This window comes from Mesorhizobium sp. WSM4807 (genome assembly GCF_055811615.1).
Genome location: NZ_JBVVQY010000018.1, coordinates 57,672 through 112,652 on the forward strand (window position 1 = coordinate 57,672; position 54,981 = coordinate 112,652).

General features: G+C 61.5%; 57 protein-coding genes, 1 tRNA gene and 1 pseudogene (1 of these 59 cut by a window edge). 33 read left to right on the forward strand and 26 right to left on the reverse strand.

What is annotated here, in order from left to right; translation table 11 throughout:
• Positions 1 to 11: 11 nt before the first annotated feature.
• Positions 12 to 809 carry a helix-turn-helix domain-containing protein gene (locus AC0L3N_RS22260; RefSeq protein ID WP_473549535.1) on the reverse strand — a complete coding sequence of 266 codons (798 nt, stop codon included), beginning with the start codon at positions 807 to 809 and terminating at the stop codon, positions 12 to 14.
• Positions 810 to 1,212: 403 nt separating this feature from the next.
• On the opposite strand from AC0L3N_RS22260, the gene AC0L3N_RS22265 reads away from it, so the two are divergent.
• Both AC0L3N_RS22265 and rimO read left to right on the forward strand, forming a co-directional pair.
• The gene (locus tag AC0L3N_RS22265; protein WP_123151378.1) at positions 1,213 to 1,872 is read left to right on the forward strand and encodes a TerC family protein; all 660 of its coding nucleotides are present in this window, start codon (positions 1,213 to 1,215) and stop codon (positions 1,870 to 1,872) included.
• A 136-nt stretch (positions 1,873 to 2,008) separates the two neighbouring features.
• On the forward strand, positions 2,009 to 3,322 hold the full coding sequence (gene rimO / locus AC0L3N_RS22270; RefSeq protein ID WP_473549536.1) for a 30S ribosomal protein S12 methylthiotransferase RimO: 1,314 nt from the start codon (positions 2,009 to 2,011) through the stop codon (positions 3,320 to 3,322).
• A 129-nt stretch (positions 3,323 to 3,451) separates the two neighbouring features.
• Here rimO and AC0L3N_RS22275 read toward each other — a convergent pair whose 3' ends face one another.
• On the reverse strand, positions 3,452 to 4,360 hold the full coding sequence (locus AC0L3N_RS22275; RefSeq protein WP_473549537.1) for a LysR substrate-binding domain-containing protein: 909 nt from the start codon (positions 4,358 to 4,360) through the stop codon (positions 3,452 to 3,454).
• A gap of 223 nt (positions 4,361 to 4,583) precedes the next feature.
• Here AC0L3N_RS22275 and AC0L3N_RS22280 point away from each other — a divergent pair, with 223 nt between their 5' ends.
• Entirely contained in the window at positions 4,584 to 5,777 is a 1,194-nt protein-coding gene (locus tag AC0L3N_RS22280) for a beta-propeller fold lactonase family protein (protein ID WP_473549539.1), read from the forward strand.
• 121 nt (positions 5,778 to 5,898) lie between these two features.
• Here AC0L3N_RS22280 and AC0L3N_RS22285 read toward each other — a convergent pair whose 3' ends face one another.
• From AC0L3N_RS22285 to AC0L3N_RS22320, 8 genes are all read right to left on the reverse strand, one after another.
• Entirely contained in the window at positions 5,899 to 6,966 is a 1,068-nt protein-coding gene (locus AC0L3N_RS22285) for a BMP family ABC transporter substrate-binding protein (RefSeq protein ID WP_473549540.1), read from the reverse strand.
• Between the two features lie 51 nt (positions 6,967 to 7,017).
• A complete protein-coding gene (locus AC0L3N_RS22290; protein ID WP_473549541.1) occupies positions 7,018 to 7,938 on the reverse strand; it encodes an ABC transporter permease in 921 nt (306 codons plus the stop codon).
• On the reverse strand, positions 7,938 to 9,050 hold the full coding sequence (locus tag AC0L3N_RS22295; protein WP_473549542.1) for an ABC transporter permease: 1,113 nt from the start codon (positions 9,048 to 9,050) through the stop codon (positions 7,938 to 7,940). Before AC0L3N_RS22295 ends, AC0L3N_RS22290 begins: the two co-directional genes overlap by 1 nt.
• Complete coding sequence (locus AC0L3N_RS22300) at positions 9,047 to 10,624, reverse strand: ABC transporter ATP-binding protein (protein ID WP_473549543.1); 1,578 nt, start codon at positions 10,622 to 10,624, stop codon at positions 9,047 to 9,049. The genes AC0L3N_RS22295 and AC0L3N_RS22300 overlap by 4 nt, the downstream gene beginning before the upstream one ends.
• Before the next feature lie 228 nt (positions 10,625 to 10,852).
• Positions 10,853 to 11,830, reverse strand: a complete 978-nt coding sequence (locus AC0L3N_RS22305) for a quinone oxidoreductase family protein (protein WP_473549544.1) — start codon at positions 11,828 to 11,830, stop codon at positions 10,853 to 10,855.
• Between the two features lie 35 nt (positions 11,831 to 11,865).
• Positions 11,866 to 12,633 (reverse strand): phosphatidylcholine synthase, encoded by a 768-nt coding sequence (gene pcsA, locus AC0L3N_RS22310; RefSeq protein ID WP_246684285.1) that lies wholly within the window; start codon positions 12,631 to 12,633, stop codon positions 11,866 to 11,868.
• Positions 12,634 to 12,668: 35 nt separating this feature from the next.
• Positions 12,669 to 13,283: a DUF1326 domain-containing protein gene (locus AC0L3N_RS22315; protein ID WP_473549545.1), complete on the reverse strand. Its 615-nt coding sequence runs from the start codon at positions 13,281 to 13,283 to the stop codon at positions 12,669 to 12,671.
• Positions 13,284 to 13,295: 12 nt separating this feature from the next.
• Positions 13,296 to 14,192 (reverse strand): DUF2182 domain-containing protein, encoded by an 897-nt coding sequence (locus AC0L3N_RS22320; protein ID WP_473549546.1) that lies wholly within the window; start codon positions 14,190 to 14,192, stop codon positions 13,296 to 13,298.
• A gap of 104 nt (positions 14,193 to 14,296) precedes the next feature.
• On the opposite strand from AC0L3N_RS22320, the gene AC0L3N_RS22325 reads away from it, so the two are divergent.
• Together AC0L3N_RS22325 and hspQ are read left to right on the forward strand one after the other, a co-directional pair.
• Entirely contained in the window at positions 14,297 to 15,508 is a 1,212-nt protein-coding gene (locus AC0L3N_RS22325; protein WP_473549547.1) for a UbiH/UbiF family hydroxylase, read from the forward strand.
• 228 nt (positions 15,509 to 15,736) lie between these two features.
• Positions 15,737 to 16,060, forward strand: coding sequence for a heat shock protein HspQ (gene hspQ / locus AC0L3N_RS22330; protein WP_029352484.1), 324 nt, complete (start codon positions 15,737 to 15,739; stop codon positions 16,058 to 16,060).
• A gap of 116 nt (positions 16,061 to 16,176) precedes the next feature.
• Here the strand turns inward: hspQ and AC0L3N_RS22335 are convergent, their stop codons facing one another.
• Positions 16,177 to 16,806, reverse strand: coding sequence for an invasion associated locus B family protein (locus AC0L3N_RS22335; RefSeq protein WP_127208993.1), 630 nt, complete (start codon positions 16,804 to 16,806; stop codon positions 16,177 to 16,179).
• Positions 16,807 to 17,037: 231 nt separating this feature from the next.
• Between AC0L3N_RS22335 and AC0L3N_RS22340 the strand changes: the two genes are divergently transcribed.
• The 3 genes from AC0L3N_RS22340 (at position 17,038) to AC0L3N_RS22350 (ending at position 21,951) form a co-directional block, all read left to right on the forward strand.
• Complete coding sequence (locus AC0L3N_RS22340; RefSeq protein ID WP_473549548.1) at positions 17,038 to 18,858, forward strand: extracellular solute-binding protein; 1,821 nt, start codon at positions 17,038 to 17,040, stop codon at positions 18,856 to 18,858.
• A gap of 23 nt (positions 18,859 to 18,881) precedes the next feature.
• Positions 18,882 to 19,562: a DsbA family oxidoreductase gene (locus AC0L3N_RS22345; protein ID WP_473549549.1), complete on the forward strand. Its 681-nt coding sequence runs from the start codon at positions 18,882 to 18,884 to the stop codon at positions 19,560 to 19,562.
• Between the two features lie 502 nt (positions 19,563 to 20,064).
• On the forward strand, positions 20,065 to 21,951 hold the full coding sequence (locus AC0L3N_RS22350) for an ABC transporter ATP-binding protein/permease (RefSeq protein WP_165848813.1): 1,887 nt from the start codon (positions 20,065 to 20,067) through the stop codon (positions 21,949 to 21,951).
• A 157-nt stretch (positions 21,952 to 22,108) separates the two neighbouring features.
• Here the strand turns inward: AC0L3N_RS22350 and gor are convergent, their stop codons facing one another.
• From gor to rpiA, 3 genes are all read right to left on the reverse strand, one after another.
• Positions 22,109 to 23,497, reverse strand: coding sequence for a glutathione-disulfide reductase (gene gor / locus AC0L3N_RS22355; RefSeq protein ID WP_123151358.1), 1,389 nt, complete (start codon positions 23,495 to 23,497; stop codon positions 22,109 to 22,111).
• Between the two features lie 152 nt (positions 23,498 to 23,649).
• Complete coding sequence (locus tag AC0L3N_RS22360) at positions 23,650 to 24,216, reverse strand: DUF2059 domain-containing protein (RefSeq protein WP_473549550.1); 567 nt, start codon at positions 24,214 to 24,216, stop codon at positions 23,650 to 23,652.
• Complete coding sequence (gene rpiA / locus AC0L3N_RS22365; protein WP_123151354.1) at positions 24,203 to 24,931, reverse strand: ribose-5-phosphate isomerase RpiA; 729 nt, start codon at positions 24,929 to 24,931, stop codon at positions 24,203 to 24,205. Before rpiA ends, AC0L3N_RS22360 begins: the two co-directional genes overlap by 14 nt.
• A 147-nt stretch (positions 24,932 to 25,078) precedes the next feature.
• On the opposite strand from rpiA, the gene AC0L3N_RS22370 reads away from it, so the two are divergent.
• The 9 genes from AC0L3N_RS22370 (at position 25,079) to AC0L3N_RS22410 (ending at position 31,999) form a co-directional block, all read left to right on the forward strand.
• On the forward strand, positions 25,079 to 25,762 hold the full coding sequence (locus AC0L3N_RS22370) for a phosphoglycolate phosphatase (protein WP_473549551.1): 684 nt from the start codon (positions 25,079 to 25,081) through the stop codon (positions 25,760 to 25,762).
• Between the two features lie 126 nt (positions 25,763 to 25,888).
• A tRNA-Val gene (locus tag AC0L3N_RS22375) sits at positions 25,889 to 25,963 on the forward strand.
• Between the two features lie 454 nt (positions 25,964 to 26,417).
• Positions 26,418 to 27,680, forward strand: a complete 1,263-nt coding sequence (locus tag AC0L3N_RS22380) for an ABC transporter substrate-binding protein (RefSeq protein WP_123151349.1) — start codon at positions 26,418 to 26,420, stop codon at positions 27,678 to 27,680.
• A 69-nt stretch (positions 27,681 to 27,749) separates the two neighbouring features.
• Positions 27,750 to 28,817: a carbohydrate ABC transporter permease gene (locus AC0L3N_RS22385; protein ID WP_123151347.1), complete on the forward strand. Its 1,068-nt coding sequence runs from the start codon at positions 27,750 to 27,752 to the stop codon at positions 28,815 to 28,817.
• A 1-nt stretch (position 28,818) separates the two neighbouring features.
• Positions 28,819 to 29,694, forward strand: a complete 876-nt coding sequence (locus tag AC0L3N_RS22390) for a carbohydrate ABC transporter permease (RefSeq protein WP_192356627.1) — start codon at positions 28,819 to 28,821, stop codon at positions 29,692 to 29,694.
• Between the two features lie 4 nt (positions 29,695 to 29,698).
• On the forward strand, positions 29,699 to 29,848 hold the full coding sequence (locus tag AC0L3N_RS22395) for a hypothetical protein (protein WP_473549552.1): 150 nt from the start codon (positions 29,699 to 29,701) through the stop codon (positions 29,846 to 29,848).
• Entirely contained in the window at positions 29,841 to 30,911 is a 1,071-nt protein-coding gene (locus AC0L3N_RS22400; RefSeq protein ID WP_473549553.1) for an ABC transporter ATP-binding protein, read from the forward strand. The genes AC0L3N_RS22395 and AC0L3N_RS22400 overlap by 8 nt, the downstream gene beginning before the upstream one ends.
• A gap of 121 nt (positions 30,912 to 31,032) precedes the next feature.
• On the forward strand, positions 31,033 to 31,290 hold the full coding sequence (locus tag AC0L3N_RS22405; protein ID WP_123151342.1) for a PepSY domain-containing protein: 258 nt from the start codon (positions 31,033 to 31,035) through the stop codon (positions 31,288 to 31,290).
• 232 nt (positions 31,291 to 31,522) lie between these two features.
• The gene (locus AC0L3N_RS22410; RefSeq protein WP_473549554.1) at positions 31,523 to 31,999 is read left to right on the forward strand and encodes a hypothetical protein; all 477 of its coding nucleotides are present in this window, start codon (positions 31,523 to 31,525) and stop codon (positions 31,997 to 31,999) included.
• Positions 32,000 to 32,111: 112 nt separating this feature from the next.
• Here AC0L3N_RS22410 and AC0L3N_RS22415 read toward each other — a convergent pair whose 3' ends face one another.
• Complete coding sequence (locus AC0L3N_RS22415; RefSeq protein WP_473549555.1) at positions 32,112 to 33,992, reverse strand: L,D-transpeptidase family protein; 1,881 nt, start codon at positions 33,990 to 33,992, stop codon at positions 32,112 to 32,114.
• A 213-nt stretch (positions 33,993 to 34,205) separates the two neighbouring features.
• Positions 34,206 to 34,951, reverse strand: a pseudogene (locus tag AC0L3N_RS22420) (3-oxoacyl-ACP reductase family protein).
• A gap of 100 nt (positions 34,952 to 35,051) precedes the next feature.
• On the opposite strand from AC0L3N_RS22420, the gene AC0L3N_RS22425 reads away from it, so the two are divergent.
• Positions 35,052 to 35,666 (forward strand): TetR/AcrR family transcriptional regulator, encoded by a 615-nt coding sequence (locus tag AC0L3N_RS22425; RefSeq protein ID WP_123151334.1) that lies wholly within the window; start codon positions 35,052 to 35,054, stop codon positions 35,664 to 35,666.
• Between the two features lie 63 nt (positions 35,667 to 35,729).
• Here the strand turns inward: AC0L3N_RS22425 and AC0L3N_RS22430 are convergent, their stop codons facing one another.
• The gene (locus AC0L3N_RS22430) at positions 35,730 to 36,641 is read right to left on the reverse strand and encodes an alpha/beta hydrolase (protein WP_473549556.1); all 912 of its coding nucleotides are present in this window, start codon (positions 36,639 to 36,641) and stop codon (positions 35,730 to 35,732) included.
• 47 nt (positions 36,642 to 36,688) lie between these two features.
• On the opposite strand from AC0L3N_RS22430, the gene AC0L3N_RS22435 reads away from it, so the two are divergent.
• Complete coding sequence (locus AC0L3N_RS22435; RefSeq protein ID WP_091590958.1) at positions 36,689 to 37,141, forward strand: MarR family winged helix-turn-helix transcriptional regulator; 453 nt, start codon at positions 36,689 to 36,691, stop codon at positions 37,139 to 37,141.
• A 5-nt stretch (positions 37,142 to 37,146) separates the two neighbouring features.
• Here the strand turns inward: AC0L3N_RS22435 and AC0L3N_RS22440 are convergent, their stop codons facing one another.
• Both AC0L3N_RS22440 and AC0L3N_RS22445 read right to left on the reverse strand, forming a co-directional pair.
• Positions 37,147 to 37,758 (reverse strand): pyridoxamine 5'-phosphate oxidase family protein, encoded by a 612-nt coding sequence (locus AC0L3N_RS22440; protein WP_473549557.1) that lies wholly within the window; start codon positions 37,756 to 37,758, stop codon positions 37,147 to 37,149.
• Between the two features lie 72 nt (positions 37,759 to 37,830).
• The gene (locus tag AC0L3N_RS22445; protein ID WP_473549558.1) at positions 37,831 to 38,184 is read right to left on the reverse strand and encodes a gamma-butyrobetaine hydroxylase family protein; all 354 of its coding nucleotides are present in this window, start codon (positions 38,182 to 38,184) and stop codon (positions 37,831 to 37,833) included.
• Positions 38,185 to 38,383: 199 nt separating this feature from the next.
• On the opposite strand from AC0L3N_RS22445, the gene moaA reads away from it, so the two are divergent.
• From moaA to AC0L3N_RS22495, 10 genes are all read left to right on the forward strand, one after another.
• Complete coding sequence (gene moaA / locus AC0L3N_RS22450; protein WP_473549560.1) at positions 38,384 to 39,379, forward strand: GTP 3',8-cyclase MoaA; 996 nt, start codon at positions 38,384 to 38,386, stop codon at positions 39,377 to 39,379.
• A gap of 150 nt (positions 39,380 to 39,529) precedes the next feature.
• Positions 39,530 to 40,450: a DMT family transporter gene (locus tag AC0L3N_RS22455; RefSeq protein ID WP_473549561.1), complete on the forward strand. Its 921-nt coding sequence runs from the start codon at positions 39,530 to 39,532 to the stop codon at positions 40,448 to 40,450.
• A 40-nt stretch (positions 40,451 to 40,490) separates the two neighbouring features.
• Positions 40,491 to 41,123 (forward strand): molybdenum cofactor guanylyltransferase MobA, encoded by a 633-nt coding sequence (gene mobA, locus AC0L3N_RS22460; RefSeq protein ID WP_473549562.1) that lies wholly within the window; start codon positions 40,491 to 40,493, stop codon positions 41,121 to 41,123.
• Positions 41,120 to 41,629 carry a molybdopterin-guanine dinucleotide biosynthesis protein B gene (gene mobB, locus AC0L3N_RS22465; RefSeq protein ID WP_473549563.1) on the forward strand — a complete coding sequence of 170 codons (510 nt, stop codon included), beginning with the start codon at positions 41,120 to 41,122 and terminating at the stop codon, positions 41,627 to 41,629. The genes mobA and mobB overlap by 4 nt, the downstream gene beginning before the upstream one ends.
• A gap of 214 nt (positions 41,630 to 41,843) precedes the next feature.
• Entirely contained in the window at positions 41,844 to 42,626 is a 783-nt protein-coding gene (locus tag AC0L3N_RS22470; protein ID WP_473549564.1) for an ABC transporter substrate-binding protein, read from the forward strand.
• A gap of 113 nt (positions 42,627 to 42,739) precedes the next feature.
• Positions 42,740 to 43,453, forward strand: a complete 714-nt coding sequence (locus AC0L3N_RS22475) for an ABC transporter permease (protein ID WP_473549565.1) — start codon at positions 42,740 to 42,742, stop codon at positions 43,451 to 43,453.
• Positions 43,450 to 44,283: an ABC transporter permease gene (locus AC0L3N_RS22480; protein ID WP_123151325.1), complete on the forward strand. Its 834-nt coding sequence runs from the start codon at positions 43,450 to 43,452 to the stop codon at positions 44,281 to 44,283. The genes AC0L3N_RS22475 and AC0L3N_RS22480 overlap by 4 nt, the downstream gene beginning before the upstream one ends.
• 63 nt (positions 44,284 to 44,346) lie before the next feature.
• Positions 44,347 to 45,216 carry an NAD(P)-dependent oxidoreductase gene (locus AC0L3N_RS22485; protein WP_473549594.1) on the forward strand — a complete coding sequence of 290 codons (870 nt, stop codon included), beginning with the start codon at positions 44,347 to 44,349 and terminating at the stop codon, positions 45,214 to 45,216.
• A gap of 8 nt (positions 45,217 to 45,224) precedes the next feature.
• Positions 45,225 to 45,926 (forward strand): DNA alkylation repair protein, encoded by a 702-nt coding sequence (locus AC0L3N_RS22490; protein ID WP_473549566.1) that lies wholly within the window; start codon positions 45,225 to 45,227, stop codon positions 45,924 to 45,926.
• Positions 45,889 to 46,467: a GNAT family N-acetyltransferase gene (locus AC0L3N_RS22495; protein ID WP_473549567.1), complete on the forward strand. Its 579-nt coding sequence runs from the start codon at positions 45,889 to 45,891 to the stop codon at positions 46,465 to 46,467. The genes AC0L3N_RS22490 and AC0L3N_RS22495 overlap by 38 nt, the downstream gene beginning before the upstream one ends.
• On the opposite strand, the gene AC0L3N_RS22500 is transcribed toward AC0L3N_RS22495, so the two are convergent.
• Entirely contained in the window at positions 46,368 to 47,096 is a 729-nt protein-coding gene (locus AC0L3N_RS22500; protein WP_473549568.1) for a hypothetical protein, read from the reverse strand. The two genes, AC0L3N_RS22495 and AC0L3N_RS22500, sit on opposite strands and share 100 nt — an antisense overlap.
• Positions 47,096 to 47,797 (reverse strand): DUF7986 domain-containing protein, encoded by a 702-nt coding sequence (locus AC0L3N_RS22505; protein ID WP_473549569.1) that lies wholly within the window; start codon positions 47,795 to 47,797, stop codon positions 47,096 to 47,098. The genes AC0L3N_RS22500 and AC0L3N_RS22505 overlap by 1 nt, the downstream gene beginning before the upstream one ends.
• A gap of 348 nt (positions 47,798 to 48,145) precedes the next feature.
• Here AC0L3N_RS22505 and AC0L3N_RS22510 point away from each other — a divergent pair, with 348 nt between their 5' ends.
• Complete coding sequence (locus AC0L3N_RS22510; protein ID WP_473549570.1) at positions 48,146 to 48,709, forward strand: DUF3299 domain-containing protein; 564 nt, start codon at positions 48,146 to 48,148, stop codon at positions 48,707 to 48,709.
• Between the two features lie 11 nt (positions 48,710 to 48,720).
• On the opposite strand, the gene AC0L3N_RS22515 is transcribed toward AC0L3N_RS22510, so the two are convergent.
• The 4 genes from AC0L3N_RS22515 to AC0L3N_RS22530 form a co-directional block, all read right to left on the reverse strand.
• Complete coding sequence (locus AC0L3N_RS22515; protein WP_006333679.1) at positions 48,721 to 49,212, reverse strand: Lrp/AsnC family transcriptional regulator; 492 nt, start codon at positions 49,210 to 49,212, stop codon at positions 48,721 to 48,723.
• Between the two features lie 120 nt (positions 49,213 to 49,332).
• Positions 49,333 to 49,950 (reverse strand): uracil-DNA glycosylase family protein, encoded by a 618-nt coding sequence (locus tag AC0L3N_RS22520; RefSeq protein ID WP_473549571.1) that lies wholly within the window; start codon positions 49,948 to 49,950, stop codon positions 49,333 to 49,335.
• Positions 49,951 to 49,966: 16 nt separating this feature from the next.
• Entirely contained in the window at positions 49,967 to 50,578 is a 612-nt protein-coding gene (locus AC0L3N_RS22525) for a glutathione S-transferase (protein WP_473549572.1), read from the reverse strand.
• A 148-nt stretch (positions 50,579 to 50,726) separates the two neighbouring features.
• Positions 50,727 to 51,350, reverse strand: coding sequence for a thermonuclease family protein (locus AC0L3N_RS22530; protein WP_473549573.1), 624 nt, complete (start codon positions 51,348 to 51,350; stop codon positions 50,727 to 50,729).
• 75 nt (positions 51,351 to 51,425) lie between these two features.
• Here AC0L3N_RS22530 and AC0L3N_RS22535 point away from each other — a divergent pair, with 75 nt between their 5' ends.
• On the forward strand, positions 51,426 to 52,946 hold the full coding sequence (locus AC0L3N_RS22535) for a sensor histidine kinase (protein ID WP_473526703.1): 1,521 nt from the start codon (positions 51,426 to 51,428) through the stop codon (positions 52,944 to 52,946).
• A gap of 105 nt (positions 52,947 to 53,051) precedes the next feature.
• On the opposite strand, the gene AC0L3N_RS22540 is transcribed toward AC0L3N_RS22535, so the two are convergent.
• Positions 53,052 to 54,047 (reverse strand): nicotinate-nucleotide--dimethylbenzimidazole phosphoribosyltransferase, encoded by a 996-nt coding sequence (locus AC0L3N_RS22540; protein WP_473549574.1) that lies wholly within the window; start codon positions 54,045 to 54,047, stop codon positions 53,052 to 53,054.
• Between the two features lie 182 nt (positions 54,048 to 54,229).
• Between AC0L3N_RS22540 and AC0L3N_RS22545 the strand changes: the two genes are divergently transcribed.
• Entirely contained in the window at positions 54,230 to 54,463 is a 234-nt protein-coding gene (locus tag AC0L3N_RS22545; protein ID WP_123151316.1) for a DUF1289 domain-containing protein, read from the forward strand.
• A gap of 7 nt (positions 54,464 to 54,470) precedes the next feature.
• Positions 54,471 to 54,981 carry the 5' portion of a TIGR02281 family clan AA aspartic protease gene (locus tag AC0L3N_RS22550; RefSeq protein WP_123151315.1) on the forward strand. It continues 194 nt past the right edge of the window, so 511 of the gene's 705 nt are visible here — the first part of the coding sequence; its start codon is at positions 54,471 to 54,473; the stop codon falls past the right edge of the window.

Consider the following 54,981-nt stretch of genomic DNA (forward strand, 5'->3'; position numbering starts at 1 on the left):
AAACGGCCAGCTCAGGCGCCGAGCTGTCGCAGAACCGTCGCGGGCGAGAATCCCGACAGGCGCCGCACCTCGCGCGTGAGATGCGCCTGGTCGGAATAACCCGCCTCGAACGCAAGATCGGCTAGGCGCGGCTCGGCGGACTGCCGCGCCAGGTTCAGAAACCGCTGGAAGCGGAGAATGCGGTCGAGCGTCTTCGGGCCATAGCCGAAAGCCTCCTGGCAGCGGCGGCGAAGCGTTCGCGGGCTGACGTCGAGCCGGTCGAGGATCACCGCCATTCCCGGACCGGCGGATTCCGTTTTCAGCGCGTTGAAGGCAAATCCCATGTCCGGAGGCGGCGGCTCGACATCGGGCGCAAGCCTGGAGAGTGCCGCTTGCATCGCCCGCATCCGCTCCGCCGTGGAGGACGCATCGCCAATTCTCTGGGCGATTTCGCGCGCCAGCGCTCCCCAGAAGTGGCTGAGTGCCACCCGGCCGCCAACGATCTCCGACATCGGCAGGCCGAGCCACCGGCTTGCTGCACCCGGTCGAAAGCGGGTGCCGATTACGGTAGAGCCGGGTGTCAGCGTTGAAAGGGCAACGGCCACGTCGGGGCCCGCTACGACCAGCTCGCCGTCGATCCAGGTGATGTCGACGCAGCCGTCGGGCACCACGGCCGATAAGCTCCCCGCGTCCGGTCGCAATGTATTGGACCAGACACACTGGAAATGCCCTTCGAGTGCGGCCGGAAGATCGAACTCGCGGTATTCCCCAATCGCCCCGGAAAGGATTGGCGCCCCGGAAAGGACGGGTGTGTTGTTGTCAGACGTCACGAGCCTCTCCTGTGAGGAACACTTTCTAAGGCATCGTACTCTTCGGTCCCCGAAATCTATTGCGATGGCGGCGCGCTTCAACCCCTGTTGTGGTTCCGCCGGCCGCACCGTGATCGCTGATATCTGCAAGACCCGCGGTCGGCTTGGTACCTCGTCGACAATTTCGGCGCCCGCGACATCGGCCCATGATCCCTTTCGGAGACCGGTTCCGGTTTCCGGGGTCATGCACTAACGTATCTCGATCATGGCGGTCTTCACCGGCTGCCGGCGATTTCCGCCGCGATCAGGGCAGTTTGCCGGCCTTGTCCTCAAGCGTGTCTCTTGACGCGCGGGAACCATACACGTTAGGGCGTCCGGGCACTCCACGCGAACGATTGGCGACCAAGCAAGGAAATTTCAGCCGATGGAAATTTTTACCGCCGCAGGCTTCTCGGCCCTGCTCCAGGTTATCGCCATCGACCTCGTACTTGCAGGCGACAACGCCATCGTCATCGGCCTCGCTGCGGCCGGCCTGCCGGCCGAACAGCGCAAGAAAGCCATCCTCATTGGCGTGCTGGCGGCGACCGTGCTGCGCATATGTTTTGCAGCAGTAACCGTTCAACTGCTCTTGATCGTCGGTCTGCTGCTGGCTGGTGGCATCCTGCTTTTGTGGGTTTGCTGGAAGATGTGGCGCGAACTGCGCACCTCCCATGCCGACGAGCTGGAAGCGACCGAGGCGCTGGCGAATGCCGATCTCGACAAGGACAATGCCGTGGCTGGCAAGTCGCCGCGCAAGACGCTTGGCCAGGCAGCACTGCAGATCGTCGTCGCCGACGTTTCGATGTCGCTCGACAATGTGCTGGCGGTCGCTGGTGCCGCACGCGACCATTTCTCCGTGCTGATCATCGGCCTCGTGCTGTCGATTGCATTGATGGGTCTGGCAGCGAGCTTTATCGCCAGGCTGTTGCACCGCCACCGCTGGATTGCCTATATCGGCCTGCTGATCATCCTGTATGTCGCGCTCGATATGGTCTATCGAGGCGCGCTGGAAGTCTGGCCACATCTGAACAACGCGGTGAGCTAACGCCGCCTGTCCCGCCGCTTCCGCCGTCGGCACCGATACATTCATCGTGCGTTTCGTCGCGGTTGCCGCGGGCCCATACCAATGCCGCAATAAGTGTGGTACTGCGCCGCCAATCCCGAAAAGCCGGAAAACCTTTATGTCCGCTCCTCGCGTCAGCTTCGTCAGCCTTGGATGCCCGAAAGCCCTCGTGGATTCGGAGCGCATCATCACGCGCCTGCGCGCCGAGGGCTATGAGATCGCGCGCAAGCATGACGGCGCCGATCTGGTCGTCGTCAACACCTGCGGCTTTCTCGATTCGGCTCGCGATGAATCGCTCAATGCCATCGGCTCCGCCCTTTCGGAGAACGGCAGGGTCATCGTCACCGGCTGTCTCGGCGCCGAACCGGACGTCATCCGCGAAAAACATCCCAACGTTCTCGCCATCACCGGTCCGCAGGCTTACGAGAGCGTGATGGCTGCAGTGCATGAGGCCGCGCCCCCGAGCCACGATCCCTATGTCGACCTGTTGCCGCCGCAAGGCGTCAAGCTCACGCCGCGCCACTATGCCTATCTCAAGATTTCGGAGGGCTGCAACAACCGCTGCACCTTCTGCATCATCCCGGCGCTGCGCGGCGATCTCGTCTCGCGGCCGGCGGCCGACGTGCTGCGCGAGGCCGAGAAACTGGGCAACGCCGGAGTCAAGGAAATCCTGGTCATTTCGCAGGACACCAGCGCCTACGGCATCGACATCAAGTACCAGAGCAGCATGTTCGGCGATCGCGAAGTGCGGGCGAAATTCCTCGATCTGTCGGAGGAACTCGGCAAGCTCGGCGTCTGGGTACGCATGCACTACGTCTACCCCTACCCGCATGTCGCCGATGTCATCCCGCTGATGGCCGAAGGAAAGATCCTTCCCTATCTGGACATCCCGTTCCAGCACGCCTCGCCGCAGGTGCTGAAGAACATGCGCCGGCCCGCCCATGGCGAAAAGACGCTCGACCGCATTCGCGGCTGGCGCGAAATCTGTCCGGATCTTGCCATCCGCTCCACCTTCATCGTCGGCTTTCCCGGCGAGACGGACGACGATTTCGAGATGCTGCTCGACTGGCTGGACGAAGCCAAGATCGATCGCGCCGGCTGTTTCAAATACGAGCCGGTCAGGGGCGCCCGCTCCAATGATCTCGGCCTCGAACAGGTACCGCAGGAGATCAAGGAAGCGCGCTGGCACCGCTTCATGCAGCGCCAGCAGAAGATCTCGGCGACGCAGCTCGCAAGGAAGGTCGGCAAGCGCCTGCCAGTCCTGATTGACGAGGCCCATGGTACCTCGGCGAAGGGCCGAACCAAATACGACGCACCCGAAATCGATGGCTCGGTGCATATCCAGTCGCGGCGCCCGTTGCGCGCCGGCGACATCGTCACGGTCAAGATCGACCGCGCCGACGCCTACGATCTCTACGGTTCGGCGGTCTGATCGCCGGCGGGGGGAAGACCCCTTCTGCTAGAGCATTTTGCAGCCAAACGTCTTCGTTTGGCGTCCGACAAAATGCGTTAAAATAGAGAGTTAGAGCGCGGTTTTGGTTCGACCAAAACGCAAAGCGCTCTAAGACGTGACTGTTTCGCTTACACGGATAAGCATTCGCCTGAGCCAGGCGTGACCGGGATCGCTGTCGTTCCTCCGATGCCATAGCAAAGTTTCCTGATAACCGAAGTAGTCGAAGGGCAGCGGAAAAGAGCGCACGCGCGGCCAATTCGTCAGCCGGATCACGTTTGCCGACAAGGTGCAGATCATGTCCGTCTGGGCGATGATTGCCGGCACGGCGAGCGCATAAGGCAGGCTCATTGCAACGGTCCGCTTCAGGCCGCGGTCGTCCAGAAGGCGATCAACGTAGCCCTTCAGGTCGCCGACATGAGTGACCAGCAAGTGCGGATACTTCAGAAAGAGTTCGAGCGTCATCGCGTCGCGGATCTCAGGATGCTCGGCCGAGACGATCGATAGCCAGTTCACGTGGAAGAGTGATGCACGTTTGATCGTCGTCGGCGCATCGGGCAGGATAGTGATCGCAAGGTCTATCGAGCCCTTCTCGAGACAATCGACGATTTCCTGTCGGTGTAGGCTGCGCAGGACGATCGAAATTCTCGGCGCCGCTGAACGGAGCACCGGCATCAGTCCGGGCATTAAAGTCGCCGCGATGTGATCGGTGGTCGCGATCCTGAAGATGCGACCCGATCGCTCCGGCGAGAACTGGCCGAACCCTCCCAGCGCATCCTGGATCTGGCGTAGCGCGGCCCGGATCGGATCGGCGAGGTCGAGCGCCTTTTCGGTCGGCCGCACGCCATCGGCATGACGGACGAAAAGATCATCGGCGAAAAGCCGACGCAGATGGGCGAGGCGCTTGCTCATCGCCGGCTGGCTGAGCCCGATACGGGCTGCCGCCGCGCTCACGCTGCCTTCACTGAGCAGAGCGTCGAAGGCGACAAGCAGGTTCAGATCGATCGAAGCCAGATTCATGCTGGACCTCCCAGGTCTTATTACTGAGAGGAATATTGAGATGTCAAATATCGATTTGACGACTGAAAGCGAACCCCGAAAATAGGCGCCTTCAATCGATATGGAGACATCGATGCGACGCTGTTCTCTCGCTGCTATTGTTCTATTCCTGATGCCGAACCTCTCAAGCGCTCAGCCGGCCGAAAGTCGCGGAGGGACCGTCTTCGCGTTGTCGGATGTCGATATGGTGCCGACCGTCTACGAGACGGGCGAGCTCGGGCCTCCAGATCCTCACAATCGGGATACGCTGTCCATCATCACCTCGCCGACTGAGCGGTCTCGCTCTGTTGCGATGACGGAGGTTTCGAATTCGACCTACGGGCCGCCCGGAGCACTAGACGTCTCCCTGGATGGCCAGTTCGTTTTCGTCGCCGAAACCTTCCGTCAACGCTCCGAACGGGCGACCCGCCTCGACGAGTTGCAGCAAGGCGACACGATCCGATCGCTCCAGTTCGATGGCGGCCGCTCGGCGGTGGTCGACAGCGTGAGGATCGGAATCCAGCCGCAGGCGATCCATCTCAATCCTGCTGGCGATCTCATCGCCGCAATTACTGCCGACGCCGAACACGAACTCACTTTCGTACCGGTCAAAGAGGGTCGGTTCGGCCAAGCATCCAGCTTCGGTCTCGGTCTTGAGCCGTCAACGGGTTTCATTCCATTGAAGGCGACCTGGGTGCAGTGGCATCCAAGCGGCCGGTATGTTGGGGTCAATCTCATCGACCGTGGTCAGGTTGCCTTCTACGAGGTGCTGCGCGGAGAGGACGGAGCGGTTTCTGCTATTCGTCCCTGGGGCAATCGCATCCAGACGAACAAGTTCCCCTTTGTCGGCCGCTTTTCGCCGGACGGCCGCTACTACATCACCTCCGATGTTCAATGGGGAATCGATACGGCTGGTTTCTATGGCGTTCAGGAGGGCATCCTCACCACAGTCCGGCTTGCCGATGTCGGGACGACGGGCGACGCAGCAAGGCACACCGTGCCTCGCATCGCGCTTGGTGGCTGGGGCGCCGAGACGATCGCCTTCAGCCCCGACGGCCGCTTTCTTGTCACGTCCAATCTTCGCGGCACCGGTAAGCCAGATGGCTCGCGCGAGTGGACGGAGCAGGCGTCGCTCAGCCTCTATCAGCTGGACTCTGAAACAGGACGGCTATCGCCGCACGGCGAATGGCCGCTCGCAGGCGTGCTGCCGCAAGGACTCGCTTTTGATCGCACGGGACAAAAGCTCTTCGTTGGCGTGAACCGTTACCGCAATGAGGAAGCGCCGCTTGGCGGCGCCGTCGAGATATGGCAGATCATGACGGATGGGCGCCCGGCGCTCGCTCCCACATCGGATCGTATCAGGCTGCCTACGGGCGTTCACACGATAGTCGCCCGCTGAACTTTCGTGAGTGGGATTCGCAGCCGGGCAGGTTAACCTTCGAAGCTCTGCAGGTGAAAAGAGGGCGCCCAAAGGCGCCCGCTCCTGTTCCGGCGAAAGCCGGCCGAGCCAAGGCTTGCGCTTACTGCGGCAGCTTGTCGTCGACGCCCTTGACGTAGAAGTTCATGCCGAGCAGTGTCGCGTCGTCGGCGACTTCGCCGTCCTTCAGCCACGGCGTTCCGTCCTGCTTGGCAATCGGCCCGGTGAAAGGATTCCATCCGTCGATAATCTTCTTCTCGGTGGCTTCCGCCATCGCCTTCACGTCGTCGGGCATGTTGGTGTAAGGGGCCATCTTAACGGCGCCATCCTTGATGCCCAGCCAGACATTGCCGGGCTTCCAGGTGCCGTCGAGTGCAGCCTTCACCCGGCCGATATAATACGGCCCCCAATCGTCGACGATCGAGGTCAACTGTGCCTTGGGAGCGAACTTGATCATGTCCGAAGACTGGCCGAAGCCCTGCAGCCCGCGCTCTTCGGCGACTTGCAGGGGAGCGGTCGAGTCGGTGTGCTGGACGATGATGTCGGCGCCCTGGTCGAACAGAGCCTTGGCGGCATCGGCTTCCTTGCCCGGATCGAACCATGAATTGACCCAGACGATCTTCGCCTTGAAATCCGGCTTGATTGACTGGGCGCCGAGCATGAAGGAATTGATGCCCATCACCACCTCGGGAATCGGGAACGAAACGATGTAGCCGGCGACGCCCGACTTCGATTGCTTGGCGGCGATCTGGCCGAGGATGTAGCGGCCTTCGTAGAAACGCGCATTGTAGATGCCGAGATTTTCGGCCGTCTTGTAGCCGGTCGCGTGTTCGAACATCACGTCGGGGAACTTCTTGGCGACCTTCACTTCGGGGTCCATGAAGCCGAAGGACGTGCCGAAAATGATCTTGCATCCCTCGCGCGCCAGGCGCTCGAAGGCACGATCGGCATCGGGACCCTCGGAGACGTTCTCCAGATATGCGGTCTCGACCTTGTCGCCGAGTGCCTTTTCTACGTCCAGGCGGCCCTGGTCATGCTGATACGAATAGCCGAAATCGCCTATCGGGCCGGTGTAGACCCAGCAGGCTTTCAGCTTTTCCTGAGCTTCGGCGGTCGCTGCCAGCGACAATGTCGCCGCCGTGGCCACCAGCGCAATAAGCAGTTTTTTCATCGTGTTACCTCTCTGAGTTAAGCCTTGGAGCTTCCCGTTTGTCTTTTATTGTCAACGATCCGGAACGAATGGCTGCCCCAAGGAAGCCGGTGTGTTCATCATCGTCAAACGCTTGTTGCGCGAGATTAGAACGAGAACCACGATGGTTGCCAGATAGGGTAACGAAGAAAGCAGTTGCGAGGGAACCGGAATGCCAAAAGCCTGTGCATGAAGCTGGCCGATCCATACCGCGCCGAAGATATAGGCGCCGGCCAGCACCCGCCATGGCCGCCATGATGCGAACACGACCAGCGCCAGCGCGATCCAGCCCCGCCCGGCGGTCATGTTCTCCACCCACTGCGGCGTGTAGACCAGCGACAGGTGGCCCCCGGCAAGGCCTGCACAGGCGCCGCCGAAAATCACTGCCAGATAGCGGTAGCGGATGACCTGGATGCCAAGCGCATGGGCCGATGTGTGGCTGTCGCCGATCGAGCGCAGTGTGAGGCCGGTTCGGGTTTTGAACAGGAACCACATGACAGCGGTGGTCAATGCGATTGAGATGTAGAAGATCGGGTCCTGGCCGAACAACAACCTGCCTATAACGGGGATCGCTGTCAGGCCGGGAATGTCGAGGTTTGGCAGCCTCGCGCCGGGCTGGCCGACAAAGCTGGTGCCCATCATGCCGGAAAGCCCGAGGCCGAGCAATGTCAGCGACAGGCCGGTCGCCACCTGGTTGGTGGCCAGCGACAGCGTCATGACGGCGAACAGCAGCGAAAACACCGCACCCAAGGCGATCGCCGCCAACAACCCGATCCACGGCGATCCGGTGAGATAGCCGGCGCCGAAACCGCCGACCGCCCCCATGATCATCATGCCTTCGACACCGAGATTGAGCACGCCGGAACGTTCGACCACCAGCTCGCCGATCGCCGCGATCAGCAAAGGCGTCGCCGCGGTTGCGATGGTCAAAAGAATGTTGACGGTGATGTCCATCAGCGGGCCTCCTCCAGCTTCGGCGCGGATTCAAGCTTCGGCGCGGCAAAGCCGATCAGACGAATGCGGTAGTGAATGAGGGTGTCGCAGCCGAGCACGAAGAACAGGAGCATGCCCTGGAACACGCGCGCCACCTTGTCGGATATGCCGAGCGCGCTTTGCACCGCTTCGCCGCCAAGATAGGTCAGCGCCAGCACCAGGCCCGCCGCGACGATGCCTAGCGGATTGAGCCGGCCGAGGAACGCCACGATGATGGCGGCAAAGCCGTAGCCGGGTGAAATCACCGGCTGCAGCTGGCCGATGGCGCCGGAGACTTCCGAGATGCCGGCAAGTCCGGCCAGTGCACCCGACAGCATGAAGGCGAAGAACACCATCCGGTTGATACCGAAGCCGGCGAAGCGCCCTGCCCTGGGGCTTGAGCCGAGCACGCGGACCTCAAAGCCTTTCAGCATGCGGCTCATCAGGATCCAGACCAGCACCGCCGCGACCAGCGCGAACACGAAACCCCAATTGGCACGGCCTGAGGCCGGCATCAGTTCCGGGAGGATGGCCGAGTCGTTGAACTGTATCGTCTGCGGGAAATTAAAACCCTTCGGATCGCGCCACGGCCCGCGCACCAGCCAGTCGAGGAACAGCTGCGCGACATAGACCAGCATCAGGCTGGTCAGGATCTCGTTGGTGTTGAAGCGCGTCTTGAGCAAGGCGGGAATGGCGGCGTATGCGGCACCGCCGACCATGCCGAACAGCAGCATCAGCGGCAGCACCAGCGGCCCTTCAAACTGCGGAAACAGCACCGGAATGCTCGAGCCGACGATGCCGCCCAGGATGAATTGGCCTTCCGCGCCGATATTCCAGATGTTGGCCTTGTAGCAGACCGACAGGCCGACCCCGATCAGGATGAGCGGTGCCGCCTTGATCGCCAGTTCATGCAGCTGCCAGACCTGACCGACCGGCTCGAGGAAGTAAATTTGGAACGCCTTCAACGGATTGACGCCAAGCAGCGCGAACAGGATGGCGCCGGCGATGATCGTCAACACGAATGCAATGAAGGGCGACAGCGCCGAGAACAGCATCGAGCGCTGTGGCCGTTTGACGAGTTCGAGGCGCATCATGACGTCTCCAGAGCGTGTTCGGCGTGACCTGGCTCGGCCCCGCCCATCAGCAGTCCTATCTTTTCGAACGTCGCCTCAGCGATCGGCAAAGGCTTCGACAATTCGCCATTGTGCATCACCGCGATCGCGTCGGATATCTCGAACAATTCGTCGAGGTCCTGGCTAATGACCAGCACTGCCGAGCCGCTGCGCGCCAATTCGATCAGCGTCTGGCGAATGTGGGCGGCGGCACCGGCGTCGACGCCCCATGTCGGCTGATTGACGACCATGACGCTTGGCCTGCGGTCGAGTTCGCGGCCGACAATGAATTTCTGCAGATTGCCGCCTGAAAGCGCTGCCGCCTCCGGATCCGGAGCGCTCTTGCGCACATCCATCGCCTTGATGATGCGCTGGGCAGCGGCATAGGTCGCATCGCTTTTGACCATTCCGCCGGCGCCGACAAACACCTTGCCGTCGGTGGCATGGCGCGACAGAAGCAGGTTTTCCGAAAGCTTCATGCGGGGTGCTGCACCGTGGCCGAGCCGCTCTTCCGGCACGAAGGCAGCGCCCATCAGCCGCCTGCCGGTGATGCTGAGGCCGCCGGCATCCTTGCCGCGGATGCGCACCGAGGCGGTATCCTGCTGCGGCACCTCGCCGGAAACGGATTCGAAGAACTCGCCCTGGCCGTTGCCGGCAACGCCTGCAATGCCGATCACTTCGCCGGCGCGTACCGTCAGGTTGATGTTCCTGAGCGGGATCGAGAACGGCGTTGCCGGCCTGCGGCTGAGTGCGCGAATTTCAAGCAGCGGCTGCGCCCTCTCGATACCCTGAACCGGCGCGCGCACCACGGCCTGCACGTCGTTGCCGACCATCATGCGTGCCAGCGATGCCGCGGTTTCCTTGCGCGGGTTGCAATGGCCAACCACCTTGCCGTGACGCAGCACGGTGGCGCGGTCGCAGATGCGCTTGACCTCTTCCAGCCGGTGCGAAATGTAGAGGATGGACTTTCCTTCCGAGCGCAACCGTTCGAGCGTCTCGAACAGCTTGTCGGCTTCCTGCGGCGTCAGCACCGAAGTCGGCTCGTCGAGAATGATGAGCTGCGGCGTCTGCAGGAGGCAGCGGATGATCTCGATACGCTGGCGCTCACCGACCGACAGATCGCCGACCAGCGACTGCGGGTCGAGCGGCAGGCCGTAGCTGTAGGAAAGCGCCCTCGCCTTCGCGGCGATCGTGCTGATCGGCGAACCGTCGTCCAATGACAACGCGATGTTCTCGGCCGCCGTCAGTGCCTCGAACAACGAAAAATGCTGGAACACCATGCCGATGCCGAGCTTCTTCGCAAAGCCGGGATTGGTGATCGTGACCGCCTGACCGTTCCAGAAAATCTCGCCCGAATTGGGCTCCAATGTTCCGAACAGCATTTTGACGAGCGTCGACTTGCCGGCGCCGTTCTCGCCGAGCAACGCGTGGATTTCGCCTTTTGCGACGTTGAGATCGATATGGTCGCACGCTGTCAGCGTGCCGAACGTCTTGGTAAGGCCACGAACCTCGAGCAGGTTTGCGTCGTCCTGTTTTGCACTCACAGTGCCTCCCATCTGGTTTGCCAGATATGTTCTGTGTTCCCGCAGGCATGGTATGCGCGGCCTGCTGTCATCGCAAAGCGGCACCCGTCTTGAAAGAGCTTCAAGAATTTCAGCGGAAACCTAACGCATCGGCCCGAAAATCGAAATCGATTTTCGGAAAGCACGATGCGTAGATTCAAAATGTTAGAGCGTGCTTTGTGCGTCCAAGTGGACGCACGCCGCTCTAAGCGATCGCAAGGCTCAAGGGATAAGAATGGTGGTCCCGGTTGTCCTGCGGCCTTCAAGATCTGAGTGCGCCTTGCCGGCATCCTTGAGCGCGTAGCGCTGGTTGATCTTGATCTTGACCGCGCCGCTGAGCACGATTTCGAACAGCGCGGCGGCGGACGCCTCCAGGTCTTCGCGCTTGGCGTTGTAGACGAACAGCGTCGGCCTGGTTGCAAACAGCGAACCTTTCTGCGCCAGCAACGACATGCTGAACGGCGGGACCGGTCCTGACGATTGACCGAAGCTGGCGAACATGCCGAGCGGCTTCAGGCAGTCGAGCGAGGCCGGAAAGGTGTCGTTGCCGACCGAATCATAGACGACGTCGCACTTTTTGCCGCCGGTGATGGCGAGGACGCCGGCGACGAAGTCCTGCTCGCGATAGTTGATGACGTGGTCGAAGCCATGCGCCTTGGCGAGCTCGATCTTGTCGGCGGAACTGGCGGTGCCGATCACGGTTGCGCCAAGGTGCTTGGCCCATTGGCCGAGGATCAGTCCGACGCCCCCGGCCGCCGCGTGAAACAGGATCGTGTCGCCCGCCTTCACCTTGAAGGTACGGCGCAGCAGATATTCCGCCGTCATCCCTTTCAGCATCATGGCGGCCGCCTGCTCATCGCTGATGCCGTCCGGCACCCTCACCACGTGGTCGGCGGCGATCACGCGCTGCTCGGCATAGGCGCCAGTCGTGACGGCGTAGGCGATGCGGTCGCCCGGCTTCAGCCAGTCGATATCCGCGCCGACTTCCACCACCACCCCGGCCGCCTCGCTGCCGGGGATCAGCGGGAAACCGCCTGGCGGCGGATAAAGGCCGGAGCGATGATAGACGTCGATGAAATTGAGGCCGATCGCCGTATGCTTGACCAGGATTTGTCCCGAGCCGGGTTGGCCCGGATCAGCGTCCTCATAGGTCAGAACCTCCGGACCGCCATTGGCGTGGATGCGTATTGCTTTGGACATTGATGAGGCTCTCTTGGGACCAGACTCTATTGGGATCAGGTTTTCTTGGCGCCGAGCGTTGGAAAGAGCTGCATGATACCGCCGATGCATGCGAGGTAAAGTCCGGTGACCGTGATGCCGATCTTGGTGAAGACACTCACCTGCTCGCCAAGGACGCCGATCTGGTCGTAGAAGGCGGCAAGAGCTGCCTGCGCCAGCGCCAGCGCTCCGAAAGCGCACCATAGCAGCGTCATGCCAAGGTTGATCGGGCGCAGCCGCACCACCCGCACCGGGTGGATGAAATTGATCGGCACGAAGGTCAGAATGCCGGCCACCACGACCACGGCGAAGGAAACCCATTGTCCCGGATCGATGACGAACAGCGTGAACACCACCATGTTCCAGACCACCGGAAACCCCTTGAAGAAGTTTTCCTTGGTCTTCATACCGGTGTCGGCATAGTAGATCGCGCTCGATACGACGATGATCGCGGCCGACAGGAACGACAGGCCCTCACCCATGAAGCCGCGCTGGTAAAGCGCGAAGGCCGGTATCAGCACGTAGGTGACGTAGTCGATGATGTTGTCGAGGAGTTCGCCCGACCATGTCGGCAGGATTTCCTTGACCTCGAGTTTCCTGGCGATCGGCCCGTCGATGCCATCGACGAACAGCGCCAGTCCCAGCCACCAGAACATCGCCGTCCAGCGCTGCTCGCTCGCCGCCACCAGCGACAGGAACGCCAGGAACGAGCCCGACGCGGTCAGCAGATGGACCGAAAACGCGCGCGCCTGCGGCCATGTGACTTTCTTCTTTGGCCTCGGGATCCTGTCCGTGATTTTCCTGGCCGTTGTTTTCTTGCTCACGGGCCCCGCCAGTCCAGCTTGCAGATTTCGGCCGAGCGGCCGGCAAAATTCCAGTTGCGGCCGAAGGCCCGCATCTTGCTCTTGTCGGACCTGGCGACGATGATTTCCGGTGCGATCCAGTATTCCGAATTGCTGATCACCGTATCCTTGTCGCGGTCCTTGCCGACAATCGGCGTCACCGCCCCGTCGATGATTTTCGGAATCTGGAAGATCCGTGTCCTGTCGCGCGTCTCATAGGTGACCGGCGCTTGCTCGACGCCGAGGAACTTTCCGACCAGGATGGAGAGCAGCGAGGTGGTTCCGCCAGCCTTGCCGGTGAAAATCCTGGTCAACGCCTTTACCGCGTAGACTGAGGCGCGCTTGTCGATGAACAGTCCGGCGGTCCAGTTGCCGCGGCTCATATAGCCGGGGATTTCCATGATCAACCCAAGGTTGAGGCCGGACAGGTCGACGTCGCCGAAATGGCCGGCATCGATGCGGAACCCCGCCCAGGTCTGACAATAGCCCTCGGTCGGCGGATGACTGCCGAGAGACAGCACGCAAGGGCAAAAAACCGTGCAATTGCAGGAGAGCACCAGCTCTCCCTTCATTGCCCAGGCTTGATCTGCCATCGAATTCTCTCCCTATGCCGAGACTACTAGCAGGGCGGCTGCCCAGACAAGCAGTATCGCACCGGCGATCCGGGTTGGCAGCCTGCCCGCCGTCTGTTTCTCGATCAAGGTGAACAGGCCGATCAGCGCCATCCAGAACACGTTCATCACACCGACCACGAACATCACCAGCATCAGCGCCCAGCAGCAGCCGAGGCACCAGACGCCCTGCTCCACGCCGAGCCGGAAAATGCGGCCGGGCCTCGCGCTCCAGTTCGAAAACAGGATCGAGAACGGGTTTTTGCATTTCGTCAGGCAGGCTTCCTTCAGGCCGCTGAACTGGTAGAGGCCGGCGACCAGAAGCGCGACTGCTCCTGTCGCTCCGACCACTGGATCGAGCACCTTCACAGGTGAGGCGAAGGCGTGGACGATGAGCGTCAGCGCTGCAAACACTGCCGACGCGGCCAACCACACGCCGAGGTAACCGGCGACCAGGACCAGCGGATGGACGACCGGCTCGCCCTTGATCCGCGCCGTATCGGCAATCTCGCAATAGGTGCGGATCATCGGCGCCACCGAGGGCAGCATGGTGGCGATCGCCATCAGGAACCACATGACGATGAGCGCTCCGGCCTGCACGCCAACGCCTCCGTCGAGCGGCGCGGGTGCAAGACAAAGAGTGAAGAAGCGGTCGAGAAAACCCGGCAGCGGCAGCTGCGGCAGATATCTGAGCATCATGTCGCCGGGTGCATCGATGCCCGGAACCCGGCTTTCGGCGCCGCGAATCGCCATGGCGCCGAGAAGCAGCCAGGCCAGGAGGACGCCTGCGCCCAAAAATATGTTCACCGCCAGTCGGGGATTGCGCGAGACGCTCGCCATGGCGCGGCCGACACGATCGAGATGGCTGAAATCATGGTCTTGGCCGATCATGGCAATCGAATGGGCCGAATCGCCGCGTTGATCAAGCCGTATGATCTGACCTATATGCTTGTCAGGTCGGACCGACCGCCTCGCATCACAATCCGGAAGCGAACTTGGACCATCAGCAAACAGCACGGATACTGGTTGCCGGCAGTGGCCCGGCAGGGCTGATCGCAGCGCTTGGGTTTGCGGATGCCGGCTTTCCCGTGACGCTCGTCGGACCTGAGGCAAATGGCCAAGACGGCCGAACGACGGCTTTGATGACCCCAGCCCTGAAGGTCCTCGAGCGGTTAGGCGTCCTCGATGAGGTGAGGTCCAAGGCCGCACCGCTGAAGGTTATGCGCATAGTCGATGCAACCAACCGGCTGATCCGCAGCCCGGTGGTCATTTTTCGTGCCAGTGAAATCGGCGAGCAGCAGTTCGGGCTGAATTTACCCAACAGCGCGCTCAACCCTGCACTTGCCGGGGCCGTAGCCGCACATTCCAGCATCGAATGGCGAAAAGCGATGGTGGCGACCTGGCGCCTTGACGCCGATCATGCCCGTGCGATCCTGTCTGACGGCAGCGAGGTTGCAGCATCGCTGGCGGTCGCTGCCGACGGGCGTCTGTCGCCGGCCCGCGAGGCTGCCGGCATCTCGACATCCGCCCGGTCCTATCCGCAGGCGGCACTGGTTCTCAATTTCGGCCACCGCAGCGATCACGCTTTCACCTCGACCGAATTCCACACCGAGACCGGCCCGTTCACCCAGGTTCCCCTGCCCGGCAACCGGTCCAGCCTTGTCTGGGTGGTAGAACCGGAAACGGCGAAGGAACTTGTGGCGCTGGACGATGCGACGCTTTCGATGCGGGTCGAACAGCGGATGCAATCGATGCTGGGCCGGGTGTCTGTCGAGCCCGGCCGGCAGATCTACGCGCTTTCGGGCGTGACGCCCCGATTCTTCGCGCGCAACCGGGTGGCACTTGTCGGCGAAGCCGCCCATGTGTTCCCGCCGATCGGCGCGCAAGGTCTCAATCTTGGTATCAGGGATATCGACGATCTTGTTGGGATTGCTTGCGAAAACAGAACCGATCCAGGTGCCGTCAAGGCACTCGCGGCTTACGATTTCAGGCGGCGGCCCGACATTCTGGCACGCAGCGGCGCGGTCAACCTGCTCAACAAGTCGCTGCTCTCGGACATGCTGCCGGCACAGATCGCGCGCAGCGCCGGCCTCGGCGTGCTCGGCGGATTCGCGCCGCTTCGCGCCTTTTTCATGCGCGAGGGGCTGCGGCCCGGCAGTGGTTTTACCGCGCTCGCCGGTGGCTTAAGGAAACAAGTCCGGCGGTAGCACGCCCCTCGGGCGGGCTGGTCTGTAGCTTGATGTGCCGTCAAGCGCTTCGGCATTGATCAGGCACTTCGACATTGAATTGATGCGGCGTCTGCGTCAAGGAGGGTCAGGCATCAGCCCTAAGTCGGGCTCGATTTTTTGAAGCGTAATGCGTAAATTCAAAGTCTTAGAGAGTCTTTGCGCATTCCAAGGGCGCGGCACTCCTAGGACTTAGTGGTGAGTACGATGATGAAAACAGCCAAATTCTCGATCGGACAGGTGGTTCGCCACCGGCTGTTTCCGTTCCGCGGCATCATTTTTGATGTCGACCCGCAATTCGCCAACACCGACGAATGGTATGAGGCGATCCCCGCGGATGTGCGGCCGCGCAAGGACCAGCCCTTCTACCATTTGCTCGCCGAGAATTCGGAAACGGAATACATCGCCTATGTGTCTGAGCAGAACCTGCTCGAGGATCAGTCTGGCGAACCGGTGCGGCATCCGGAGATCGGCGAGATGTTCGACAAGAGGCCGGACGGCCGCTACGAGCCGAGACGCCAGTCAAGACATTGACCTGACGGATTGCGGGCCTGATGGGATCAAAAAATGGCCGGCCGGAACAAAAAAGCGGGGCATGACCCCGCTTTTTTCTTGGCTTGAGAAATTGTCTTATTCGCCCCGAGGGGCGATCAGTTGGCGGTCTTCGCCTTGTCCTGCTCTTCCTTGAGCTTCTTGGCGAAGTCCTGATTGTTCTTGGCAACGAAATCCTGAAGCTTCTTCTGCCGATCCTCGATGTCCGACTGCTGCAGCGGCGGCCCGTCGAAGGCGCCGCTGAAGCCGGTCAGCGCGATCTTGATCGGGTTCGGCTGGTTCTGGAAATTGACCGAGGTCAGCGTCAGGTTCGAACCCTTCTTGAAGGAGGCGACGAGCTGGTCGGTCAGCGGCACTTCCGCCACGCAGCGGTCGGGGAAGCAGATCACATAATCGAGCTTCTGCGCCTTCCCGGTATCGATTTGAAGGCCAATGCCGGGAGGAACCAGGCGACCGGTCGGAACCGTCACCTGGAACACCTTGCGGTTTATCTTGCCCTTCAATTCGATCAGGCTGACGCCGGTGACGAGCTGGCCGTTACCGGCAGTGGTGATGTTCTGGACATTGCAGATGTCGACGTCTTCCTGCTTGGTGCAGGCTTTGAACCAACCCTGCGGAATCTGCTGTTGCTGCTGCGCAAGAGCTGCTGGAAGTTGTGCGCCCAGAAAGCCGACCACGCCGGCGGCCAGGACCGACAGGCGGTACGCGTTGCTGTTCAGGCTCGTCATATCGTGAACTTCCTCTCAAATGATCCCAGGACCGGCTTCTTCGCGCCGTGTGGTCCAGCTACCTGTTGCCGAAATGAGGCAACAGAATGACTCGGACGGCGTGTTACACCGCTAGCGGTGCCGAATCCAGCCCGATACTCGCAATTCTTGAACGCGCGATTGACCGGGAGGCGGCCGGCTCATGCTAGGGTGCGCTCCGAATCATCAAGCCGACCCAGTAAGGAGACGGTCATGGGCCGCGTTCTTGTTTGGCTGATCGCCGCGATCTCTTTTATCACACTTTCGCTTCAGCCAGCTGTATCGGAGCCGAAACACGCGATCGCCATGCAAGGCGAGCCGGCGCTGCCGGCCGACTATACGCATTTCAACTACGTCAATCCCGATGCGCCGAAGGGCGGCAGCATCACCTATTGCGTCGTCGGCAGCTTCGACAATCTCAACCCGTTCATCCTGAAAAGCCTGCGTACGACGGCACGCGGCATGATCGATAGGATCTTCGGCAATCTCGTCTTCGAGCCGTTGATGCAGCGCAATGACGATGAAGCCTTCAGTCTTTATGGCCTGCTTGCCGACACTGCCGACATGGATCCAGAGCGCAAGAGCATCGAATTCCACCTCGATCCGAGGGCCAAGTGGTCTGATGGCCAACCGATGACTGCGGAAGACGTGCTGTTCACTTACGACGTCTTTACCGAGAAAGGCCGGCCACCCTACAGCGCCCGTATGAGCATGGTCGCCAGACTCGAAAAAATCGGCGACCACAGCGTGCGCTTTACATTCAATGACAAGGCCAACCGCGAGACTCCGTTGGTTATCGCGATGACGCCAATCGTACCGAAGCACGCTTTCGACAAGGAGACCTTCGACAGGACCACGCTGAAACCTGTGATCGGCAGCGGCCCGTACACCGTGGCGCACGTGGCGCCTGGCCAGCGCATCGTGTTCAAGCGCAACCCAAATTATTGGGGCAAGGACATCCCCGCCAAGCGCGGTTTCGACAATTACGACCAGATCACCATAGAATATTTCCTCAATGCCAACGCCAAGCTGGAAGCTTTCAAGAAAGGCATCTGCGCCATCGACGACGACAGCGATCCGGTCAAGCGCGAGCGCGATCTCGACTTCCCGGCCTTCCACAAGGGCGACGTGATCGCCGAAACGTTCGACACCGGCATCCCGCCAGTGGTGACGGGGTTCCTGTTCAACACACGGCTGCAGAAGTTTTCCAATCCGGTCGTTCGACGCGCGCTCGGCATGCTCTACGACTTCGAATGGGCCAACAAGAACTTGTTTGGCGGTAAGTACATGCGCACCATGAGCTATTGGCAGAATTCCGAGCTTTCCGCGCTCGGCCATCCGGCCGACGACAGGGAAAAGGCGCTTCTGGCACCCTACCCGGGTCGTGTGCCAGCCGATGTCATGGACGGCACTTGGCGGCCACCCGTCACCGACGGCTCGGGCCAGGACCGCAAGGTGCTGAAAGCTGCCTTCGACATATTGAAGGGCGCAGGCCATACCTTGCAGGATGGAGTGATGCTCGATCCCGAGGGGAAACCCTTCGGCTTCGAGATCCTGACCGCCTCGCAGAACGAGGAGCGCCTTGCCGCCATCTACCAGCGCACGCTGGCGAAGATCGGCATCGCTGTCACCATCCGCAGCCTTGACGGCGACCAAATCCAGTCGCGCAAGCAACGTTTCGATTTCGATGTGCTGATCGGCGCCAGCGGCTTCGAGAACTCGCTGTCGCCGGGCATTGAGCAGTTCGGGCGCTGGGGATCAGCTGCCGCCAATGCCGAAGGGTCATTCAACCTTGCCGGCGTCGCCGATCCGGCGATAGATGCCGCACTAGAGGCGATGCTCGACGCCCGCAGCCGCGAAGATTATGTTGCCGCCGTCCGGGTCCTCGACAGGTTGCTGATCTCCGGCCACTACATGGTTCCGATGCAGCACAACACGCAGCAATGGCTCGCCTACTGGAGCTATCTGGAACATCCGCGAAAGACTCCCATATCCGGCTATAGACTGCCGACATGGTGGCGCAAGCCGAAGTGACCTCTTCGGAACAGGAGATCAAGATGAGCGACGAGAAGTCGATTACCGTCGATGTGGTCTCCGACGTCGTCTGTCCGTGGTGCTTCATCGGCCAGAAGCGGCTCGACAAGGCGATCGCCGCGGCAAGCGATGTCGACGTGCACATACGCTGGCGGCCGTTCCAGCTCGACCCGACCATCCCGCCTGAAGGCAAGGATCGCCGCGAATACATGGTGGCCAAGTTCGGCAGCGAGGAACGCGTCCGCGAGATCCACGCCCGCATCGAGCCACTGGGCGAAGCCGAGGGGATCAACTTCGCCTTCGCCGCCATCAAGGTCGCGCCCAACACGCTGGACGCGCACCGCGTCATCCGCTGGGCTGGTGCCGCCGGCGAGGTCATGCAGAACCGGCTGGTGCGACGTCTGTTCCAATTGAATTTCGAGGAAGGCGCCAATCTCGGCGATCATGCCGTTCTGATCAACGCCGCCCGCGAGGCCGGCATGGATGCATCCGTGGTCGAGACGCTTTTGCCGACTGACGCCGATGTCGAGGCGGTGCGCACCGAAATCGCCACCGCTTCGCGCATGGGTATCACGGGCGTGCCGTGCTTCCTGCTTGAGGGCAAGTATGCGGTGATGGGCGCGCAGGACGCCGACACGCTCACCGACGCCATTCGCCAGGTTGCGGCGGCCAAGGCGCGGGGCGAGTTGGAGAAAGCGAACTGATAGACGCCATTCCATAGGCGCGTTTGGCGACATTGCCACAGCAGCCAACGCCCTCCGGTCACTTTTCCGGCTGCCGCCAGGGTCGATATGGCAACAATGATGACGACTCGTCTTTGCGTCCGTTCGTCTTCCGCGACATAAAAATCGGCTGATCGACCACGCTCTTGCTTAACAAAACTGTGCAAAAAGCTTTCCCTTGGGGAAGGTGCTGGCGCCCGCCCGCATGAACCACCAACTAATTGAAATTATAGAGATAATCTGCTTCGAGAACGACATCGCATGGCGCTGCCGCTGTTGCTTAATGGCAACGGCTAGGGGTTCAATCCTCCACAGACCGAGAAAAGATAATGGAAAATGATCAATTGGTGTTACTGTCTGTAACAAAACTAAAAGAGGTTTGGGCGGGATTGTGATTCGGGTCGGTAGACCAGAGCGACATTCAATATCGGAAAAATGGCTCCGCGGTGCCGCAAGGCCGCCGCTCCTGACACCGGTTTCCTCGATGCGCAGCTTCTGGGGACTGATGCGGGCCTACTGGTTCTCGGACCGCTGGGTGGAGGCCTGGACGCTGACGCTGGTCATCGCGCTGTTTACCGCGCTCTCCAGCAAAGCCGGCGTCTGGTTCGCCGAAGCATCCGGGGAACTGGTCAACTCGATCGCCTTTTACCACGATGCCGCGAACACCACGCCGCTCGCATCGCTGCTCACCAATGCCGGCATGCTCATCCTTCTTGTCGTGCTCAAGGACGCGGGCTTTACCGGCATCCGCACCTTTGTTTCCGCAACGCTGCATCGCAAATGGCGCGGTTGGCTGGACAGCCGTTTCAACGAAGCGCTTCTCGACACCAATCACACGCACTTCCATGCCCAGCATGGTTCGTCCGGCACTGCTGCTCCCGACAACATCGACCAGCGCGTCCAGGAATCGATCAAGGACATGACCGGCGGAGCCATCGGCCTCGCCATGGGGGTCATGGCTGTCGCCACATCGCTTTATTTCGTCGGCCGGAAACTGCTTGAAACCTCGGCGGAGGTGAAAGGGCTGGAGTTCCTCGGCAGCTATGGCAGCGCGGTCTTGGCTTTCCTGGCGGTCGCCATATACGTGCCGCTGAACACCTGGATCGCGGTGAAGCTCGGCAGACTGCTGGAGCGGCTCAACATCCGGATGCAGCAGTCCGAAGGCAGTTATCGCGGCGAGTTGACGACGTTCCTGCGTCGCAGTTTCCACGTCGCCGCATCACAGGGCGAGAACGTGCAAAAGACGATGCACGACCGGCTTTATGTCGACATCGACCGCACTTGGGCGCGGCTGAACATCGTCAACACCAGCTACCGTTCGTTCGAGCTGGTCTACAATTTCATCGGCGCCCGCATTGTCGCCTACGGGCCGGGCCTCGTGCCCTACATCCACAACCGTTTCGATCTCAAGGGCTACATAACCGGCTCCGAGATGGTCAACTCGCTGATCAGTCAGTGTTCGTGGTTCATCCATGTCATGCCTTCCATTGCGGCTCTGCGGGCCAACAGCCAACGCGTGACCGAACTCGCCAACGCGATCGAAAACGTCCAGCACCCGCAGGAATTCTACAGTCTCACCGGCTGCTCCGATTTCCGCTATGATCGCCAGAACCCGGTTTTCGGCTTGACCATCCAGAAGCTCGAGCTGACCCATCAGGGCGAGGACGCCACGCCCTTCCTGAGCGCTGCGAATTTGCGTTTCCGACGCGGTGAGTGGACGTTCCTGAAGGGCGAATCGGGTTGCGGCAAGACATCGCTGATCAAGGCAATCAACGGCTTGTGGCCCTATGGCCGCGGTACCATAGTCTTCCCGGAAGGGGTCGAAAGTTTCTATGCCGCCCAGGAGGTCAAGCTGCAGCAGGTCTCGCTGAAGCAACTGGTCTGCCTGCCCGGCTCAGAGCGCGATTACACCGACACGCAGGTTGCATCGGCTTTGCACAGAGCGGGCCTTGGCGATTTCATCGAACACATGGCCGATGAAAGCCGCGAGGGCATGAACTGGGACCAGGTGCTTTCGGGCGGCCAGAAACAGAAGCTGGTTGTCGCTCGTATCGTGCTGCAGCAGCCTGGGCTGCTGTTTCTCGACGAAGCGACCGGCGCGCTCGACCCCGAAGGGAAGATCGCCTTCCATCAGGCAATCAAGGACAATTGTCCAGACGTCACGGTGATCTCGATCATGCACGAGGCCGTGCCGCCAAGGTCGCTTTCAGGCGCCGAATTCTACCACAGCATCGTTGCCATCGCGGATGGCGTCGCGACCAAAAAGCCGCTGGCGCCGAGCCTGCCGGTCGAGCTCACCACCATCCTCGAGCACCCAAGGCCGGTCGAGGAAAGATGGCTGCGCTTCCCTCGCCGCATCAGGCAGAAATAGCGGCGACACAACATCGCTGCCCAGTGTCGCTGGTGATCCTGCCCTGCCCGCTGCAGCCGGCAGTGTCGGGGCGGATCACCGGCTCGCCCCCAGGTTGGCAGTGTTTCGAGGAGCTTGAGGACATCGGCGGCTGTTCCGTCCGGGCGAAAGCAAAACGTCAGACGCGCTCGCCGTCCTTCACCCGGTAGGTCGGCTTGTACATGGTGACGAGTTCTTCCGCTGCGGTCGGATGCACGGCCATCGTGCGATCGAAATCATCCTTGGTCAGCCCCGCCTTCAGCGGAATGCCGAGAAGCTGCGCCATCTCGCCGGCATCCGGCCCAAGGATATGGGCGCCGAGCACTTTTTTCGAGGCGCCGTCGACCACCAGCTTCATCAGCATTTTTTCGTCGCGGCCCGACAGCGTGTGCCGCATCGGCCGGAAGGTGGCGCGGTAGATCTCAATATCGGAAAAACGTTTTATCGCCTCGTCTTCCGACAGGCCGACCGTGCCGATCTCGGGCTGCGAAAAGACCGCGGTGGCGATTGTATCATGGTCGGGCGCGGTCGGGTTGCCCTTGAAGGCGGTCTCGACGAAACACATCGCCTCGTGGATCGCCACCGGCGTCAATTGCACGCGGTTGGTGACGTCGCCGATCGCCCAGATGTTGTCGATGTTGGTGCGCGAATATTGGTCGACATTGATAGCGCCGGTCTTGGTCATCTCGATGCCGACGCCCTCAAGACCCATGTTTTCGGTATTGGGAAGACGCCCGATGGCGAGCATGACCTGATCGACCGTCAGTATCTTGCCGCCGGTGACGACAGCATCGAGGCGACCGTCCGGGCGCTTCCTGATCCATTCGGATACGGCATGGCAGAGGATTTTTATCCCCTTCTTTTCCATCGTCTCGTGCAGCATGCGCCTGAGATCCATATCGAAGCGCGAGAGAATCTCCTTGCCGCGATAGACCAGCGTTGTGTCGACGCCGAGGCCGTGAAAGATGTTCGCGAATTCGACGGCAATATAGCCACCGCCCTCGATCATGATCGCGTTCGGTAATTCCTTGAGGTCGAAGGCCTCGTTGGAAAAGATGCAGTGCTCGTGGCCGGGCAGAGCCGGGTGCGGCGCTGGGCGGCCGCCGGTGGCGATGAGAATCTGGTCGGCGGTGACGGTGCGGTCGTCGCCGAGAAGATGCACCACATGCGGATCGACCAGCATGGCGCGCGACTGAAACGTCTCGCCGCCGGCACCTTGGACATTCTTCCTGTAGATGGCTTCCAGCCGGCTGATCTCGCGATCCTTGTTGGCAACCAATGTCTGCCAGTCGAAGCTCGCCTGCGGCACGGTCCAGCCATAACCTGCGGCGTCGGCAAAATGTTCGGGAAATTGCGAGGCATAGACATAGAGCTTCTTCGGCACGCAGCCGCGAATGACGCAGGTGCCGCCAAAACGGTATTCCTCGGCAATGCCGACGCGCTTGCCGAGTGCCGCCGCCATGCGCGCCGCCCTCACCCCGCCGGAGCCGCCGCCGATGACGAAAAGATCGTAGTCGTAACCGGCCATGGTGCGGCTCCTTGCCCTTCAAAATGTTTGAGACAGGTAGGCTGCAAACCACCAAAAGAAAAGCCCGGACCACCACGCCGCGCATGCTGTCGGATGCGCGACGGAGGCCGGGCTTTCCGGTCCAGCAGCGATAACGCCGCCGGAAATTATGCTCAGTTCTTCGGTGCTTCCGGCTGCGTACCAGCCGCAGGAGCCGCGGCATTTGCCGGCGCTGTGGCCTTTGCTGCCGCGGCCAGCGTTTCGCCGACCTGCTGGGCGAGATCGCGAGCGACGCCGTTCTGCCAGATTTCGGCGGCCTTGAGCAGGTCACGCGTCACGCCCGGGCCGCTGTCGAGCAGCTTCTTGCCGGAATCGGAATTATAGAAAGCGGCGATTTCGGTAAGCTCTTTTTCGGAAAATACCTTGGCATAGGCCATGGCTGCTTCCTTCTCGAGATCGGCGCGGCGCGAGGCCAGGGCCAGCGCCTTTTCGCTGATGGTCCTGCCGATCAGTTCCTGCATATCCGGGTTCTTTTGGATAAGCTGCTGCTGAAGCGCGGCGGCGGCTTGCGGCAGGATGTTGTCGAACGGGTCCGTCGCGTGGATCGCCGCGACGGCGGCGCGGGCCGCCTTCAGATGCCCGTCGGTGACGTCCTGCGAGAACGCCGGCGATGAAAACGCAAAGACGGCTGAAGCTGCCAGAATGGCAGAAAAACGGCGAACCCGGTTATGCAACGTCATGATCGATAGAACTCCCTGGTTTTCGGGCGGCATGGACGGTTTGGATGCCGTCGCCGGCTATGATGGCCGCTGATGCCAGCCCGATGAAAAGACCATGCTCGACCACGCCCGGAATGGCATGGAGAGCATTCGAAAGCGCTCTTGTATCCGGAATGCGGCCAAAAGATGCATCGAGGATAAAGTGGCCGCCGTCTGTAACAAAAGGCTGCCCCCCCGTCATCCTCAATGTGACGGGACCGGAAAGGCCGAGCCTTTCGGCCGCCGCGGCGACCGCGATTTCCGTGGCACGCAGGCCGAACGGGTTGACCTCGATGGGCAGTGGAAAACGGCCGAGCGTCTCGACCATCTTCGAACGGTCGGCAATGACGATCATCCGAGCGGAAGCCGCCGCTACGATCTTTTCGCGTAGCAGCGCACCGCCGCCGCCCTTGATCAATGTCAGCGCCGGATCGATCTCGTCGGCGCCATCGATGGTAAGGTCGAGTTCGGGCGTTTTTTCCAGCGTCGACAGCGGCACGCCAAGCTCGCCGCAAAGGATGGCGGTGCGCTCCGAGGTCGGCACGCCGATAATGGTGAGGCCGGTGGCGACCTTTTCGGCGAGCAGCCGAACGAACTCTTCGGCCGTCGAGCCGGTGCCGATGCCGAGCCGCATGCCGTCGCTCACATGGGCGAGCGCTGCCCGTGCGGCTTCGACCTTCAATTGTCTCGCATCCATGTCGCGCCCCAAAATTTGTATCGGCGCTCCTAGCATCTTTGCCCGTCCGGTCAAAGACTTTGCCCTGTGGATTGACCAAGCACTGCTTGCCTGGATGGGCTGAAGCGGCTATCGCCTGCCGGCAGCGCAATCGTCACAGGACAGGCCATGACCCGACCGATCATCGTGTTCGACCTCGACGGGACGCTGATCGATACAGCGCCAGACCTGCTCGACAGCCTCAACCACAGCCTTGCCGCCAGCGAACTGGTAGCCGTCGACGAGGCCGGCTTCAAGCGTTTCGTCGGCCATGGCGGGCGGGTGATGATCGAGCGCGCGCATGCCGCGCAGCAAAGATCGCTGGCAGTGGAGGAACACGACCGATTGCTAAAGCTGTTCCTTGATCACTACACCGACAACATCCCGGGCAAATCGCGCCCCTACCCCGGCGTCGTCGAGACGATCGCCCGATTCGAAGCAGCCGGCTATCTCCTGGCCGTCTGCACGAACAAGTACGAAGCCAACTCGGTGGCGCTGATCGAGGCGCTCGGCCTGGCGAAGCATTTCGCGGCGATTTGCGGTCAGGACACGTTTTCGTTCCGCAAGCCCGACCCGCGCCATCTGACCGAAACCATCGTGCTGGCCGGCGGCGATCCGCACCGCGCGCTGATGGTGGGTGATTCGCAGACCGACATCGATACGGCGAAAGCCGCGGGCATTCCCGTGGTGGCGGTCGATTTCGGCTACACCGACCGCCATGTGCGCGAATTCGAACCGTCGGCGGTGATCTCGCATTTCGATGCGCTGACGCTTGCTCTGGCCGAACGCCTGATTGCCGCTGCGGGGCACTGAACGACGGCGACCGGGTCGCTCCCGGCGGAGTTGCATTCGGTCTTCGTCGGAACGCCCGGACATCGCCTTGACTTCCCCGGCCGGCCTCCCTTATATCGCGGCGCGCTTGGCCTTCGGGCAACGAGCGGGCGATTAGCTCAGCGGGAGAGCACACCCTTCACACGGGTGGGGTCGCAGGTTCAATCCCTGCATCGCCCACCAATACCCGCTTCCGGTACAAAGCTACCATCCGCTTCGCAGCCGCCTACGCTTCGAACTTCCGCCTCAAGGCCAGGTTTGCCATGACCCGGTTCATGCGATTCGCCAGGCAGCTGGGTACACATCACTAAGCGCTGTCTACCCTTGGAATCGCTCAAGCTGCACATTGAACGCGGCCGGGAGAAAGTTGACGGACGATAAAATCGTCCTAGGTGAACTGCTATCTCAGTGGCCCGCGAACTGACGAGGGGAATCGCCGTCGACCTCCTGCTCCGACCAGATGAAACTGCGCAATTGCAAATGCGTCCGGCTTCCGCGAACATTGCTGGACCCCATCAAGGGCCCGTAGCGGCCGACCCGAAACTGAGCCCTGGCTTCCCAGCCCGCTGTCATGGCGGCCTCGGGGATGACCCTGGATCCAGCCAGCGACCTTAAAGTCAAAAGGGAGGAATAACCGATGAACCTGACAAAACACCTTGCCGGTGTGGTGATCGCGTCGACCTGTCTGTGTGTGCCGGCGCTGGCGCAGACCAAGTTGACCATGTGGTATCACGGCGCCGGCAATGAGGTGGAGTCGCGAATCCTCAACCAGATCATCTCCGACTTCAACACCAGCCAGTCCGACTGGACGGTGACCATCGAGAGCTTCCCCGAGAAGAGCTACAACGATTCCGTTGCGGCGGCGGCCCTGGCGGGCAACCTGCCCGACATCCTCGATGTGGACGGGCCCGTCATGCCCAATTGGGCCTGGGCCGGCTATCTGCAGCCGCTGCCGATCGACGAGAGCGAGTTCGCCGACTTCCTGCCCGGCACCAAAGGCGTGTGGGATGGCAAGCTCTATTCGGTCGGTCTGTGGGAGGCGGCGGTGGCGCTTTTTGCACGCCAATCGACGCTGGATGAATTGGGCTTGCGCACCCCGACCCTCGACAAGCCCTGGTCGAGAGAGGAATTCATGGCCGCGCTCGATGCCGCCAAGGCCTCCGGCAAATATGAATTCGCCCTTGATCTCGGCATGAACGACCAGGCCGAGTGGTACTCCTATGCCTTCTCGCCGTTCCTGCAGAGCTTCGGCGGCGACATTGTCGACCGTTCGACCTACAAGACCGCGGAAGGCGCGCTGAACGGCGAGGCTGCGCAGGCCTTTGGCAAGTGGTGGCAATCATTATTCACCGGAGGCTATGCGCCGGGCACCAGTGAGGACCCGGCCGATCAGCAGACCGGTTTCATCGGCGGCAAGTTCGCCTTCCAGTGGAACGGCAATTGGCGCGCGGTGGCAACGATGGAAGCCGTGGATGACGTTGTCTTCCTTCCAGCCCCCGATTTCGGCGCCGGCAACAAGATCGGCGCGGGATCCTGGCAATTCGGCGTCTCGGCCAAGTCCAAGCATCCGGAAGGCTCTGCCGAGTTCATCAAGTTCGCCGCGCAGGACAAGTACCTGGCCGCCTTCTCCGACGGCATCGGCCTGATCCCGCCGACGCCCTCGGCGGCGCAGATGACGAAGAACTACAAGGATGGCGGCCCGCTCGCGGTGTTCTTCGACCTCTCCAAAGCACAAGCTCTGGTGCGCCCGGTCACCCCGGGTTACGTGGTCCAGGCCAAGGTCTTCACCAAGTCATTGGCCGATATCGCCAATGGTGCCGACGTGGCCGACACGCTTGACGCGGCGGTCGACGAGATCGACGCCGACATCGAAAGCAATGGTGGCTACGGCCACCGCTAGATCTGTCGCGCCGGGGTCCTCGCCAGCCGCGGACTCCACCCTCTTTGGCTTGCTGGGCGGATACGGCAAATGGCGTCGAAACTAACCCTGTCGAACCGGGCGGGCTGGACATTCGCCCTGCCGGGCTTCGCACTCATCTTTACATTCATCGTCCTGCCGTTTTTCTTCGCGATCGGTCTGTCATTGACAAATCAGCGGCTGCTGTCGCCGAACCCCACCCAGTTCGTCGGGTTGGAAAACTATCAGCAGCTCCTGGGCCTTGCGGTGGTGACCCTTGAGCCAGAGCGCAACGATGCTGGCGAAATGATCCGAAACGAGGCCGGCGAAATCCAGTATCCGCGCCTGCGTGCGATCACCCGTAGCGACGACTATCCTCAGTATCGCGGCATGCGCGAGTGGTTTCGCTGGCAGTCCGGCGAGAACGTCATGATCGTCATCGCCAGCGACGTTGTGTTCATGAAGGCGCTGGTAAACACCTTCCTGTTCGTCCTGGTCGTGGCGCCGGTGCAGGGCAGCCTCGCGCTGATGCTTGCTTTGCTGATCAACCACAAGGTCAGGGGCATCAACCTGTTCCGGACCATCTACTTCATGCCGGTGGTGGTCTCCATCGTCGTGGTCTCGCTCCTTTGGCGGTTCATCTATGACGGCCAGAACGGGCTGTTGAACAGCATCCTCCAGGCCCTCACCTTCGGCCTCTTCCCGCCCGTCGACTGGCTCGGCAATCCCTCGACCGCGCTGCCCGCAGTCATGGCCATGTCGATCTGGCAGGCCGTCGGCTTCCATATGGTCATCTGGCTGGCCGGGTTGCAGACGATCAGCCCGACGCTCTACGAGGCCGCCGCCATCGAGGGGGCTTCGATATGGCAGACCTTCCGCTATGTCACCTGGCCGGGCCTGCGCAACACCGCCGTGCTTGTCCTTGTCGTGATCACCATGCAGGGCTTCGCGCTTTTCGCCCAGATCGACGTGATGACCAATGGCGGTCCGCTCGACAGCACCCAGACCCTCGTCTTCCAGGCGGTCGAGCGCGGCTACGGCAAGCAGGACATCTCCGGCGGCTCGACCATCTCGGTCATCCTGTTCGCGATCGTGCTGGCGATCTCACTCACTCAGCGCTGGCTGACACGGGAGCGTTAAGATGGCCTTCAATCCTGACAATTACGGCCTGAGGCTCTTCGTCCGCTATCTGGTGCTGTGCCTGATTGCCTTGATCTTCATCTTTCCGCTCGTGTTCATGATCAACTCGAGCTTCAAGCCCGACAGTCAGCTCCTCGCGGACACCTCCAGCCTGCGTGCTTTCCTGCCCGTCGGGGACATCAGCCTCAACAACTATTTCGGAGCGTTCCGGCGGGCGCCTGTCGGCCTGTTCGTCCTAAACTCGGTTCTGGTCACCGGGGCGACCGTCCTTCTCTCATTGTTGATCTGTTCGCTGGCCGCATTCTCCTTCGCTTTCCTGCGGTGGAAGGGGCGCGACGTGGTGCTCTCGATCGTCATCGCCACGCTGATCATCCCTTTCGAGACCATCGCTATCCCGCTCCTGCTCCTGGTCTCGAAACTGCCCTGGATCGGGCTTGATGGGCTGCACTGGGGCTGGCTCAACACCTACAGGGTACAGATCATCCCCTGGATCGCCGATGGGCTGACGATCTTCCTGTTCGTGCAGTATTTCAAAGGACTGCCGGGCGAGCTGATCGAGGCAAGCCGGGTGGAGGGCGCGAGCTGGTGGCAGGTCTACTATCGCGTTGTCATGCCGCTTTCAGGGCCGGTTCTGGCGACTGCCGCCATCCTGAAGTTCCTCGTGATGTACAACCAATATCTCTGGCCGCTCATCGTCGTGCAGCAGGAAAACTACCGCCCTGTCATGGTCGGTCTCGGCTACTTCTTTCAACTCAACGTCGCCTGGGGCGAAGTCATGGCCTATCTCACCCTTATCACCGTCCCGGTGCTGATCTTCTATCTCTTCCTGCAGCGCGCCTTCATCGCATCGATCGCCTCGACCGGTGTGAAGGGCTGAATGCATGGTTCTCGCGCTCAAACGCCAGTGGATCTGGGACGACTGGTACGCCCATGACGGCAAGCGCGGGCACGGCTATTTCCTCAAGGCCGACCAATCGATCGGTGATCCCGGATTGGCGCACATGAACCAGGGAGCCATTGCTTATGGCTGAGGTCTCGCTCAAGGCCGTCAAGAAATCCTATGGTCGCGTCGACGTCATCAAAGGCGTCGATATCCACGTCAACGATGGCGAGTTCGTCGTCTTTGTCGGACCGTCAGGTTGCGGGAAGTCCACCTTGCTGCGGGTGATCGCCGGACTCGAGGACATAACCGAAGGCATCCTCGAGATCGGAGGCCGGGTGGTCAACGAACTCCCACCCAAGGAACGCGGTGTTGCGATGGTGTTCCAGAACTATGCCATCTTTCCGCACATGACGGTGCGCGAGAATATCGCGTTCGGCCTTACGATCGCGGGCGCTTCCAAGCAGGAAAAGGAGCAGAAGGTGGCCGAGGCCGCACGCATCCTGCAAATGGAACATCTGCTCGACCGCCGCCCAAGTCAACTTTCGGGCGGCCAGCGCCAGCGAGTCGCTATCGGGCGCGCAATCACCCGGAAACCGTCCGTATTCCTGTTTGACGAGCCGCTCTCCAACCTCGATGCCGCGCTGCGCATGGACATGCGTATGGAAATCGGCCGGCTGCGCAGGCAACTTGGCACAACGATGATCTATGTCACCCATGACCAGGTCGAGGCGATGACGCTGGCTGACAGGATCGTCGTCCTCAAGGACGGTCAAGTCATGCAGATAGGAGCGCCGATGGAACTCTATCACGAGCCGGCCAACAGGTTCGTAGCCGGCTTTCTAGGAGCCCCGTCGATGAATTTCCTGAAGGTCGACGTCCTCGACCTCGATGGCGAAGCGGCAACAGTTGGCAATCAATCCCTGGAGCCGATCAGGGTAGCGACCAGAAGGCGCTCCTTCCGGAAAGACGGCAAGGCCATCCTGGGTATCCGTCCGCAGTACCTCCGGGCGGCGCAGCCTGGAGAAGGCATGCTGCATGGCGTCGTGGCACATACCGAGCGGTTGGGCAGCGAGACGGTCGTGGACCTGACACTTCGCGACGATCACGAGCTCATTGCCGCCTTCGATGAAGACAAGATCTTTGAACCGGGTGACGCCCTGGAGCTCACGTTCGACACGGCCTTAGCCCATCTCTTCCCCGACGAGGCGTGAGTTGCAGACGTGAGCAACGACAACGCGATGCGGCGGCGCGATTCGCGAGTGTCCATTCCAGAACCCCGGAACAAACCTGCATGGCCGCGAGTTTCTACTCCTTGAAGAGTGAGGGAAAGCCATGTCCAGACGTGTTTTGGCGACAGGTGTCGTAGTCCTCCTTCTCGGCGGACCGGCCCTTGCCGCAGACGGAACCCAGCTGCCGCCGCAGAATGCCAGGAAACTGTCGGAAATAATCGCCAAGGTCGAGCAGCGCGACGACTTTCGCTACGTCGACGAGGTCGGCTGGGACAGCGGCTCCTACACCGTCACCTATTACACGACCGACAAGGCGAAGGTCGAAATCACCTACGATCCGGTGACAGCCGAGCCGAAATAGATCGCGGCCACCCTTCCTCCAGGCGATACGTGCGGCCGGCTTTCTCTTAAAGGACCGGGAACAATTCCGGCAGGTTACAGCGCAGCCTGGGGACGATCCCTCGGAAGCGGGCGGCGGCGTAGCTTCACCAAGAGCGGGGCGACGGTTCCCGCACGCTTTTCGGCATCCCCTTGCGCCGATGCGCCTTTGATGGCTGACTGCGGCGTGATCATTGAGCCGCACGGGGGTGGGCATGGCGACGGCAAAGCATGTGGCGAAACGCGTTCTGATGATGCTCGCCGGCTATTTCGTTGCGGTGCTGGTCGGACTGTTCGCAGTAGTAACGATCTATGGTGCATTGAGTTCGCTGCCTGATGCACCGGCGTATTTCGATCTCATGGAGGTCTCCCCCATCGCGGCGCTGGTCGTGCCGCCGCTCGGCATGTTGATCTATTTCCTGACGATCATGATGACCGGCCTGCAGACGCTGATCTTCGCGCTGATCGCCGAATTGTTTTCGCTGCGCAGTTTTTGGCTGCATATGGTCTTCGGCGCCGCAGCAGCGGCTGCCGGCTTCTTCCTGATCTGGCCGAGCGCGCCGGAGGACCTGAGCCCCGAGCGCTGGGCCGATATCGGCATCATCGCCGCCGCCGGTCTGGTCGCCGGCCTGGCTTACTGGCTGATTGCCGGGCGCGAGGCCGGCTTCCGGCGCCCGCTCTCCCTACGCTAATGTATGTCGCGCAAAAGTGTGCAGCGGTTTTGCGATAACGACATGCATAAAACAAAACAGCAACCTAAAGCGCTTCGCATGAGGCCGGTCAAACGCGACGCGCTTTAGAATCTCAGCTTGCCGGCGAGCGCACCGCTTCCGTGCTGTCGAGTGCCTGCTGCAGCCGCGTGTCGCGGTCATAGACGTCGCTGAAATATTCGACTTTGCCGGACATATCAGGCCAGGCGGTGAAATAGGCGACATAGATCGGGATCGTGCGCGCCACCTTTTCGGTCGAATGTCCGTGCTTCAGCTTCTCCGCAATGTAGTCGACCGAGGTGCCGAGCACGGCCGCCGCCATGCCGCGCGGATCCTGCAGACGAACGCAGCCATGGCTGAGCGCGCGCATGTCACGCTGGAAAAACGACTTTTGCGGCGTATCGTGCATGTAGATTGCGTGCTTGTTGGGGAACAGGATCTTCAGTTCGCCCAGCGCATTGGCCTCGCTCGGCAGCTGGCGCACGCCATAAGGTACTTTCGCGCCATAGGCACCCCAGTTGACCGAGGAGGAGGGAATGCGCTTGCCGCGCGCGTTGACCACTTCGTAGCCGGCGCGGTCGAGATAGCCGGGATCCCTGCGCAGCCGGGGCAGCATCTCGTTGACGAGGATCGATTGCGGCACGCCCCAATAGGGATGGAAGTCGACCTGCTCGACCTGATCGTAAAAGAAGGAAGTCTGGTTGGTGGTCTTGCCGATGACGGCGCGGGTCTTCAGCTTCTCCTCGCCATTTTCGATGTAGCTCGCCGTAAAGGCCGGCTGGTTGATGAAGACGCGCGGACTGCCGAGGTCGGATGGCAGCCAACGCAACTCTTCCAGCGCGACCTGCACCTTTTGAATCTTGTCGGCCTTGGACGTCCCGACCAGCGCCGCGACGGTGCGCGGACCGATGACGCTGTCGCCCTTCATGCCAGCCTTCTTCTGCACTGCCTTGATAACCGGCACCAGTTCCGGATCATAGACCTCGCTGGTGGCGAGCCTGGCCAATATCTCGCCATAGGCGCCGCCCATCTCGTCGTCTAGATTGCGCGCGATCTTCGCCAGAAGCTTCGGCAGTTCGGGGCTGGTCTGCCCAGGTTTCAGCAACAGCTTGGGGTCAACGACGATCTCGTCTTCGGCGCTGGCCTGAAGTGATTCCAGTTCGACGCGCAGCGCCTGGTATTCTGCATTCTGCGGATGCCGTGATTCGAGATAGGTGCGCACTTGCTGGGTGCGCACCAGCGTTTTCAGCACGCCTTCGATGTCGAGCGGCTTGGCCGGGAAATCATAGTAGCCGGTGATGCGATTGGGATCGACGCGGCCGCTTTGCGCGTCGTGGACATAGCGCAAGACGCGCGCCGACAGCGCCATCTCGAAGCGGACGAGCTCCTGCAGCCGCGCATCGGCCCCGCCGGTCGATGCGCCGGCGGCGGGCACTTCAACCGAATAGTCGGCCGGCGTCAGGCCATAGCTCGTCGCCTCGCCAAGCACCCGCACCGCATCCTGCGCGCGACCGTTTGGGCCGGTCCCGGTCACCCAGATGAAATCCGGATTGGCCGAGTAATAAGCGATCAACGCCTTGGCAATGTCAGGTTCCGCATAGAGCTCGTAGTCGCCGAGCCCGGCAATCGCTTCGCGAAAGGCGTCGCTGGTGAGCGACGGTACAAAGGCAGCGTCCTGTGGTGCCACCGGCTGTGGTGCTGCCATCAATGTCGCAAAATCGACACGCACCAGCCGGTCGGCCTTATAGGTATAGTAGGACGGGCTGTTGATCCTGCTGCCACCACCAGCGAATTCTCTCGGCCTCGGTCTGTGCCTCGGCGGCGGAGGGAAATCACCGTGGGGCGCGCGCCTGATACCACCGCCGAAAAGCCTCTCGAAAAGCCCTTGCGCGTCCGCCTGCGGCATGCCGAAGGCCAGCATTACCGTGACAACTGCAAGCGGCATCACGGTTGCTTTGTTTCCGAGGAATTTCATGGATCACCCGCTCCGGCTGCAACCGGTTCCCGTTCCGTATCGCTTGACGGTCTCGCCCACCGCACGGCGGGATGTAAGACGCGACCACACCGATTCATACCGATTTCGTTAAGCTTCCATAAATTTCGGCTATCCTGTTGCAGAACAGTTTCACAACGCCGTGACAACTAAAGCGAATTGGGCCCGCTCCGGTTCCCGAAAATAGTGCACGGGTCAGGCGTTGGCGCCGCCGTCGATCGTCAGTGCGGCGCCTGTCACAAAGCGCCCTTCGGGACCGGCCAGCCAGGCGACCATCCCGGCGATCTCTTCCGCCTTGCCGAAGCGGGGCGTCGCCATCTTCTGTCGCTGGTGCTCGGCGTGCGGGCCACTGGCCGGGTTCATATCGGTATCGGTCGAGCCAGGATGAACGACGTTGGCGGTGATGCCGCGCGAACCGAGGTCGCGCGCCAATGCCTTGGTCAAGCCGACCAGTGCCGCCTTGCTGGCCGAGTAGGCGCTGAGGCTGGTGTCGGTGACACGCTCCGCCAGATTGCTGCCGATCGAGATGATCCTGCCACCCTCGCCCATATGCACGACTGCCGCCTTCGAGGCCACGAACGGGGCTCTGACATTGACCTCCATGGTTTCATCGAAGTCGGCGAGCGGCAATTCATCGATCGGCGCGGCGCGCCAGATACCGGCGCTGTTGACGAGGATGTCCAGTCGCCCGAAGGTCTTCACTGCCTCGCTGACCGCCTCCTGGATCGCGCAGCGTCGCGATTGTCGGCTTTGAGAGCAATGGCGCGACCGCCGGCTGCCTCGATTTCCCCGACGACAGCGCGGGCCTGCTCCTCGCCATTCACGTAAGTGAGTGCGACGCTGGCGCCGTCGGCCGCGAGCCTTCGCGCAATCGCTGCGCCGATCCCGCGGCTGCCGCCGGTGACGAGCGCAGCCTTGCCGTTCAAGCCTTGCGATGACATTCTTTTCTCCTTTTTTTGTAATGATCGATACATAAATGTCTGCCAGCCTTGCCCGGGTGCGTCAATAGATTTATGTATCAATCAACACAGAAAGGATGCCATGCCCGAACGAGGCCGTCCCCGCACCTTCGATCGAACCGCTGCCTTGCGGCGCGCAATGGAGGTGTTTTGGGCCAAGGGCTACGAAGGGGCATCGATGAGCGAGCTGACCGCGGCGATGGGCATCAACTCGCCCAGCCTCTACGCCGCCTTCGGCAGCAAGGAAGCGCTCTTCCTCGAAGCGGTCGAGCTCTACACGCAGGTCGAAGGCACCGATATCTGGTCCGCACTGGAAAAGTCGCCGACGGCGCGCCAGGCGGTCGAGCGCTTCTTGCGCCAGACGGCCAAGGCCTATTCGCAGACCGATCGCCCGCAAGGCTGCCTGATCGCACTCGGCGCGCTGCATCAGGACTCAAGCCGCGGCGCCATCTGCGATGACCTGCGCCGCCGTCGCGCCGAAAACCGCGCAGCCTTGCTGAGACGGCTGGAACGCGGCGTGGCGGAAGGCGAATTGCCGGAAAATTTCGACTGCCGCACGGCTGCGACCTTCTATGCGACCGTCCAGCACGGCATGTCGATCCAGGCGCGCGACGGCGCATCGCGCGCCGCCCTTCTGGCGACGGTGGCAGGGGCCATGGCGGCGTGGAAGGTGATGGCCGGCAGGGACGCGGCATGACAACCCCGACCGCTATGGCGGCTGGACTCCCGGTTGGGCCGGGACAAAAACAAGATATTCAGGTCAATGCAGCAGCGACGGTTCCCGGTGTTCGGCAACGAAACCGATCGCACGCTCGACCACACCCCTATCGGCGAGAATGCGGCGATGGCCGAGCCCATCGGCCCAGTAAAGCCTGATATGGTCGCCGGCGCCGGCATAGAGCCTTGCATGGTCGGCGGACACTTCGCGGTCGTCCGGCGCATGGATGACCAGCGTTGGCACCGGCGTGCTGGCAAGCTGGCGGTCGCCGGTGAATTCGTGCAGCGGCCGGCCGGCGATGCGTTCGACCCGGTCGGCCATTGCGGCCTGCGAGCGTGGGCCGACACTGAGCATGCGGCTGAAATCATTGAAGATCGCCGGCAGGGAGCTCGGCGCCGCGATCAGCACCAGCCGCTCGGTCGCCAGCGGCGGAATGTTCTTGACCGAACCGGCGACGGCATTGGCGGCGACGGCACCGCCGAAGGAATGGCCGACGACCGCCACGAACGGGCCGAACCATTCGCCGGTCAGCCGTGCGGCTTCGACAGCGCTGACCAGTGTGAGCCGGCGGCCCTGCGATTGGCCGTGGCCCGGCAGGTCGAGCGAGACAACCTTATAACCGGCGTCACGATAGGCTTCGATCAGCGTGCGCATATATTCGGTGCGCGAACGCCAGCCATGGATGACGAGCACCGTGCCGGCGGCCCGCCTGCCCGGCTCTGGCCTGAATTCATGCACCATGACGCAGCCGTTTTTGGTCTTCAGCCGATGATGGCGCGCCTCGGCCATGAAGCCGGCGGCGCGGTCGACGGCGCGTCGCTCGCCGTCGCTGAGAATTTTGGCGTTCGGCGTGCGGCAGAACAGTTCGAATGCCGCGCGCCCGGTAAGGCGCGGAGCCACGTGTTCGGCGGCAGCAAACACGCCCCGGATGACCTTCAATCCAAATGATGCCATAGTGGCGATCCATCCATTCGTTCAAGCATGAACATAATAGTTCAAACATGAACATTAAACAAGAGCTACCTTGGGACAACCCGCGTTTTCGCAACTGGGTCGCAGTGGCGCGCGCCTGCCATGTGCTGGAGCGCACGCTGGCGGTGAAGCTCGCGCCGCTGGACCTCAAGCCGGCGCAGCTCGACGTGCTGATGAACCTGTACCGCCATCCCGGCATGTCGCAGCACGATCTCGCCCGCCGACTGCTGGTCGGCCGCTCCAACATCACCATGCTGCTGCCGCAACTCGAGACACGCGGCCTGCTGCGCCGCGAAGGCGATCAGAAAGACAAGCGGGTGCTGCGGCTGACCTTGACCGAAGCCGGCACGGAACTGCTGATGCAGGCGCTGAAGGTCCATATGGCGCTGATCGAGAAAGCGATGAGCCAGTCGACGCCGGAGCAATGCGACATGATCGGCGAGCAGATGCGCAAGATTGCCGACGTGCTCAAGGAAGCGTGACCCGCTCACCACATCGACTTTTTCGCGCGCTCCGGCCATTCCTTGTCGTAAACCTCGCCGTCGATGCCTTTCCGGCTGGTGATTTCCAGGATTTTTCCGGCTGTCGGCAGCGACTTCGGGTGGACATGCCTCGCCGGGTTCCACAATTCCGACCGATGGACGGCGCGAGCGCACTGGAAATAGACCGAATCGACATCGATGACCGTGACCGAACGCGCCGGTCGACCGTCGACGCTGAACGAGGCACAGAGCGCGGCATCCGTGGTGATGTGGGCGCGGCCGTTGACGCGCAGCGTCGTGCCGGAGCCTGGGACCAGGAACAACAGGCCGACGCGCGGATCGCGAATGATGTTTTTTAGCGAATCGGCACGGTTGTTGCCGCGCCGGTCCGGCATCATCAGGGTTTTCGGATTGTGGATGCGGACGAAGCCGGCGAGATCGCCGCGCGGCGAGCAATCCAGCCCCTCCGGCCCGCTGGTCGCGAGCGCGGCAAAAGGCGAGGCCTCGATGAAGGCGGCGTACTCGGGAATCACATGGTCGAGTTCCTTGACCAGCGAGGTCTCGCCGGGCGGGCCATAGAGCGCTTCGAGCTGTTCGACCGTGGTAATGACGGACATGTTTTCGTCTCCGCGTATCCGCCGCCGCTACTCGATATCGGTGACGTTTTGACGACGGGGCCTGGGCCGGCGCTACCGATCGCGGCTTAGCCCCTTCTCATCCAGTTCGGCGAGATAGGCGGCCCACCGTGCGTCCTTCTCATGACCCAGCGTGTGCAGGTAATTCCAGGTGAAGATGCCGGTATCGTGAAAATCGTCGAAGATGATGCGGACGGCATAGTTGCCGACCGGTTCGATCTTCAGGATTGCAACGTTGCGCTTGCCGGGAACGGTAACGCGCTGTTCGGGCGAATGGCCCTGCACTTCGGCCGATGGCGAGGCCACCCGCAGCAGCTCCGCCGGCAGTTCGAATGGCTGATGGTCCGGGAATGTCACGGTAAGCAGCCTGCGGTCCTTCGAGACCCTGAGTTCCTTCGGCGCCGTCATGGTGATAAGTTCCGCATCATCTGTCCTTTCCCTACGCCGCTTCGCGCAGCGGGAAAAGGCCGCTTCGAAACTTCCGACACGATCTGTCGGCGGCGCGATGTTGCCTAGGATCGAAACTTCTTATCTTGAATGGCAGGTTGGATCGTATCACATAGCCATATATAACGAAGCCGTTCGCAGCCACGGGAAACGCACCAGCATGGACATGATCGATCCTTTTGGTCGCACGATCAGCTACCTGCGCGTGTCGGTCACCGACCGCTGCGACTTCCGCTGTACCTATTGCATGGCCGAGGACATGGCGTTCCTTCCCAAGAAGGATCTGCTGTCGCTGGAAGAGCTCGACCGACTATGCACGGTTTTCATCGAAAAGGGCGTCAGGAAACTGCGTCTTACCGGCGGCGAGCCGCTGGTGCGCAAGAACATCATGCATCTGGTGCGTCAGATTTCGCGTCATCTCAAAAGCGGCGCTCTGGAAGAACTGACGCTGACCACCAACGGCTCGCAGCTTTCGCGCTTTGCCGCTGAGCTCGCCGATTGCGGTGTCAAGCGGATCAACATCTCGCTCGACACGCTGGACCCGGAAAAATTCCGCCAGATCACCCGCTGGGGCAATCTCGACAAGGTCATGGACGGCATCGACGCCGCGCAGGCAGCGGGGCTGAAGGTAAAGCTCAATGCGGTGGCGCTGAAGGATTTCAATGACGCCGAGCTGCCCGAGATGCTGCGCTGGGCGCACGGCCGCGGCATGGAGTTGACGGTCATCGAAACCATGCCGATGGGCGAGATCGACGCCGACCGCACCGACCAGTATCTGCCGCTGTCGCTGCTGCGCGCAGCACTTGAGCGGCAGTTCACGCTGACCGATATCCCCTACAAGACCGGTGGTCCGGCCCGCTACGTCCACGTCGCCGAGACTGGTGGCAGGCTCGGCTTCATCACGCCGATGACGCATAATTTCTGCGAGAGCTGCAACCGCGTCCGGCTGACCTGCACCGGCACGCTCTATATGTGCCTCGGCCAAGAGGATGCCGCCGATCTGCGCGCGCCGTTGCGTGCATCCGAAGGCAATGAACTGGTCGCCGACGCCATCGATGAGGCCATTGGCCGCAAGCCGAAGGGCCATGATTTCATCATCGACCGCCGTACCAACCGTCCCTCGGTGTCGCGGCACATGAGCGTCACCGGCGGCTGATCTTCTCGGTCACAACGCCGAAATAAATCCTGGCGCTCTTGCGAGAAGGATGCAACGGGCCACGCGAAAGGCTGTGGCCCAGCCCTTTAACGTTGCTGTCTTATGACCGGCTGCTACAGGCTTGATGCAAAAGCACAACCGGTATCGCCTTTGCTTCTTTCCCCAAATCTTCGCGGCGCGCTGTTCATGGTGGTGGCCATGATTGGTTTCACCCTCAACGACGCGATCACCAAAGTCTCGTCGGAATCCATGAACATGGCGCAGGTCATGCTGATCCGCGGCGCCTTCGCTTCGCTTTTCGTGGGCCTGCTTGCCTGGCAACGCGGTGCGCTTGCCCTGCCCGGCTCGATGCTGCAGCCGATGGTTGCGGTGCGCGTCGCCGGCGAAGCCGGTGCTACGGTGTCGTTTCTCATCGCCCTTGCCCATCTGCCGATTGCCAACGTCTCGGCCGTGCTGCAGGCGTTGCCGCTGGCCGTGACGATGGGCGCAGCACTTGTCTTCAAGGAAGGCGTCGGCTGGCGGCGCTGGCTGGCCATCGCCATCGGCTTTGCCGGCGTGCTGATCATCGTGCGGCCCGGCTTCGTCGGGTTCAGCGTCTATTCGCTGCTGGCGCTGGCCTGCGTCGGCTGTTGTGCGGTGCGTGACCTGGCCACCAAGCGGATACCGCAAGCCATTCCGACATTGCTGGTGTCGACCACCACGGCACTCGCCATGACAATGCTCGGCGCGGCGCTGCTTTTGCCAATGGGCGGGTGGACACCGATGACGGGTGAAAGCACGGCGTTCCTGGCATTGGCGGCAGTGCTCGTGGTCGTCGGTTACCAGTTGATCATCATGGCTATGCGGGTGGGCGACATCTCGTTCATCGCGCCGTTCCGCTACACAGCCCTGCTCTGGTCGATCCTGCTTGGCCTGTTCATCTTTGGCGACGTCCCCGACCTGCCGATGATCCTCGGCGCCATCGTCATCGTCGGCTCCGGCCTCTACGCACTTTACCGCGAACGGATCGTCGGCCGGCGAAAGACAGCCGCCGAAAGCGCTGGACCTGATATGGCGCCGGACGGCATATAGGCTTGCCGCTCGCGGCGAGTGACCGCATGGACGATAGAGGATGACTAAAGAGATTGCCGGCGTCATTCTGGCCGGTGGCCAGTCGCGGCGAATGGGCGGCGGCGACAAGGGCCTGCTTGCGCTTGGCGGCGGCAGCCTGCTGGACCATGTCGTTGCGCGCTTTGCTCCGCAGGTCGGTCCGCTGGTGCTCAGCGCCAATGGCGACCCGGCACGGTTTGCCGGGGTTGGACTTCCGGTGGTTGCCGATACGGTAAAAGGTTTTGCCGGACCGCTCGCCGGGATCCTGACCGGCCTCGAATGGGCTGCCGCGAACACGACTTGCGAGGCACTTGTCACGGCTGCGGGCGATACACCGTTCCTGCCCGAAAATCTGGTTGAACGGCTGGCCGCGGCGGTCGACGAACGTCCCGGCACTATCGCCGTCGCCTGTTCCGGCGGCAAACGGCATCCGACATTCGCGCTCTGGCCGCTGGGGCTCCACCAGGTTCTGCGGCGTTTTCTGGTCGATGAGGATATCAGGCGGGTTTCCGCTTTTATCGACCGGCATGACTTTGTCGATGTGGAATTCCCGATGTTGACCTCGGGAGGCCATCTGCACGACCCCTTCTTCAACATCAATACTTTAGACGACCTTGTTCGGGCCGAACGTCTGTTGCAGAGCATGGAGACATGATGAGACGCGTCTTCGGTATCACCGGTTGGAAGAATTCCGGCAAGACGACACTAACCGAAAAGCTGGTCGCCGAACTTGTCCGGCGTGGCTGGAAGGTGTCGACGGTGAAACACGCCCATCATGATTTCGACATCGACAAGCCGGGAGCGGACAGCTTTCGCCACCGACAGGCCGGGGCAACGGAAGTCGCCATCGTATCGGACAGGCGCTGGGCGCTGATGCACGAATTGCGCGGCGAGGACGAACCAACGCTGGACGCGATCCTGTCGCGGCTCGGCACCTCCGACATCGTACTGGTCGAAGGCTACAAGCGCGAGGCGCACAGCAAGATCGAGACGCGGCGGCTGGAGGCTAAGGATCGGGCACCGCTTTCGGCGAATGATCCGCATATCGTCGCCATTGCCGCCGATTTCGCCATAGCGGGCGAAAGCCTGCCTGTCTTTGATCTCGACGACACGAAATCGATAGCCGACTTCATAGAGCGCACGACAGGCTTGAAGCGCTGAGGGGCATTTGCGAAAGAGCATCCGACCGCCCTTTTTCGCCGCTATTATGCCTGCCCCAACGTCATCATTATCCACGAATGCAAATCCCGGAAGTAACGGTTTTTGCAGTTGCTTTTTTTGGGGAAAGAGTGGGAGTATCGCGCCAGCGGGCGGTCAAAAGCACCGCCCACAGAGCCGTTTGGAACGACGGCCGGGACATACAGAGAGGACCATCATGCGTATTGCATTGCGTATAGCGCTCGCCGCATCGGCCGCGCTGCTGACGCTGGGCGTTGCCCAGGCTCAGGAAAAGACTTTGAGGATCGGCACCGAAGGCGCTTACCCTCCGTTCAATAACCTGACCGCCGACGGCCAACTCGTGGGCTTCGACATCGACATCGCCAAGGCACTCTGCGACGAGATGAAGGTGAAGTGCACATTCGTCGCGCAGGATTGGGACGGCATTATCCCGGCGCTTCAGGCTGGCAAGTTCGATGCCATCGTCGCCTCGATGTCGATCACGCCGGAGCGTGCCGAGAAGGTCGACTTCACCCACAAATACTACAACACGCCACCGGCGATCGTCGCGCCCAAGGACAGCGACATCAAGGGCGTGACCAAGGAGGACCTGGCCGGCAAGACCGTTGGCGTGCAGGGTTCGACCACGCATTTCAACTATTCGACCGCAACCTATACCGACAGCACGATCAAGCCTTACCCGACCGCGCAGGAATACCAGCTCGATCTCGCCAATGGCCGCGTTGATGCGGTCAACGACGATATCACTGTTCTCGAAGGCTGGCTTGCCACGCCGGAGGGCGCCTGCTGCAAGCTGATCGGTGCGATCAGGCCTGACATCGAGATCCATGGTCCGGGCGCCGGCATCGCCGTACGCAAGGGCGAGACTGAGCTGGTCAATCAGTTCAATAAGGCGATCGACGCCATCCGCGCCAACGGAAAGTACAAGGAAATCAACGACAAGTACTTCAAGTACGACGTCTACGGCGGCGAGTCCTAATCCTTCCGGATTGACAGCGAACGGCGGGACATCCCGCCGTTTGCGCAAGGAGCGGCGTGGGAGAGGTGACGCGGCGCTCTCAAAAAAAGCCATAGAGGAGAACAGGCAGGCGGATGCAAAGCGTTTGGACGCTGCTCAGTTGGGGACCCGAAGGCTGGCTCGACGACATCGCCTATGGTGTTTTCATCACCGTTTCGCTTGCAGCCGCGACCCTGCCTGTCGGTCTGGTGATCGGCTTTCTGGTTGCACTGGCCAAGCAATCCAACGAGCCGTCGCTGCGGCTGGCCGGCAATATCTACACCACGATCTTTCGTGGATTGCCCGAACTGCTGACCCTGTTCATGATCTTTTACGGCGCGCAAATCGGCATCCAGCAGTTGATGCGCCTGTATGACCCGGCCGCCGCGGTCGAAGTGAACGCATTTGTTTCCGGCATGATCGCGCTCGGCGTCGTCTTCTCGTCCTACGCCAGCGAGGTCTTCCTCTCGGCATTCCGCGCCATCCCGAAGGGACAGTATGAGGGCGGCTATTCGGTTGGCCTGTCTGGTGGGCAGACGATGCGACTGGTGGTGCTGCCGCAGCTTATCCGTATTGCCCTGCCGGGTCTTGCCAATCTGTGGCTCATCCTGCTCAAGGATACAGCGCTGGTATCCGCCATCGGTCTTGCCGACATACTGCGGCAAGCGGGCGTCGCGGCCCGCGTGACCAAGCACGCATTTCTGTTTTTTGGGGTCGCTGCTCTTATCTATCTGCTCCTCGCCATCATCTCGTCCTTCGGCATCAATGCCATTGAACGCAGGGTTGGCCGACAACAGGTGCAACGATGAGCGCGGCAGCAGCCGACGTGGCGACCAAGGTCGAAAAACCGCCAGCAATCCCGCGCGGCTGGTCCCGGCAACGTGTATTGGGATATGCGTTGGTCGGCCTCTGGATCGTGCTCGGCATCGGCATGATTGTATACTTGGTCGAGGCTTGGAATTCCGAACTCTTCCAAAAATACGCTCCGGGCTACATCTCTGGCCTTGGCGTGACGCTCACGCTTGTCGCCGTGTCGATCGTGTTGGGAGCCGTCCTTTCAGTTCCTGTCGCCTACGCACGGATGTCCAGGAACCGGATCCTGTCCAGCGTTGCCTACGCTTATGTCTACTTCTTTCGCGGCACACCGCTTTTGACCCAAGTCTTTCTTATCTACTATGGAGTGGGTTCGTTTCGACCGGCACTTGAAGCTGTCGGCCTGTGGGGCTTTTTTCGTGAAGCCTGGTACTGCGCCATTTTCTCGTTCACCCTCAATACAGCAGCCTATCAGGCTGAGATCCTGCGCGGCGCTATCGAGAGCGTCCCCAGAGGTCAGTGGGAAGGCGCTGCCTCGCTTGGCCTGCACAAATTGCAAACACTGCGCAAGATCATCCTGCCACAAGCGCTGATCGTGGCGCTGCGTCCCTATGGCAACGAGATCATCCTGATGATCAAAGGCTCCGCCATCGTGGCCCTCATCACCGTCTATGATCTGATGGGCATTACGAAGCTCACCTATTCGCGCACTTTCGACTTCCAGTCCTATATCTGGGCGGCGATCATCTATCTGATCATTGTCGAGGTACTCCGCCACGCGGTCGAATGGATAGAACGGCGCATTACCATACATCTGCACCGCTGACTCCCATAGCTTTGCCTGATCCGCTAAGAAGGCCGGAAAACAGGCTTGAAGGGATTCGAAAACATGGCATCGGTGGCATTTCTCGGTCTTGGCGTCATGGGCTATCCAATGGCCGGACATCTCAGTAACAAGGGCGGCCACGACGTCACCGTCTATAACCGCACCAAGGCAAAGGCCGAGCAATGGGTTGCCCAGCATGGCGGCAGTGTTGCCAACACGCCGGCTGAGGCGGCCGACGGCAAGGACTTTGTCTTTTCCTGTGTTGGCAATGATGACGACCTGCGCGCGGTGACGATTGGAGCCGAGGGTGCGTTCCAGTCGATGAAGAAAGGAGCCATCTTCATCGACAACACCACGGCCTCGGCTGAAGTCGCGCGCGAACTGGCTGAGAAGGCGCAAGTACGCGGTTTCTCGTTCCTCGACGCACCGGTCTCCGGCGGTCAGGCAGGCGCCGAAAACGGCGTGCTGACCGTCATGGTCGGCGGCGAACAGAAAGCCTTCGACAAAGCAAAGCCCGTCATCGATGCTTATGCCCGCATGGTCGGGCTGATGGGTCCGGCCGGCTCGGGCCAGCTCACCAAGATGATCAACCAGATCTGCATCGCCGGTCTTGTCCAAGGGCTGGCCGAGGGCATCCATTTCGGCAAGAAGGCCGGGCTCGACATCGACAAAGTCATCGAGGTGATCTCCAAGGGAGCGGCTGGCTCATGGCAGATGGAGAACCGCCACAAGACGATGAATGCCGGCAAGTATGATTTCGGCTTCGCTGTCGACTGGATGCGCAAGGATCTCGGCATCTGCCTGGCGGAGGCCGACCGCAACGGCGCCAAGCTGCCGGTGACGGCACTTGTCGACCAATTCTACAAGGATGTGCAGGGGATGGGCGGCAAACGCTGGGACACGTCCTCGCTGCTGGCGCGATTGGAAAAGTAGGTTTTGTCTTGGCCGAGCTGTCGCCCCAATCCAGCGCCGAGGAGATTCTCGCCCATCTGCGCTCGATCGGCTCGCAGGAGAACCGCCTTGGCATGCTGCGCTACGGCATCAAGATCGAACGTGCGCTCGGCATCTCGCATGGCGTGCAGCGGCAGATTGCCAAGAAAATCAAGCGCAACCATGAGCGTGCCTTCGAACTATGGGAGTCGCGCATTATGGAAGCGCAGTTCATCGCTTCAGTGACAGCCGACCCGAAGCGGTTCTCTGTCGCGGATGCAAGACAATGGGCGGCGACCTTCGACTCGTGGGATATCGTCGACGGCGTCTCCGATCTCTTTGTCGATACGGATTGCTGGAAGGAACTGATAGAAGAGTTCGCGGCCGACGAACGGGAATTCGTTCGACGCACGGCTTTTGCCATGATGGCCTGGTCGGTGGTCCACCGGAAGAATGAACCAGAGGCGACCTTCCTCGACTTCCTGCCGATCATCGAAGCGCATGCCGGCGATGGCCGTAATTTTGTGAAGAAGGCGGTGAATTGGGCGCTTCGTTCGATCGGCAAGCGATCGATGAATTTGCACGGCGCTGCCCTTGCCCTGGCCCAGAAGCTGGCTGGTTCGACCGACAAGACGGCGCGCTGGATCGGCAAGGACGCTGCAAGGGAACTTTCCGATGCCAAAACGCTTGAGCGGCTCGCCAGGAAAGGCTGACCCGAGCCAAATCCGCTTTACTGAGGTGACGCGATCGACGCGCGCCGATTTCGAGAACCTGTTCGAGCAGCCTGGCGCACCAAAATACTGCTGGTGCATGGCCTGGCGCCACCTCGAAAACCGCGAACATGCGTCCAACGATGAGAGAAGACGGGCCATGATGGCGCTCATCGAAGCCGGCACGCCGGTCGGCATTGTCGCTCATGCCGAAGGCAAGATGGTAGGCTGGTGCTCCGTGGCGCCACGCGAGACCTATCGCAAGCTGTCGCGGGAGCAGGACGACAGGGAGGCGGGCGTATGGTCAGTCGTCTGCTTCTATGTGCCGAGGGCGTCGCGCGGCCGTGGACTGGCAAGCGCCCTGCTCGACGCGGCCATCGATCACGCCTTCGCCAAAGGCGCCAGGACCATCGAGGCCTATCCGGTCGACCAGGCGTCGCCGAGTTACCGTTTCATGGGCTTTCGAGACATGTTCGTGGCCCGCGGATTCCACGAGATCGGCACGGCCGGCTCGCGCCGGCATGTGGTGCGCCTGGAGCGTTGAGGAAGCCAGACGCTAGCGGCGTAGGTCGTGAACATCAAGTTCCGTCCACATCCACTCAAAACTGTAAACGGCCATAGGATGGGCGCGGTGAGGCTGCCTCGCAGTCTGGTTTTCCAAATATTTGAGCCACTCGGCGACCTTTTGCCGGCCAGTTTGGGTCTTGACAGCCTGACGCGGTGTCTTACCCCGAGCACTTGGACCGGCTGATCGAGGGTTTCCCTATAATGTTGATCCAGGTATTCGTGAACGACCTGTTCGGCGAGTTCCGGCGGCATCTCCGATGAGGGCGTCCTGCCATCCTTGGCTGGCCGTTCGGCCATCATCTGCTGTATGGTGCGGATTTCGGTAAGAGGTGTTCGGACCAGATCGCCGAGGGCTCGTTGGATCAGGGCCGTCCCTTTTTCCGCCCGCTCGGCGGAATTGGCGGATAGACACAGGAAACCGCCTTTCAACTCGACATTGCCCAACACACGCAAACCGTTGTCCATCACGGTATCCAGGGAGAGCTTACCCGCCTCCTTGGGTTTGTCCTCGCCTTGCGGCGTGTATTCCAGCCAGTTCCAGAATTGTGCATCTTCCTGCGACATGCCCGCTATGCCGTTCAGCCGGGCGGCGATGTCCTTCTGCATCACGCCGGAGGCCAAGGGAAAGCGGACATCATGAATTCGTCGCCCTCGGTATTTTGGAGCATCGGCATGTCCATCACCTTGTCAAGGGCGTCGAACACCCATACGAGCGTGAACATGAACGCCACCGCCCGCAGGTCTTCATCCCTCATGGCCGGCAGCTTTCTTGCGGTCCTTTTGCCGAACACGTCCAACAGACCATCGAGCAAGGAGTCGGTGGCCTCTCGGGTGAAGGGAAGAATGCCGCCGGTAAGGATATTCTTTCCGAGGACGGGCACGATTCTCACCGCTATCTTGTCCCACTGCTTCAACGTCTTGGTGGCGGTGCCCTCTTTGACTGCGATCGGCTCGCCACCGCGGAGAAGATCGCGCGCCATAAGCGATTGTCCCGGAACGACGTCGCTCACCTCATACAAGCTCATGACGGAGGTACGCAGCGCGCCCATATAGGCTCTCGTTTGCGCATTTTCCTTCCAGCCTCTGCGCTTGAGATACTCATCGACGATGTTGCTGGGTTCGCCCTCGAAATCCTGGGTCAGGAAATCCTCGAAGGCGCAGCCCCAAAGATTCATTACTCTGTCGTCACCGAGGACCTCGGCGAGTTCTTCGAATTCCATGTCCCCGTCGCCAAGGATCGGGCCGAAATGATCGTCGAACACTTCCGCGAAACATTCGCTCCATTCGTCACGGCTGAGGAATTTCATCAGCCGTTGAGATCATGGCTGGTCGGCATTGAACTTCTCCAGGCTCAGGCGATATTCGAAGATAGGGTCTGTCTACTGGCGTCGCTTGGTCGGGTTATTCTGCGCCGCTGAGGCGGCTGGGCAAGACGCTTTCGGCGATTTCCTCGCCTTTCTTCGGATCGAACTCCCCGAGCCGGTGCCGCCGCGCCCTTCACTGTGGGCGGCAGCCTCAACGACGGTTTGCCCCGGCTAGCCCCACGGGCATGGCACTCGAAGTTGCATTCTGCGATAACAAGTGGATCACTCCGTTGCCGATACGTCACGACGGGTTTACCCGATCCAGCCACGGACTGGCGAAGGATGAAGCCAATGAATCGTCTCAAATCAGGCTCGGCCTTAGCTGTGGCACTGGGCCTCTCCATTGCCACCGCTTCGGCCGAAACCGCGCGCATATTCTGGAAGGACCTGCGCCCGGCGACCCAGCCCGCAGCCGAAAGTGTCGGATTGCCGATGATCGCGGCAAAAATAACTGATCGTGGCGAGACGCTGTCTCTCAATCTGCAGGACAAGACCGTCCAATTGGCGGGGTATGCGCTGCCGGTCGATCGCGAGGGCGATCTCGTCTACCAGTTCCTGCTGGTACCTTGGACAGGTGCATGCAGTCACATGCCGACGCCGCCGCCAAATCAGATCGTCCTCGTCACGCCCGCGCACCCCTACAGGATGTCGGAGGCCTACCAGCCGGTCTCCGTGACCGGCGCATTGAAGCCGGGCATGGAGAAGAGTCAGCTCTTCATCCTCGACGGCGCCAGCGTCATCCAATCGGGCTACGCGGTGCGCAAGGCGGAGGTGGTGGATGTCGATGTGGTGCCGGACACCATCACCCAGCCGGCAAACTCGCCGTGGCGTTTTCTCAACAAAAAGAAGAATTAAGCAATAAATCCTCAGGCAGCGTTGGCGCCCGATTCCTTGTCCAGAACCATGTAGTCCAGCGGCATTTCGGTGGTGTACTTGATCTGCTCCATGGCAAACGACGACGAGACGTCGCGGATCTCTATCTTGGCGATCAGCCGCTTGTAGAAGGCGTCGTAAGCAGCGATATCGGGCACTACCACGCGCAGGAGATAGTCGACGTCACCGCTCATGCGGTAGAACTCGACCACTTCCGGAAATTCCTGGATGACCTCCGAAAAGCGCCGCAGCCACTCATGGCTGTGCGAATTGGTGCGGATCGACACGAACACAGTGACGCGCACATTGACCTTTTCATGATCGAGGATGGCGACGCGCCGCTTGATCACGCCTTCCTCCTCGAGCTTTTGGATGCGGCGCCAGCAGGGCGTGGTCGACAGTCCGACTTTCTTGGCGACATCGGCGACCGCAAGCGTCGCGTCCTCCTGCAAGAGGCGGAGGATTTTTCTGTCAAGGCGGTCCATTTCGGTGCTCCCACGGGGATAGACTAGGAATAGATTGGCTATAGTCCTTCTTATTTAGGCCATTCACAAGAAAGAAATTCTGCCAGATGGCGCAAAAGCGAGTGATTTCTTGCTTACGCTTCAGCCGAGGCGATAGCGGATTTCCGATCTCAGAAACGGCAGCAAATCCATTTCAAACCACGGATTGCGCTTCAGCCAGCCGGTGTTGCGCCACGACGGATGCGGTAGCGGCAGCACTTTCGGGTTGCTGGGCACATCCCAGATGGTGCGCCAATCCTTCACGGTCTCCGTCAGCGAGGACCGGCGCGCGGCGCCCATGTGCCAGGATTGTGCATAGCTGCCGATCGTCAGCACCAGGTCGATATGCGGCATCAGCGCCATCAGCGGCGCACGCCAGGCCGGTGCACATTCGCGGCGCGGCGGCAGGTCACCGCCCTTGGCATCCTGGCCGGGAAAGCAAAAGCCCATCGGCACGATTGCGAATTTTGTCGTGTCGTAGAATTCTTCGCTGCTGACGCCCAGCCAGTTCCGCAACCGATAGCCGGAGGCGTCGGTGAACGGCATGCCTGACATATGCACCTTGGTGCCCGGCGCCTGGCTGGCAATCAGTATGCGGGCGCTCGACGACGGCCTGAGCACCGGGCGCGGCTCGTGCGGCAACGGGCGGCCGATCGGGTTTTCGACGCAGATACGGCAGGCGCGTACCCTCGCCGCGAAGTTTTCCAGCTCTTCGCTCATTCTCGGGAACTCATTCTCAGGCGGCAGCGCTCGGCCGGCTGGAGATCGCCTGATGCCAGCGCAGCACGTTGGCACAGTCTTCCGGCACCTTGATACGCGCCGGCTTCATGAAGTCGATGGCAATCAGCCCGGTGATGTCGGCGATCGAATAGGCGTCGCCGGCGACGAACTCCCGGTTCGCCAACTCGTCGTCGAGGAGTTTCAGGAATCCGACGACTTTCGGCTTATTGGCCTCGCCCCATTCGGGGATTTGTGGACTCTCCCATTCCTTCATCGCCGGATGGATGTGCCGGAACGCGGCAGTGACGCAACCGAGCAAGTTGAGCTCCATGCGTCTTTGCCACATCTCGACCAGCGCTTTGCCGAGCGCGCCGCGGCCGAACAAAGCCGGTTCCGGATGCAGTTCCTCAAAATAGCGGCAGATGGCGACGGATTCGGTGATGACGGTGCCGTCGTCGAGTTCGAGCACCGGCAGGCGCTGCAGCGGGTTGCGCGAACTGACCGGCGGCTTTCTGTGCTCCAGCGCGCCCATGTCGACAGGCACCAGAGGAACCTCAAGCCCCTTTTCGGCAAGGAAGACGCGAACCCGCCGTGGATTGGGCGCCCGGCCGCCGTCGAAGAGTTTCATTCCATTCCTCCTATCGGATCGGCCCGAAAACCGGAATCGATTTCCGGAAAGCACGATGCGAATCAAGAATCCCAGCGCATGCCTTGTGCGTCCGAATGAACGCACGTCGCTCTGTACAGGTCTGTTGCAACAACTATAGGGTTGACCATCACCGGAAGCGAAAAATTTCTCGCAAGGCATCGCCGATCGAAGCCAAAGTGCCGTGCTTCCTTTCGGCCACTTCGTGATCGTGGCTCTCGCGCCAATCGTGCGGCTCGTCGAAAGTGCCGGCCCAGATGCCGGCCTTGCCGGAGCGGGCAACGGCTTCTTCGGTTTCGAAATCGCCATAGGCAACTGCCCAGCCGGCCTCGACCTGGGCGCGGTTGAGATCCTTGCCGCCGGCGTCGCAGTCGCCAAGCAGCCGGCCGTAGCGATCGCGCTGCCAGCCGGTGCAGGAGACGGGTTTGCCTGATATCAGACGCACCAGCGACTGCCGCGCCAGCTTGCCGCAGGGATAGCCGGCGCCGTCCTTGCGGCAGACCTGCGAATATTCCGGCGCGTCAATGCCGCGCATACGGATGCGCTCGATACCGAGCGTGATCGTATCGCCGTCATTGACGACGGCGGCACCCTCGGTCTTGCGGGTCTCGATCCGATCAAGCCGCGCCGCCAGAAGGATCAGCAGACCGAGGACAAGCACGGCCAGTGCGTAGTCCACCAGCCGGCGCCAAAGGCTTCGCGGCCGCGGCGGGACGTATCGCTGTCGCGGTCGCCGCGACCACGATCGGTTCATATGGCAAACCGTTGGTTAATCATTCGAACGTAGCTTAACAATTTGAAACCGCTGCCCGCATAAATTGAAGTCTCCATGCCCTCGCAACGCTCGACCACAGCGGACAAGTTTATTGTGGACCGCCGGAAACCCCATCGCAACAGCGATGTGGCGCGCGCGGTGCGCAAGACGCGCGACCGTCTTTCGCAGCAGGCCGGAAATCCTGATTTCGACCGCGAGCTGTTGAAACTCCACGCCGGTGCGATGATAGGCGGCGCGATCATAGTTCCGCTTCTCGTCCTGGCGACCGCCGCGACCGGTCTGTTTGCTGGCGTCGGTAAGGAAATTGGCGTCTGGGCCCTTTTTACACTCATCTGCTACACGATCGTCGTGTTCATGGCGAGGCGCGTCGACCGAACGGAAGCTGCCGAACTCAACCCGCTGCAAACGCACGGTGAATTCCTGATAGGCCATTTCCTTTGCGGCCTGGGCTGGGCCTGGTTCGCCTGGCTCGGTTGCGATGCTTGCCAGGTCGATCAGTTTCAGCTGATCAAGGCGGTGGTGCTGCTGCTTGCCATGGCGGCGACCGCGATTACGGCGTCATCGCTGCGCGGTGCGTTGCTGGCGACCTTCGCCGTTCCGGTGGCCGCCTATGCCTATACCGGCGCCAGGCAGTGGATGCCGGTCGAACTGATCATGGCCGGGTTGCTGATCGTCTCGCTGCCCTTCTTCGCCTATGTGGCGCGCCAGCTCAACCGCTCGTCCTTGATGTTGCTCTCGTTCCGCTCCGAAAAGGATGCGCTGATCGCCGAATTGGACACCGCGAAATCGATGTCGGACGAAGCGCGGCGACGGGCGGAGGACGCCAATCTGGCAAAGTCGCGGTTTTTGGCCTCGATGAGCCACGAATTGCGGACGCCGCTCAACGCCATTCTCGGTTTCTCCGAGGTGATGGCGAACGAGGTGCTCGGCCCGATGAGCAACCCGACCTATCGCGACTATGCTCGTGACGTGCATGACTCTGGCCAGCATCTGCTCGACCTGATCAACGAAATCCTTGACCTGTCGCGCATCGAAGCCGGCCGATACCAGCTCAATGAAGAGCCGATGATGCTGCTATCCGTCGTCGAGGATTGCTGTCACATGATGGAGCTGAAGGCGCGCAACAAGGATATCCGGATCGTCCAGGATTTCGAAAACGCGTTGCCGCGCCTGTTCGCCGACGAACGCGCGGTGCGACAGATCGCGCTCAATCTTTTGTCGAACGCCATCAAGTTCACCGGAACTGGCGGCGAGATCCGCGTGCGCGTCGGCTGGACGGCGGGCGGCGGCCAATACCTCTCCGTCAAGGACAACGGGCCTGGCATACCGGAAGACGAGATTCCGGTCGTGCTGTCCGCCTTCGGCCAGGGCTCGATTGCCATCAAGAGCGCCGAACAAGGCACCGGGCTCGGCCTGCCGATCGTCCAAAGCCTGCTCGCCATGCATGGCGGCGAGTTCGAACTCCATTCCAAACTGCGCGAAGGCACCGAGGCGATCGCCATCTTCCCGTTGAGCCGGGTGATGGAGGAATTGCCGGCGCTGCCGACCAAAGCCGTTGCTGCGCGCCGGCGATAGACGCTTAATGCATGTCGCGCAAAAGTGTGCAGCGGTTTTGCGATAACGACATGCGTAAAAACAACCTAAAGCGCGTCGCATGAGGCGGGTCGAACGCGACGCGCTTTAATGAACCGCCGCCGCCATGCCCGAGCTGGTGAGCGCAGCGGCTTTGACCAGGCCCGCCGCAAGTGCCGCCCCTGCCCCCTCGCCGTGGCTCACGCCGAGATCAAGCAGCGGGCGCAAGCCGAGCCGCTCGGCGGCCCGAGCATGCGCAGGCTCTGGCGACAGACTGGCAAGCAGGCAGTGGTCGAGCGCGGCGGGGTTGGCGGCATGCAGCGTCGCGGCGGCGGCAGTCGCAACTAGCCCATCGAGCAGGACGGGAATCTTCTGCATCCGGGCGGCGAGGATGGCGCCGGCGATCGCCGCGAATTCACGGCCGCCAACCCGGCGCAACGCTTCCAGCGGATTCCTGAGACTTGTGCCGTGGAAGGCTAGCGCGGCATCGACCACTTCCGCCTTGCGCGCCCGCATCGATGCATCGGCGCCCGATCCGGATCCGACCCAATCGGCGCCCTTGCCACCAAACAGTGCGGCAAACAAAGTCGCTGCAACGGTGGAATTGCCGACGCCGAGGTCGCCAAGGCAAAGCAGATCGGTGCCGCCGGCGATCGCCTCCATGCCGAAGGCCATGGTGGCGGCACAGCCGCGCTCGTCAAGTGCTGCGTCCTCAGTGATGTCGGCGGTCGGAATGTGCAGCGCTAGATCGAACACTTTCAGCCCGAGCTCATAGGCGATGCAGATCTGGTTGACCGCCGCACCCCCGGCCGCGCAAAGCTCGACGGCGTTCGCCGTGGCAGCGACAGGCCGTGGCGAAATGCCGTGCCGAGCGACGCCGTGATTACCGGCGAAGATCGCCACCAGGGGCCGGTTCACTGCCGGCGGCGCACGGCCGCTCCAGGCAGCGAGCCACGCGGCGATGCCCTCGATGCGGCCGAGCGAACCTGTGGGTTTGTCGGCCTTGGCAAACAGCGCACGGACGCGGGCTTCGGCCGCCGTGTCGGCCGGCGGCAGGGTCGCCAGAAGATTGCGAAAATCGTCGAAGGGCAGCGCGCTGGTCATGTCGTTGGTGATCGTTTCCAGAGTTGGTGAGCGGCATAGCCGCCTTGCTCGGCCGGCACAACTGCCTGCATTGACGCGAAAGCGGTTGTCGGCGGCGCATTCCGGAGGGCTTGCATTGGCCTTGCCGTTGCACCATGTGGAGACGAGACAAGGGATTCCTGACGGAACCCTGAGAGAATATCATGACGGCCATCGAATCCCCATGCATCCTGGTCTGTTCGATCGACATGAAAACCGGCTTCTGCTTCGGTTGCGGCCGCACGCGCGAGGAAATCGGCGCCTGGATCGAGATGACCCCTGAAATCCGCCGCAACGTGATGGCCGAGCTGCCGGCCCGGCTGGAAACAGTTGAACGCAGACCGCGCCGGGAAACCCGCCGAACCCGCCTCGCGCGCGAACGCGACGCTCTCTCGTGAGCCACATATGAACCGGTTTTTCTGGGTTTTGATGATCCTGATCGGGGTAGGTGTGGCCCTGCTCATGCTCAACGATTCCGCCGGCAGCACATTCGGCGTCGAGAATTACGATTTTAGCCGGCTGATCTGGCTTGGCGCATTGGTCGCGCTCATCGGCGCCGGCCTGCTCAGATCAGGCAGACCCTTGGGCACGATGGCCCGCAATCTGGGCACCTGGGCCGTCATCGTGCTCGCACTGATCGCCGGCTACCAATACCGTTATGAATTGCAGGATTTCGCCAGCCGGGTAACGGCGGGCCTTGTTCCCGGCAGTCCGCTGGCATTGGGCCTTGAGGACGGCCATGCCACGGTGACCCTGGACAAGGCCGGCAATGGCCATTTCGAAGCGCGCATCATGGTCAACGGCACGCCGGTCCGGGCCGTGGTCGATACCGGCGCAACCAGCACCGTGCTGACCGCGCAGGACGCGCAAGCGGCCGGGTTCAATCCAGCCGTTCTCAATTTCACCATACCGGTTT

Coding starts and splice junctions, on each gene's coding strand:
- AC0L3N_RS22295 (WP_473549542.1), bottom strand. CDS start 9,050: ATGATGCGCCTCGAACTCGTCAAACGGCCACAGCGCTCGATGCTGTTC.
- AC0L3N_RS22290 (WP_473549541.1), bottom strand. CDS start 7,938: ATGGACATCACCGTCAACATTCTTTTGACCATCGCAACCGCGGCGACG.
- AC0L3N_RS22515 (WP_006333679.1), bottom strand. CDS start 49,212: ATGGACCGCCTTGACAGAAAAATCCTCCGCCTCTTGCAGGAGGACGCG.
- AC0L3N_RS22335 (WP_127208993.1), bottom strand. CDS start 16,806: ATGACGAGCCTGAACAGCAACGCGTACCGCCTGTCGGTCCTGGCCGCC.
- AC0L3N_RS22435 (WP_091590958.1), top strand. CDS start 36,689: ATGAACATTAAACAAGAGCTACCTTGGGACAACCCGCGTTTTCGCAAC.
- AC0L3N_RS22495 (WP_473549567.1), top strand. CDS start 45,889: ATGCCAAAACGCTTGAGCGGCTCGCCAGGAAAGGCTGACCCGAGCCAA.
- AC0L3N_RS22535 (WP_473526703.1), top strand. CDS start 51,426: ATGCCCTCGCAACGCTCGACCACAGCGGACAAGTTTATTGTGGACCGC.
- AC0L3N_RS22360 (WP_473549550.1), bottom strand. CDS start 24,216: ATGACGTTGCATAACCGGGTTCGCCGTTTTTCTGCCATTCTGGCAGCT.
- AC0L3N_RS22540 (WP_473549574.1), bottom strand. CDS start 54,047: ATGACCAGCGCGCTGCCCTTCGACGATTTTCGCAATCTTCTGGCGACC.
- AC0L3N_RS22400 (WP_473549553.1), top strand. CDS start 29,841: ATGGCTGAGGTCTCGCTCAAGGCCGTCAAGAAATCCTATGGTCGCGTC.
- AC0L3N_RS22315 (WP_473549545.1), bottom strand. CDS start 13,283: ATGGCAGATCAAGCCTGGGCAATGAAGGGAGAGCTGGTGCTCTCCTGC.
- hspQ (WP_029352484.1), top strand. CDS start 15,737: ATGAAAACAGCCAAATTCTCGATCGGACAGGTGGTTCGCCACCGGCTG.
- AC0L3N_RS22520 (WP_473549571.1), bottom strand. CDS start 49,950: ATGAGCGAAGAGCTGGAAAACTTCGCGGCGAGGGTACGCGCCTGCCGT.
- AC0L3N_RS22350 (WP_165848813.1), top strand. CDS start 20,065: ATGCGCAGCTTCTGGGGACTGATGCGGGCCTACTGGTTCTCGGACCGC.
- AC0L3N_RS22440 (WP_473549557.1), bottom strand. CDS start 37,758: ATGTCCGTCATTACCACGGTCGAACAGCTCGAAGCGCTCTATGGCCCG.
- AC0L3N_RS22370 (WP_473549551.1), top strand. CDS start 25,079: ATGACCCGACCGATCATCGTGTTCGACCTCGACGGGACGCTGATCGAT.
- AC0L3N_RS22545 (WP_123151316.1), top strand. CDS start 54,230: ATGACGGCCATCGAATCCCCATGCATCCTGGTCTGTTCGATCGACATG.
- AC0L3N_RS22475 (WP_473549565.1), top strand. CDS start 42,740: ATGCAAAGCGTTTGGACGCTGCTCAGTTGGGGACCCGAAGGCTGGCTC.
- AC0L3N_RS22530 (WP_473549573.1), bottom strand. CDS start 51,350: ATGAACCGATCGTGGTCGCGGCGACCGCGACAGCGATACGTCCCGCCG.
- AC0L3N_RS22280 (WP_473549539.1), top strand. CDS start 4,584: ATGGTGCCGACCGTCTACGAGACGGGCGAGCTCGGGCCTCCAGATCCT.
- AC0L3N_RS22275 (WP_473549537.1), bottom strand. CDS start 4,360: ATGAATCTGGCTTCGATCGATCTGAACCTGCTTGTCGCCTTCGACGCT.
- AC0L3N_RS22300 (WP_473549543.1), bottom strand. CDS start 10,624: ATGGGAGGCACTGTGAGTGCAAAACAGGACGACGCAAACCTGCTCGAG.
- AC0L3N_RS22485 (WP_473549594.1), top strand. CDS start 44,347: ATGGCATCGGTGGCATTTCTCGGTCTTGGCGTCATGGGCTATCCAATG.
- AC0L3N_RS22505 (WP_473549569.1), bottom strand. CDS start 47,797: ATGAAATTCCTCAGCCGTGACGAATGGAGCGAATGTTTCGCGGAAGTG.
- AC0L3N_RS22380 (WP_123151349.1), top strand. CDS start 26,418: ATGAACCTGACAAAACACCTTGCCGGTGTGGTGATCGCGTCGACCTGT.
- AC0L3N_RS22445 (WP_473549558.1), bottom strand. CDS start 38,184: ATGACGGCGCCGAAGGAACTCAGGGTCTCGAAGGACCGCAGGCTGCTT.
- rpiA (WP_123151354.1), bottom strand. CDS start 24,931: ATGGATGCGAGACAATTGAAGGTCGAAGCCGCACGGGCAGCGCTCGCC.
- AC0L3N_RS22405 (WP_123151342.1), top strand. CDS start 31,033: ATGTCCAGACGTGTTTTGGCGACAGGTGTCGTAGTCCTCCTTCTCGGC.
- AC0L3N_RS22415 (WP_473549555.1), bottom strand. CDS start 33,992: ATGAAATTCCTCGGAAACAAAGCAACCGTGATGCCGCTTGCAGTTGTC.
- gor (WP_123151358.1), bottom strand. CDS start 23,497: ATGGCCGGTTACGACTACGATCTTTTCGTCATCGGCGGCGGCTCCGGC.
- AC0L3N_RS22320 (WP_473549546.1), bottom strand. CDS start 14,192: ATGATCGGCCAAGACCATGATTTCAGCCATCTCGATCGTGTCGGCCGC.
- rimO (WP_473549536.1), top strand. CDS start 2,009: ATGTCCGCTCCTCGCGTCAGCTTCGTCAGCCTTGGATGCCCGAAAGCC.
- AC0L3N_RS22285 (WP_473549540.1), bottom strand. CDS start 6,966: ATGAAAAAACTGCTTATTGCGCTGGTGGCCACGGCGGCGACATTGTCG.
- AC0L3N_RS22265 (WP_123151378.1), top strand. CDS start 1,213: ATGGAAATTTTTACCGCCGCAGGCTTCTCGGCCCTGCTCCAGGTTATC.
- AC0L3N_RS22340 (WP_473549548.1), top strand. CDS start 17,038: ATGGGCCGCGTTCTTGTTTGGCTGATCGCCGCGATCTCTTTTATCACA.
- AC0L3N_RS22510 (WP_473549570.1), top strand. CDS start 48,146: ATGAATCGTCTCAAATCAGGCTCGGCCTTAGCTGTGGCACTGGGCCTC.
- AC0L3N_RS22395 (WP_473549552.1), top strand. CDS start 29,699: ATGGTTCTCGCGCTCAAACGCCAGTGGATCTGGGACGACTGGTACGCC.
- moaA (WP_473549560.1), top strand. CDS start 38,384: ATGGACATGATCGATCCTTTTGGTCGCACGATCAGCTACCTGCGCGTG.
- AC0L3N_RS22305 (WP_473549544.1), bottom strand. CDS start 11,830: ATGTCCAAAGCAATACGCATCCACGCCAATGGCGGTCCGGAGGTTCTG.
- mobB (WP_473549563.1), top strand. CDS start 41,120: ATGATGAGACGCGTCTTCGGTATCACCGGTTGGAAGAATTCCGGCAAG.
- mobA (WP_473549562.1), top strand. CDS start 40,491: ATGACTAAAGAGATTGCCGGCGTCATTCTGGCCGGTGGCCAGTCGCGG.
- AC0L3N_RS22345 (WP_473549549.1), top strand. CDS start 18,882: ATGAGCGACGAGAAGTCGATTACCGTCGATGTGGTCTCCGACGTCGTC.
- AC0L3N_RS22410 (WP_473549554.1), top strand. CDS start 31,523: ATGGCGACGGCAAAGCATGTGGCGAAACGCGTTCTGATGATGCTCGCC.
- AC0L3N_RS22470 (WP_473549564.1), top strand. CDS start 41,844: ATGCGTATTGCATTGCGTATAGCGCTCGCCGCATCGGCCGCGCTGCTG.
- AC0L3N_RS22425 (WP_123151334.1), top strand. CDS start 35,052: ATGCCCGAACGAGGCCGTCCCCGCACCTTCGATCGAACCGCTGCCTTG.
- AC0L3N_RS22430 (WP_473549556.1), bottom strand. CDS start 36,641: ATGGCATCATTTGGATTGAAGGTCATCCGGGGCGTGTTTGCTGCCGCC.
- AC0L3N_RS22525 (WP_473549572.1), bottom strand. CDS start 50,578: ATGAAACTCTTCGACGGCGGCCGGGCGCCCAATCCACGGCGGGTTCGC.
- AC0L3N_RS22480 (WP_123151325.1), top strand. CDS start 43,450: ATGAGCGCGGCAGCAGCCGACGTGGCGACCAAGGTCGAAAAACCGCCA.
- AC0L3N_RS22500 (WP_473549568.1), bottom strand. CDS start 47,096: ATGCAGAAGGACATCGCCGCCCGGCTGAACGGCATAGCGGGCATGTCG.
- AC0L3N_RS22390 (WP_192356627.1), top strand. CDS start 28,819: ATGGCCTTCAATCCTGACAATTACGGCCTGAGGCTCTTCGTCCGCTAT.
- AC0L3N_RS22385 (WP_123151347.1), top strand. CDS start 27,750: ATGGCGTCGAAACTAACCCTGTCGAACCGGGCGGGCTGGACATTCGCC.